Origin of the sequence: Flavobacterium sp. Sr18 (assembly GCF_011064265.1) — a bacterium.
GTDB lineage: Bacteria > Bacteroidota > Bacteroidia > Flavobacteriales > Flavobacteriaceae > Flavobacterium > Flavobacterium petrolei.
In genome coordinates this window covers 2710557-2768227 of the sequence record NZ_CP049329.1, presented here as the reverse complement: position 1 = coordinate 2768227, position 57671 = coordinate 2710557, and the positions used below count along the sequence as shown (strand labels likewise).

Here is a 57671-nt window from a genome sequence, read left to right as displayed (position 1 = left end):
ATGGATCATGATAATGATTCAACTGCACTTTTGTATTGATTACATTACTTCCAAATTGTAATGCCCTAATACTAAAGTCAGCATCTTCATACAAACCGTAACCTTCAAAATAAGAGGAAAAGTGGATGGAGTCAAAAACCTTTTTCCGAAAGGCAAACGACATCCCTATAAGTAAATCAACTTTATAAATTTTAGCATTCAAAGGAAACCCACAGGTTTTACCATGAGAATAATCAGGCATTCTCCCTGGTCCAAGATTGGATTGTAATCCTAAATAATTACGAACCACATTACGTTGACCTTCTTTGTATACAAATTCATCAAATTGAAAATAATGATATTTATTATAATCTTTATTAGGTTCCGCCAAAATCCAACTATTTTCATTTATGGCGACTCCTCCAACACCCGAAATGGTTTCATTATCTTGAAATGTTTTGATAAGCTCTTCAAAATAACGGTGCTCTAAAACCGTATCGTCATCTAGAAAACAAATAATTTCCATCGCTGTTCCAACACGGGCAATACCATAATTTCGTTGTTTAGTCAAACCACGATGTTCCGAAGAAACTCTAAAATAGTTTAAATTATCAAAATAATTTTGAGTTAGAATAATTTCCGTTTCATCATTGGTAGAACCATCCACAATTAAAATTTCATCTGGATATAAAGTTTGACTCTGTACAGATTGCAATAATCGCAACAAAGGATTGGGGCGCAAATAGGTGCAAATAATCAGGGTAAACGGAAAGTGAGTTTTCATAAAACTATGAGTAAAAAAACCATTTTTATCATTAAATTTTTAGAACTACAAGAATATTTCCCGCTGTTAATTGCTCATCAGAATACCTCATATAATCAGCATGCAATTTAACTTTTTTAAATAAATCATATAATTTTGTTCCGCTTTTTGTACTTTCATATTCCAGATGAACAACCTCCAAACCACAAGTAGTAAAGATTTCTAAAAACTGTGGCAATCGCAAACGGTTATGATAATCAAATTTAGTATGAATTTTATCCCACTCTAACGTACTATACTTTAAAAATTCCTGAAGTGAGATAGTGTTGTCTCCGTGCTGTCGCAAATCACTTGGTGAAATGAAATGAATGACAGTGGTACCTTTCTTTAATTCCATTTTCATTTTTTTGTGGAGCGAAATCACATCATTTTCTCTCATATGGGATAATACATAACGCGAGAATACAATATCCGCACTTGGAATATCTTCTGCTATTATATTATAGTTAGGAAAATATTCAATACCACTAGGCAATCCGAACCTATTACCTGATTCAGGAATAATAGTACAATTGTATTTCTTAGAAAAGATCTGGTTCAATTCTAAAACGGTATCTTTTTTAAAGTGTTTATTGATATCATAAGTTAAGACTTCTTTTGCTTCATAATTATATTTAAAAAAATAAGGCATACTAGGAAACCAACCAGACCCAAACTCGAAAACTGTTTTGTCTTTTACATCTATATTCAATTTATGCAGCACTTTAGACAACCTCAAACAGGTATATTCTACACTTTTTAGCCGATCATCAAGAGTAGATTTCTCAAAAAAACCTTGAATTTTATGGTAAAAAAAATCGTCAACTTTATTGGGTAATAAGGCTAACATTCGAAACAATATTGTTTTTAATTTATGGTCCATCTTTTATTAAAAATTTAACAAGCTAATATGAAAGTAGTTTTAATGGCATAATTACTTAACCTTTCTATAATTCAAATCAGTTTTATTTTTCACAAACACAACTCCATTTAGGTCAATATCTAAAACTACAGTGTCAAAATTAGACCAGTACTCAACTAATTCAGAAAGAGTTGGATTCCAAATTTCATTATTTACAATTTTTGCACCTAAATAGTTGAAGTTGCCGGCCACAACTGTATCAATCGTATTCGGTGTGGCAAACATCCTTCCTTTATGGTAAGACATGGGCACAGAAAAATAGGTGTGCGCAATGAACATCCCTTTTTCCTCTATCAAATCATCAATGTTTTTTTTACTTAATGCTTTTTTAAAGTCAACCATTTCAAGGGTTTGAAAAATATAAAACTCTTTTTCAAAAATACGATGTTTAAACAAAATCGGTTGATACTTGGCCAGTTTATACGGTTTTATTTTACTGCGTTTCCAAAAAATAAAAACATAAAGGATAGCAGCACTTAGTTTGAACGCATTCTTTAGTAATGGTAGTAAACTGCCTGCTTTTTTCTGAAAAAATAATTTTTTAAAATGAGTCGCAGTACTTTTATATTGCAATAGCAATGCATCGTCATTATAATAATGAAATATAATATTCTTGATCATTAACTGCATCCTTTTTATCAAATACAAATCTTTATTTCCAATCAAAAAACGCGACAAAGTAAAATGTTGAACATTGAGCTGGTTGATCACGCCAGAAGTCGCAGTACCGGAATCGATATAATTCCATAGCGTACGGATGTTTTTTTGTTGTAAAGCATCTTCATAGACCTTATTAGCTACTTTTCTGTTTTGAAAAAGAGACAAATTATAAGGCTGATAACCATGATCAATCCAGGTTTCCACATCGGTAAACGGCGGCACAAAACAATAGAAATCATCAAAACTATCCTTTTCTGATTTTATCGATTGCGATAGTGAATGATAACACAATTCATGTCCATCTTCCTTCCATTTAGTCAATTCTTCGGCATCATTCTGGAAGGACGCATTATCAGGTCGTTTGGAAAAATGATTTAAGAAAAAACCTTTGCTGATTTTTATCGCATTCTCCTTAAAAAAAGTGCGCTGTAATGCTATATTTAATGCTGTATCAAAATCACAATGATCGGTAAAAACGGCTATCGCGGAAAAAGGAATTTTAGATCGGCTAATCTCTATCGCTTCATTTGAAATAAATAACAACGCCGGATGCTCTTTAAAATTAAAATTTTGTTCGGTTTGGACAATTACTTTTTCATATTTGCTCCCTAAATAAAGGGCCATTGGTGAAGACATTTCCGGATTAAACCGCCAAAGTAAAACCCTCGCATTATTTTTGTTTACTTCCCAAATACCATTCGTAATATTGGCCTGAACAAAAAACCCATTACTCAATTGGATGATTTTGGGGGAATATTGATTAGCAACACAATCAACAGGGCATGTTATCCAGGTATAATCGTGATTTCGGAATTTAGAAATAGGAATAGTAAAAACAATTTCGATATCGAATGCATTAAAATTGGAAAGATTTAAGTTTCCTATATCGATACTCATTTTATGTTTTTGATTTTCATCAAAAACAATTTCTTTTTTTCCTAAAGGTGTGATTACCGAAACGGACTGTATCAATTTTCTTATCTGACTGATTGTATTCAACTTCTTTCTTTTAATTTATTGGCCCAAAACACACTTTGATTCCATTGTTTTCTGAAATTAAAAAAATACCGTAATGGATTTTTAAAAGATTGTTTGGTATAAAATTTAAAAAACAAAATCGTCTGATATCCCTTTTGTTGCTCATTGCTCAAATGTAAAATTTTAAACAACTGAACCGTTGGGGATGGTTTGGGTTGAATGCTGTCTTTGTCCCAAGCGAATATCGGTTTTGTTCTAAAACCACCTATTGGGGCTTTAAAATGCAAAATTTCTGGAGAAGGCAAATACAGAATATCAATACCCTGATTACGGAGTTGCATTCCAAAATCAGCATCTTCTCCAAAACCAAATTCGTATTTTTCATTGAATTTCATTTTTTGAACTTCCTTTACATTAACAATACTGCAACCTGAACCGAAAGTTGACCATTGAATTATTTTCTCGTAAACCTTTTTTTCATTTTCTTGTAAGCAACTGAAAGTAAATGCTTTATTTTTATACTTAGAAATACCATCAAGCGCATTTCTAATAAAATAATTAGCAATACAAATATCATCATCTGCCAGAAAAACCCATTCGCTCTCCGTTTGTTTCAATGCTAAATTCCTAGCATTACAAACCCCCATTTGATGGGTAAAGGTATGTTTTATAACAAATGGCCAAATTTGATTAGTAAGATACTCCAATTCAGAAACACTATGCTCCGATGGATTTTGCTCCACTATAATTACGTTTATAGGCAAGTGCGTTTGATGAGCTAAATCTTTCAAAACATTCAACAAATATTCTTTTCTGCCAATAGTAGCTATAATAACATCAAGAGATCCTTTATCAACAACTTTCAATGAAGAGTTGACTGCAAAAGCGTCAAAATGAATACTTTTTTTGTTTCTACTTTTAAAAAAAACGGTATTTAGAAAAGCTAAAATTGGAAAACTTCTCTCATAAATGAGTAGATTTAAAAAAAGCAACCATACCCATCTTGTTTTATAATGTTGTTTTACAAATGTAAAGAGCGTAAAAACAGACGCTTTTTGACCGTCAAAAACAGCAGTTTTAGTTAACAGTTTTGGTTCTGAATAACACAGTAATCCTAAAGGCATACACACCTTAGCGACAGAATTAAGATAGTAATCAAAATCATTGTCTGATTTGATTCTACCCTCTATTTTTAAAAGCATAGAAGCATGGACTACTCCTACTAAACTACTCATTTGCCACGTTGGATATAATACTTTTTTATTGATAACAATGAATGGAGATTCTTCTACATAGCCAATTTTTCGTCCAAAATAAGCGCTCTCGCCCGGAGAATAAGATAGCATCATTTTATCATGATGAAAAAGGAGTTCAACATGTTTTAAATTAATATCCTCTTGACAAACCTCATCACACCAAACTATTTTTGATTTTGGAAATGCTGTTGCCAGTTGCAATAGTCCGCTTGCAATGGTCCCACTCTTATCAAAAGATATCCTTTTATTCTCAGCAGAAACTACTTTAGAAATTCGATTATTTTTATGGTATACAACTATCAAAATTAAACTATTAGAGATTTATAAAATGCAATGTTTTCTATTGCTATTTTCTCAATATCAAATTTCGCCTTAACTCTTTCTCGTGCGTTTTTCCCTATTTGTATCATCAAATCTGTATTCTCAAAAACAGAATTTATTCTATTGGCAAACAACTCATGGTCTTTTGGATGAACCAAATAACCGCTTTCACCATCAACAATCATTTCTTTTGCCCAACCAATATTACTATTGACTATCGTTTTTTGCATCGCCATAGATTCTATAGTGACCATTCCCAACGTTTCAGCAAAGGCGGGAAATACACAAACATGGGCTTTTTTTAGATGCTCAAGTACTGCTTGGTATGGAATTTTACCTAAGTAAGAAACTTTTTCAAAATCATTAACTTTGAATTCTTTTTGCATTAATTCCCAAGTAGATTGCGACTGTGTTGTAATGTCAAACGAATCACTTCCAATTAAAACTAGTGAGGCACCCGGATGTTTTTGCCTTACTAAATTAAAAATAGCGGGCAATTCGAGAATTCCTTTTTTCCGAATAATCGTCCCTATATAAAGAATTACCGTTTTTTCGAAGTTTTCAGGATTGGAGTTGTGGAAATAATGCAAATCCAATCCATTATGGATCGTTTGTATCGTTTTATTTTTAATGTTAAATATTTTTTGGGAAAGCTGACCAGCAAAAGTAGTCGGGGCTATAAATGCCTTCGCTTTTTGAATAGCTAATTTTTCAAACCAATAGTTTTTTAATTTCTGTTTTCTATTTTCTAGATGACAAAAATAAGCATCACTCCCGTGAAAACGAATCACCAATGGTACTTTCAGATTCATAAAAGCGGTAATTCCAGTCCAATCGGGTGCTTCAACCAAATCAATGTGCTCCGAAATAATTAATGTATTAAGATGATTTTGAATGTATTTTCGATGCAAATACCAACCCAATATTTTATATTTCTGTGCTTTTATCAAATGAAGTTTTACTCCTTCCTCTTCAAAATCAACAGCTTCATTTTGACCATAAACAAAAACGGATACCTTCACTCCCTTTTGAGTTAAAGCAACAGCCAAGTTTTTGATACTTGTACCAATACCGGCTGAATGAAGCACACGCACATGAGGATATTCAGGAGTCAGAAAAGCAATGTGCATAATTAATTATTAAAAAAATCTTTTATAATTCGGGCAGTAAACAATCTAGCACCTGTGTCATTCATGTGTCCGCAAGACGAAAAATAACGATCTTCTAACACTACGTTTTCATAATTGTGAACTTCCGGATACAGTTTTTTTACTTTATCAAAATAATCCAATCCTTTGGTATTGGTACACATCGGTGTCATGATCGCTATAAAATTAATATTATTGGCTACACAAATTTGCTTGATTTCTTGATAATACTTATTGGGTATGGGTTTCAAAGCTCGTATATCATTTTTCATATTCCCCTTTTTATTCCCTAATGGATAATACCCTTGGTTATCTAAATGAACTGTTTTCTTATGAATACTATTAAAGAACATTTCCCTAAATCCAATTTTGGAGTCAAAAGCAACATAGCGGTAGAACGGGATATAATACAATTGTTTGAAATTTTTCTCCTTAGAAAAATGCTCCTTAATAATATCCGATTGATGAATATAAGGCAAAAATTTGGCTGCTATTCCTTCTGCTTGATGCTCATTAGACAGATTCAAATCTGTTTCCAGTATTAGGTTTTTTATAACGTACTTACGCTCTACCATCAGCTTTAGCATTAGCGAAGCTTCAAATAAATGGGAACCACTCATGCCAAAATTAAAGGTTTTCAATCCTTTTTCCTCAAACATCGGAGCAACAAAATGATTGTTCGCTCTGGAGGAGCCTAAAATCACCACATCATATTTTCTGGCTTTAGAATTATAAATGTAGTCTATTTTACCTCTGTTGGAAGAATTCAAATAAACAGCGGTATATATAAAGTCTAAGGCAACAGCAATTAATACCGTTACTATTAGTGTTTTGAAAGCGAATACTATAAATTTTTTCATGCGTAACTTTATAATTATTGTTGTTTGTGAAATTGTAACAAAAGCATCATATTACAACTCCTACTGTCACTTCGTGCGCAGTAGAGACGATTTAACTTTTAAATGAGACTCAACTGCGCTTGATTAAACAATTCAAAACTGAAAATAAATAAATTCCTTATAATCGGAGTACGTTCCTAAAGCAACTACGGCCGCAATGCATAACGCTAATTTCAAACTACTGTATTTTCCTGAAATAGGCTCTACTTGTGTTCGGCTCTTCCATTCGACCAATACAAAGCCCAGAATCAAGAGTATTATTTCATAATTATAGCGTTCGTTTTCTAAGTATTGAGACTGAAAACTTTGATTGGTAAAAATCCGACCAATATAATCAAAAGCTTCCCCTATCGATTTTGCTCGGAAGAATATCCAGGCCAAACAGGTCAAAAGAAACGTGCTGACCATGCTTAAAAAAACTTTGAACGAATCAAAATTCCAATACAATTGCACCGTTTCCATATTAGACCGATTCTTCTTTAAAAGCAATAGCGGTAAAAAATACAACGCATTGATAAACCCCCAAGCAATAAAAGTCCAGTTGGCCCCATGCCAAAATCCGCTCACTATAAAAATGATAAAAGTATTGCGAATTTTCATACCCATACCTCCACTGCTTCCCCCTAGAGGAATATATAAATAATCCCGGAACCAGGACGAGAGTGAGATGTGCCAACGCCGCCAAAACTCAGCGATATCTCTGGAAAAATAAGGATAATTAAAATTACGCAGTAAATCAATTCCAAATAGCTTGGACATTCCCAAAGCCATGTCAGAATAACCCGAAAAATCACCATAAATCTGGAAAGCGAAATAGAAAGCACCCAACAGCAACGACAACGAATTCATGGATTCATAATTGTCAAAAATAGCATTGGCATAGGTGGCACAGGTATCTGCAATGACTACTTTCTTGACCAATCCCCAAACAAACTGATACACCCCTTCTTTGGCTTTATCAAAATCAAACGTTCGTTTTACTTTTACCTGAGGCAATAAATGGGTCGCTCTTTCTATAGGTCCGGCAACCAGCAATGGAAAATAACTGACAAACAGCGAATAATCCACAAAGTTATATTCGGCTTTTATTCTTTTTAGATAAATATCAATCACATAGGACAATCCGTGAAACGTATAAAAGGAAATGCCTACCGGCAGAATAACGTTAAGGAGTAAAGGACTTGTTTGTAATCCAAGGCCGTTCAAAAACTCGGAAAAGGAATCTGCAAAAAAATTATAGTATTTAAAGACGCCTAAGAAACCTAGATTTATGGTAATAGTGAACCAAAACCATAATTTTCGACCCATTGCTGTCTTGGCTTTTTCAATGCGAATACCGGTATAGTAATCTAAAAACGTGGAGAAAATTAACAAGAATAAAAAACGCCAATCCCAACAGGAATAGAAATAATAACTCGCTATAATGAGGACTGCATTTTGAGTGCTTTTAGTTTTATTAAAAACAAACCAATATAGTACAAATACGATAGGCAGAAAAATAGCAAAGGATAAGGAATTGAAAAACATAATTGATTGTAAAAAATTGTAATCTATTTTATGCTGCAAAGAAAAGGATTATTCTTTATAAATAATGGTTTTAATCGACTTCCAAATTCGGGACGATGCTTCTTCCGGGGGATGTTGATTAATAATTTCGAACCATTGCTTTGCACTTTTAATGGACGATTGATCGCCCTTAATCACGTTTTCAATTATTCCAGCTATGGATTCAGGTTTGTCAATCCAAAAAACAGCAGTTTCATTGGGCATTGAGCGAAAGTGGATGTAATTGTATATTTTTTCAACAGACCAAATTGGAAGTAGTGCGTTAGGAATATTATAATTAATAAAAGTACATGATTTATGATGAGCCACATAATCAAAAACCATGGAAGATCCTAAATTGATTACCATTTCAGTATGGGCGATAGTATTCATTTGCAAATCAATATCAGCTTGAGCAGGAAAAACAGTATTCCATTCCTTACCTACTTTTTCCCAAAGTGGTACAATAGCGGTGATCACGTCTTGATAATCATCTAATACTTTATCGAAACGGCTAGAAAAGTCAACAGGGCAACGTCGGAAAATAACGCCCAACAGATACCCTTTTTTATTCAATTCCCGTATGGTTATTGCAACATCCTCAAGGTATTTTGGGTCATTAGGACTTGTAGTAACATCATCCCCAGAATAACAAATGTATTTTTTATCTAAATCCAGTCTGTTTTGCTCAAAAAAAGCATCTCTGGAAAGCAATTTGCTTTGATTAAAATGAGATTCGAACTGTGGCGTTCCTGTAATAAAAATTTGTTCTTGCTTAAGATACGGATAATACAAAAGTAATTCCTGTTTCATGTGATCACTCCATACAAAGTAATAATCAGTTTCCACAACCATCGTCGCTTTGGGTATATTGTCCCATGAAAAAATGAATGTAGCCGTAGGAATCCCTAAATCTTGTGCTGCCAATAATGGTGCAATAGCAGCCATAGGGCGTTGATTCGTACAAAAAACAAATGCAGGTTGTTCCTTTTGCAAGGTTTCCATGCTTTGATGATAATACAAAGTCTTGCGTTCCTGGTTTTTTATTTGATTCCGAATGCGCTGCAAACCACTTTCGGTAGAATGGCTTACAACTAGGAATCGGGTAAATCCGCTTTTTAGTGCTTTCTTTATACCTTTATATTCAAACGGAAAGCGATACGAATCATATACAGAATCTTTCGTTCTAGTAATGCTTCTGTTTAACTCAATATGCTTACGTGCATTTTTATATACTTCAGTAAGCGGATGTGATTTTGAATTTTGAATTTTTATTTCATCAAATCTCAAATCCTTTAAATCAAAAGGGGTAGCATTCCAATACTTAATAACAAAACCTGCATCAATGCCTAATTTATAAAAATCAGAGAAGGCAAAATTTTTCAATCCAATTCCATCTGGAAGCAATACAAAAATCTTTTTATTTGTCATTAAAATCTCTAAACTGTTTTTGGTGGTTCAGATTCCAAATATCGTTTTTTTTCAAAGAATCTAAAAACAAATGGGCACTATTTCCAATTCCAAAATCAGGATTCACATGTTTAATTTTATTTGTCTTGATAGAACGTAGCGCTTTAACGATGCTTTCTTTGTTATAATCTATATTGATTATAGCAGCATCTACAACACGATTCTGTTGACGCGTTCCAATATTAATAATAGGAACTCCATAGTAAGGCGCTTCACGAATTCCGGCACTGCTATTTCCTATTATAAATTGAGCATTCTTGAGTAACGTTAAAAAATATTCAAATCGTAAAGAAGGAATAATTCGAAATCGAGAGTTCCCTTTTAACTGTTCATAGGCACTTAAAACCAATCGACTTCCTAAATCATTGTTGGGATAAACCACTAAATAATTGTGAGTATCTTCTAATAATGCCGTTACAAATTGAATAGCATGCTGCTCCATCTGGTCTATTTCTGTAGTAACTGGATGAAACATAACAATAGCAAACACATCAAAATCTATTTGATAGTAACTTTTTGCCACAGCTAGTTCCGGTAATGTATCCGAGAACATTACGTCAACATCTGGCGAACCAATAGTAAAAATAGATTCTTGAACCTCTCCCATTTGCAACAACCGTTTGGCCGCATCTGCATTAGAAACAAAATGAATGTGACTCAATTTACTTACACTATGCCGAATCAATTCATCTACCGTTCCTGAGAGTTCACCGCCTTCAATATGAGCAACCAAAATATTATTTAAAGAACCCACAATAGCACCAGCCAAAGTTTCAACTCTGTCACCGTGAACCACAATCAAATCAGGGCTTACTTCTTTACAATAGCTTGATAAGCCTTCAATGGTTTTAGCCAAAGTTAAATCCATCGTGGTTTCATGCGTGTGATTTTCAAAAGTAGAAACATTCTTAAAATGACACCGCTGAATTTCTATCAGGGTGTATCCATAGGTTTCTTGTAAATGCATTCCGGTAACAAATACAAATACTTCAAAATCATCTTGATCTTCAAGGATGGTAATCAGTGATTTTATTTTACCAAAATCAGCTCGGGTTCCCGTCAGGAATACTATTTTTTTCATTATTATGCTGTCATGTCGAGCGCAGTCGAGATATTTTTAGTAATCTATATTATTTATGTATATGCATCCATTGGGTGCAATTATCCAGAACGTCAGTTCCAGTGTTTTTTTGTGTAGTAAAACGAAACAAAAAATGTATCGAGAACCATTTTTAATAGTAAGTACCCCCAATGGGCTAATGGGCTTTAATTTTTATTCAAACAAAATAGGATAAAGTAACCACTAAGCAAAATCGATCCAATTTAATTGTTCGTCATTAGCAATAGTTCGGGTTGCCACTTTACCTATTAAATCATTAAAATGTTCTGCTAGAATCTTTCCGGTTCCAGGACGTTTCACCCAAATATTTTCTTTGGTAAGCACATCTCCTTTTTGTATTGGTTTAATCGCACAAACGGCAGCAAAAGCAAAATCTATAGTTACCTGTTCTTCTAAAGCGGGTTCCTTGACTCCACCGCGCATTTGCCACATTTCATTGGAACTTAATAGTAAATCCTTTGTAGCTTGTTCATCCATACTGCATACAATATCTGGACCTGTCCGCTGCATGTGGTCTGTAAAATGGCGTTCCAGAATACTGGCACCCAAAGCTACTGCTCCCAAACAAGCATTGTTGTTCAATGTATGATCCGATAAACCAAAAATTTTATCTGGAAAAGCGTGATGCATTTCCATCATGGCTCCAAATCGAACCAAATGAATCGGTGTGGGATATAAATTAGTAGTATGCAATAGTGCAACAGGGACTTTATGTTTATCAAAAATAGCAATCGCTTTGCGAATACTTGCAATAGTATTCATCCCAGTACTCAAAATTACGGGCTTTCCAAAAGAAGCAATGTGCTCCAATAAAGGATAATTATTGCATTCGCCGGAGCCAATTTTATAGGCTGGTACATCGAATTTCTCTAACCTATCAGCTGCAGCGCGAGAAAAAGGAGTTGATATAAAGAGCATTCCTTTACTCTCCACATACTTTTTTAAGTCCAATTCGTCAGCTTCGTTCAACGAACAACGTTCCATAATTTCGTAAATAGAAACATCCGCATTGCCTGGAATTACTTTTTTAGCAGCTCCAGACATTTCGTCTGCTACAATATGGGTTTGGTGCTTCACCATCTCAACACCCGCCCTTTTTGCAGCATCAACCATATCTTTGGCTACAGCCAAAGAGCCTTCGTGATTAATGCCTATTTCAGCAATAACTAAGGGTGGATAATCAGGGCCTATTTTTCGTCCGGCAATTTCTATATAGAGGTTCATGAAATAAATTAGTAGTTAGGAGTTGTAAATTTTTGATAGAGAAAAGCTGCATACTCCATATCTTCTTTCGTATCAATATCTACATGGGCAAAAATATGATTTACCAGATAAGGAAATGCATTTTCAGTAATTATTTTATTTTCAAGAATAGACTTTGCCTTTGTAATATACAACAATCCATTTTCAAAATAAAGCGGTTCTAAATCCTGGCTGCGTTGCCCAATTTCGTAATTAAACGGAACAAAGGTATCAGATGTAATTTTTCCGAATTTCTGATAGTTTTGAGTAACGGTAAACAAACTATCGACTTTTTCATTTTGGAATTTCTCCACGCAATCTTTTAACAAATTTGGCGGGCGCAACGGGTTTGTGGTCTGCAACAATATGACATTTTCAACTTCAAAACCTATATTTCCCAGAACATGCTGGAGAGCAGTAATAGTTGGCTCCAAATCTCCTGAAAGATGATCTGGTCTGTCAATCACTTTAGCCCCATAGGCCAATGCGATTTCTTTTATGGCGGGATCATCTGTAGAAACATAAACAGCATCAATAATGGCACTATTTACAACTGCATACTGTATCGAATGCACCAATAAAGGCAATCCTCCAAACAATTGAATGTTCTTCTCCGGGATGCGTTTTGATCCTCCACGGGCAGGAATGATGGCTATGTTTTTCATTTATTGTATCCTATTTTTTGCATTTTCAATAATTGTATTCATGCCTGAATTCCAGCTTTGAGTGGAATATAAAGTTTTTGGTATAACAATATCATTACCTTCTTTTTGATTTAAAAAATCTAAAATAGCCTCTTCCCATTCTTGTTGAAAATGAGGATTTTCAATCAACTTCCCTAACTTTCCGTGTTGCAAAACTTCTGGAATACCACCCAAGGCTGATGCAATACAATAACAGCCAGAATGTAATGCTTCGATTAAAGTTAAACCAAAACCTTCATGCCATAAAGTAGGAAACAAATAACAATCTGCCATCTGATAAAACTTAGGGAGTTCCTGGTTTTGAATTTTACCCAAAAAAAGAACACCATCAATTGGGTTGCTGCGAGTTGCTCCCACAACCAACAGAACTGTGTTTTTATCTGTTTTATGAATTTTTTTCCAAACATCTAAAATAAAATCTAATCCTTTTTTAGGAAAATCTTTAGAGCACCAAATAAATACTTTTTTATCTTTTAATTCTAATTCTTCTTTTAGAATTTGTTTTTGTTCGTTAGTTACTTTTTGAAATTTTGAAGTATCAATTCCATTATGCAGTACAGAAAATCGTGTTGGCAAAACGGTATAATAATCTTTGTGTACCTTGTAACTATCATGGGTGAGTACTACCATTTCATCTATAGATTCAAAAAAATCTCTTCCTCTAAAATTTTCATGAAAAGGAGGGAATCCGTGGTAGAAAAACTGAATTTGACAATTTTGTCGTAATCCATTTTGCAGCAAAAATTTCTGTAATGGTTTTATAATCCCAAAATGATCAACAACTTGAATGATATACTTCTCATTCGTTTTTACGATTTTTTTTAAAGCGTCTAAATAGGCTAGGTACGGTTGTCTTAAAAATTTCTGCTTTATTTTTAAAATCGTACTATGCGAAAGAACCTCATATTTTACGGTTTCAATACGTGATTCTGGCTCTTTGCAAATAATATAATCTATTTGATGATTTGCTTTCAAATAATTAAAGTACATCGTAGTCCAGCTTCCTATATGAGCATACGGAAGAGGAAATTGTGATAAGAGAATTACTTTCGGCATTTGTTTTTTTGTAAAAATAGTATTTTCTAGAACGATTGCTTTTTTATTTTGAAAGAGATACTTTTTAAATCAGCACTAATTTTAAAAGTGTATGGCAATTGATGATAAAAAGAAATAATATGCAACAACAGCATGTCATTTATTTCTTTTAAATTATAATAGTTTGGTACTTTTTTACCTACTGTTTTTTTTATTTTATACTTTATCGAATTTTGAAATGAATCTTCTACAAAACGAACTGATAAAATTCCGTTTTGAAATTGTGGTAATTCAACAAATAAAAAATGAGTTACTCTTTCCTTTGTATTATTTATAACAATCTGGTTATCGAAATCATTTAATTCATTAAAATCAGTTTCTGAAATGGTTTCTCCCCAAGTTTTAAAATTGGGTATTGTTACGCCCCTATTTTGGTGGGTAATTAAATGTTGGTGGTTTAACTGAACAACCCCTTTCAATTGTAACTCATTACTCAACACATCCGTTTCGCCTTTTCGATAGCTTTTATGCCATTGGTGTAACAGTAAAATTTGATCATTGTAAAAGAGGCTTTCAATTCCAGTTCTAGTCAATCTGTTATGAATATCGATATCTTCGGCTCCCCAGAAATGCAAAAACTCATCAAATCCATGAATTCCCTGAACGGCTTGTAATGGAAATAATGAAAGTCCTTGTGCACCCATTTCACTAGAAAATGAAATTTGATATTCCGAAAACTTTTTTATCACACTCGTTTCTGGTTCGCTCAAAAAACCTACTTTAAAATAATAGCATCTAGCTGAACTGGCTAGATTATTTAGCATAGAAATAAAATCATTTCTAAAAATAACATCAATATCCGCGACAAATACATACGGTGTTTGAACCCATTTCAAACCAATATTGATGGCTTTAGACCTAGACCAAGGTTGATAAAGAGTGTAACTATACTGATATGTTGCAAAACTATAACTCAAAACTAAGTTCTTAACCTCATCAGCAAACGGAATAGAAGAACCATAATCAACAAATAAAACTCTGAAGTTTTTATTGTCTTGATGCACTAAGGAATCTAAAGACCGCTTAATTCTAGATAATTCTCTGTTGCGATAAGGGTAAATAATGGTTATCATTTCAAATAGTTTTTAGATTCTTCTTTACTTAATCCTTTCCAGATTAAAAAATACGGCATCATTTTTTTATTTAAAATAAATTTTCCAAAAAGTTTCGTTTTTAAATAATAAACCCACTTCCCATCAGGGAGATAGGGCACTAATTTAAAATCAAGAATATGCTCTTGTTTTTCTAATTTTGAAACTTCATCAGACATCCACTCTTCGATACTGTTCCCCATGTGGTACGTATAATTATCAACAGTAGACAAACGCCAAAATCCTTTTTTCACCACTGGTAGATCTAAAAATTTGCCCTCACTATCACCTCCTAATTTGTATTTTGAGAATGTACTTTCAAAATTATCGATGACATCTCCTCTGTAAGTAGCTATAAAATGCCCCGCTCCTACAACTGCTTTAGTTTCATTATGAGAAACCGTCAAATACTTTTGTAATTGAATCTCATTATAAAACGCTGCATTCCCAACACTATGAGCAAACATTTTTAAGGCATCTCGATTATCAACTTTAGAGAAATGTAGTCTTTTTGAAAAAAACAAATCCCAATATATATTTGCCGTATAAGTTCGTAAAGATCTTGAAGATGGTGTTGAACAGACAACGCCTGTTTTAGGAAATGCCTCAAAAACAGAATAAGTTGCTTTTTGCCAATTCTTTAAAAATAACACATCAGCATCTGTAACCGTAACCAAAGAAAAATCATGCCCCACAATTCCTTTTACAATTGCATTTAATTTGCCAATATTACTGGTATTGATAATTTCTTGAATTTCCCCATCTAAAAATAACTTGTTTAGATAAGCAATAACTACATCACAACTGCCATTATTTACAATAGTAATATATGTTTTTTTATGAATAGTTTTAAATAGTGAATCAAGACATAATTTGAATATTTTAAAACTATCTTTAAAATAACCTTCTTCATTAGGTATATAAACAGGAACAACAACCTGATGAAAATAATCAGATTCTTGCTGAGGTTGGTCTTTATGTGGATTGAAGCCTACTCGCATAAATCGTTTTCTATTTTCTGATATAAATCTACTATTTTTTGTTGGTTCGAATTATAATCTAAATAATTTCTAGAAATTATTTGATTCTCTTCAAATGCATTTGTACGCATTTTAGAATTTGAAATTGCTAAAATAATTAAGTCTTTTATAGCAGCTACATCTTCCGTATTATCTATCAATAAACCGTTTTTTTTATGATTTACAATTTCGGCTGTTGTACCCCCTGGATTAGACTGAATAGGAAATACACCCATAACTATGGCTTCCAATAAGGTATTAGGCATACCATCAGAAATACTATTTCCAATATAAAGTAACGACTTTCCCATTAACGCCATCAATTCTTGATGAGAAAGTACTTGTCTGTCAAAAAACTTAAAATTAAGATGATTAAATTCTATATAATCAATTACTTTGGTATGTGCTCCAAAAACTACTACTTCAAAATCTTGAATTTCATGCTCAAGTAAATGCAATGCTTTTACAATATTCAAACCTCTACCAAATTGATGTTCGTATCCTTTAACTAATATGATTTTCCTATGACATATTGGTTGTTTAAACTCATCCAACAAACTTAAATCATAACCCGCACCACCTGGAATTACTCCAACATGCGTTCCTGAAAAGCCAAATTGTCGCGCAAGTACTAAATCTCTTGTGCAATCAGTATGCAAATAATTAATTTTCTTTAAAACCTTCTTTATTTCATTTAAGTGATTTGGAAACTGCTGGTAATAAAACAAATCACTACCCCAACACGAATAGAGCCACTTTATATTCGGATATTTTCGCATCGTTTTTAAAATAGGGTACGAGCAACTTTGCATTTCAAAACTGTGAACAATGTCAGGTTGAATTTGTAAAATTATTTTTTCTAATGCCTCGTTTGCCGTTACTTCCAAAAAGGGTTGAATTGTTTTATACAAAAAAGGAAATCTTTTACCCAAAAAATATTCTCCTTTGTTATAAGGTAATTTTCTTTTTTTCCAAGCTGTAAATTGGCGAACAGAATCTAAAGTCTCTAATCGACCTCTACCCAAAACATCAAACCAATACAACTCATACGAAGTATCTTTTAGATTTGCTATCCAACGGATTACATGAACAGACGGCATGGAAATAAAAAGAATTTTCATTTATTTTAATAATTTATACCCTTTACCCAAAATACTAAAAACTAAAAACCCAATTATTGTCTTGCAACTACTTTTAATATCAAAACCCATAATTTGCTTATTTAACAGTTTTATCAAAAGAGGAAATTTGCTTTTATGTTTTTTAACAACTGCTTCTCTTAATAAAAACTTATAGCGTATCTTAATATAATTTTGCAACACCCTTATATTAGCCTGTTTATTTATTACGACTAATTTCAAATGTTTCTCTCTTGTATAAAATTCAGATTGAATTTCATCAAAATTAAGTTTATTGATTTCATTTGACAAGGAATTTTCATGGATTCTGTATTGAATTAATGGCTCATTTATATAAACAATTGCCGGCTTTTGATATAACATTCGAAGATTGAAATCCCAATCATCTAAATTTGAAATTTTTTCATCAAAAAGTTCCGATTGTTTTTCTAAAAAAGTTCTTTTCCACAATGGTCCTGAAATATAAAAAGAAATCTTTCCAGTAAGATAGTCTTCTATTAAATCGTATGAATAAATTCTGTTTTCTTTTAAAACTAAATCATTCTCAAAATCATAATAAGCTACTTTACAAACACTAAAATCAATATTTTCATCGAATGATTGAAATTGACGTTTTAATAAATCAGAACGCATTACATCATCGCTATCAAACCATTGAATATATTCGCCTTTACTCAATTCGAACCCATAATTTCTACAGGAGTTGGGGCCTTTTAATTTATTAATTGGTCTTTTGTGGTATTGAAAACGACTGTCTTTTTTAATATATTCACGAATGACCTCAATAGTATTATCTGTACTATCGTCATCGACCACAATACATTCCCAATTAAGGTACGTTTGTACTAGAATACTATCGAGCGTTTCACCTATTAAATTGGCTCGGTTGTATGTTGGGATTATTATGGAGATTAAAGGCAAATTCATTGAAATAAACTTTTTACAAATCTTCTTATAAATTTTAACATTGGTAAAGTTGAATAATTTTTTAGATATTCAAAAAACAAAACATTCCATTCCTTTAACGTTAATTTTCTGTTTATTTTTATAGCAATCTCTGCTTGCAATAAAAGTGGCAAACGCATATTTTCATCAAACAAGTTTAGATTGTTCTTTACCAAATCCATATAAAATAGAGACCTAGCAATATTTTTTTTTAGTAAATTAGTAGTCCTACCCGTCAAGCTTTCACAAGAAATAACAACAGTTACAATTGCATCATTTATTGCAAAAACAGGTTTGTTTTCAGCGAACTCTATCCACGCATAATCATCACTATGCCAAGCCAAAGGATAATTTTTGAATTTGTACTTTAAAAAACTTTTCCTTCTAAAAATATGCTCAGACAATGAACTTCTCACATCCCCAGAATGTCTTCGGTAATAAAAGTCGGTTGCCTTTTCAACTTTTGGATTTATATAAACTTTTGAAATTATATTTTTTACTTTATCTATTGATTGCGTCGAAAACCGCACTACATTAACTCCCTCCTTTTTTATTTCTAACAAATTCGCATAAAAAGCATCCACTACATTTTCCCCTAACACATCATCATCTCCCAAAATCATTATCCATTCTTCATTATTTGATAATGCAATACAGCGTTCCCATTGTTGAGTAAGTGAAGTCCCTCCCAGATTCTCATCAAACCGATGATATACAAAATCAAACTTTTGTTGGTACTTTTCTAACAAATCATTTGGACTCTCAGGACTAGCATCATCACCAATGTAAACCTTAAAATTCTGATTGGTTTGAGCCGCTAAAGAATCTAATGTCGCTTCAAAGAAAGTGAATTTATAATATGGGATTATTATTGCTAACATTTATTCTAGAACTTCTTTTGTAACTTCTAAATAGGCTGTTCCCCATTTTTGACAAGGTTCCAAATGATTTCCTTCTGCCCATTCGTTCCATGCATTGATAAACAAAAAACTCTCTGGAACAGTGTCCCAAGGATAATTTTCTCTTATATAACTCAACCATTTTTTATATTTTTCAGGAGTTGAATCATGTAATATAAAAGGGTGCTCTTTTCGTCTAGCTGAATTATCCCACATAGGAGTTATACCAGGATAAACATCCTTCCTAAAACCAATTTTCTTTTGAATGTCACAATAAGTATCATAATCATAATAACTATCAAATTCCTTAAACTTTATACCTAATTTTTTTTTAATTCTATATCCTAGTAATACTTTAAACTTATGTTTTAACCTTCTCATTTTAGTTATACCATAGGGTATACCTTTAGATTGACTTCCGAAATTGGGTTGGAATTGAAAACCAAAATCAAAACCCTTTTCATTTGGAGAAAACGAATGTTCAACATTTTGTGCAAAACCTATATAAAGATCTGGAAAACCAGCTTCTTGAACTGCTTTTCTCCATATAGAAATTGTTTTTTTTATATCTGGAAACAATTTTGGACGATAAACTATAAAAATAGGTTTACCATTTACTTTTATATATCGATTATCCTTAAAAAAAGGAATTAAATGTTCTATATGAGCCAAATCATCTTCAAAACTATATTCTTGATGCAACAGTACATTATGATTTGCTCCGTCCCAAGTTCTAGTCCAATTCTCATTTGCCCAACACATCATAAAAGGTAAGTCTTCCTCAGAATTTTTCAGCTTTCGATCTAAAGGGTCTTGCAGAATTTTTTTCCCATTAAACCAATAGTGATAATAACAAAAACCGTGAATACCATATTCTTTGGCCATTGCTTCCTGAGCAAGTCTTGTTTCCTCTAATCTCAAATCATAAAAGCCCAAATTAGCAGGTAAATGAGGTTGGTAATGCCCCTCAAATCTGGGCTCAGCTTTGGTAACATTAGTCCATTCTGTAAAGCCTTTTCCCCACCAAGAATCATTTTCTGGAATAGGATGAAATTGAGGCAGATAAATGGCTATGGGTTTTATTTTTTCCAAAATTTCCTAACTAAATTTATTCGTTTAACAATTGAATTACCTAATCTAAAAGACTCAGATTTCAAAACTTCTTCATATCTTTTATCATTTTCAAATATAATTTTCTTAATTTCATTATTGACAACACTAACGCCATTAAAAAGGGATGCTCCAACTTCAAAACAATCATTATTACTTTGGTTAGAACATAAGGCTAAATTAAAAAAAGGCTTATTGTAGAAATCATCATTAACTAGTTCGTTTTTAATATGTTTATAATCACCATCAAACAAATCAAATTTTGATTTAGAGCTTTTACTAACTGGGTGAATTAATGAGCCGATAACAAATCGTTGATTAAACAATCTCACATTTTTAAAATTTCTTTTTAGTAAATCATTAAAATCTTCTAATGTCAGTTCCAAAATATGATAAGGGTTATTAGGATCTCTTTCGCTGTAAATGCTCTTTTCTGGTGAAGAAATCAATAAAAAACCATCTTCCTTTAAAACTCTAGATATTTCACTTAACATTAAATCATGTTTATTATGATGCTCAATGGTTTCAAAAGAAATCACTACATCAACAGATTTGTCTTCAAGAGGTATCACATCAGTAGAACCAACTTTAAACTCAATATTTTTTGAAGAAGCATATTTGATCTTTGCATGATTTATTGATTTTTCATCTATATCAACTCCGTAGACCTTTTTAGCATTTCTACTAAGCAAAAAACTTCCATATCCTTCTCCAGATGCAATATCTAGAACAATTTTGTTTGAAATAATTTCTTGAGCTATTGCATATCTATGCAAATGTTCAATAACTCCATGAACAGAATTAACTCCTGTTGTTAATCGTTCTCCAGTCCATTCTAAATCCTTCATGTTTTATACTTATAAACTAATAACATTGTCCCAATCCAAAATTGGCCTTACAACTCCAGGAATTTTTCCTTTATAATCAATCCCTCTAGCTGTATTTTCAATAAATTCATCAATAATATTAAAAGAAAACTTATTGACATCGTGAAAATGAACTCTAAAATAACCTTTATAAGACATAGCAGCTATTCCACAAAAATGATAACCTTCTGCTAAAAAATTATTTGGAAACCAAACAATGATTTGGTAAACTCCAACTTTATATTTTTCGCTATTATTTTTTTGATGGGAGCTCAATATATGAATTTCTTCATTATTATAAAGATTTAATCCTAACACTAAATCAGACGTTTCAACTAAAATCTCAAACTTTATTCTAACGCCAACTTTCTCAAAAATAAAATAATCCGATTTATTTTCAAATCTATTATTTATAACTTCTGTTTCTAGCAACCTAACGACCTCACTAGAAGGGGCTTCAACTTCACTATATATTTTCCTAGAAGTAATATCGTTGTCAAGATTCAAGTATTCAGAAACTGCCTCCTCAATCCCCCCCTCAAACACTACTTTCCCATGCTCCAAAACTACCCCCCTAGTACACAAACTCTTTACGGCAGCCATATTATGACTTACAAACAACACCGTTCTACCGCCTTGTCTTGAAATATCCTGCATTTTTCCCAAAGCTTTCTTCTGGAACTCGGCATCGCCTACGGCTAGAACCTCATCAATGATAAGAATTTCAGGTTCTAAAAATGCCGCTACGGCAAAAGCCAATCGCACCGTCATTCCGGAACTGTATCGTTTTACCGGCGTGTCAATATAGCGTTCGCATCCCGAAAAATCAATGATTTCGTCCAGTTTTACAGCAATCTCTTTTTTGGTCATTCCCAAAATGGCACCATTCAAGAAAATGTTTTCTCTTCCAGTGAGCTCCGGGTGAAAACCCGTTCCCACTTCAAGTAAAGAAGCAATCCTCCCTCTCGATTTAATACTTCCCGTGGTAGGTGCTGCCACTTTGGACAGAATTTTAAGCAAAGTCGATTTTCCAGCTCCGTTTTTCCCTATAATACCAATGACTTCTCCGCGCTCCACTTCAAAGTTGATATCCTGCAAAGCCCAGACATAATCACTCTCCCCTTTGGTACTGCGGTCATTAGTATCGCCTATTTTAAGATAGGGATCCTCTTTTCCTCTCAGTTTATGCCACCATCGGTTCAAATCATGACTGATGGTACCAGTACCTACCTGCCCCAAACGGTATTGTTTGGAGATATTTTCAGCTTTTAATATAATGTCTTTACCCATAGTGTAATTTCTCCTCCCACCCCCTTCAAAAGGAGGAGGGGCCGGTACTTAATAGAAATGTTTTTTATTTACTTTTTTCTTTTTTAAATTTTATTATTGAAGTTATCTGAATAAATTTCTTAACCACAATAATCATAAAATAATTTAATACCCAACCTTCTCTAGCGTCTCCTCCGAAGTAAGGATGCGCTAGTAATATAACTTTTCTGAGTCAAATTCAATCTCGTCTCCCCCTCCTTGGGAGGGGGCCGGGGGGAGGAATCTAAACCGTATCTATAAATGTTTTTTCTGTTTTATTAAAAATCAGCAATCCTATAAAAAAAACGGCTATGGTTACAACACCAACATATAGAAAAGAACCAACCGAAAAACTTCCAGTGTTCAACAACATATATCGGGATATTTCAATAACATACGCCATCGGATTATAATCAATAATCCATGAATAATCAGGCATCTTTTCTTGTATTAATGCTAATGGGTAATTCACTGCCGAAATATACATCAGCAACTGTATCCCAAAAGTCACTAAATACGTCAAGTCCCTGTATTTAGTGACCATCGAAGAAATAATCATTCCAAGACCCAATCCCATCAACCCCATCAAGACTACTAAAACCGGAAAAAAAAGGAGCGTGAAATTGGGCGATAAGGATTCGCCCGATACTATAAAATAAATATAAAAGGCTATAAAAATAAGCAGCTGCAATCCAAACTTAATCAGGTTGGAGAGCACTATAGATAATGGCATGATAATTCTTGGAAAATAAACTTTTCCAAACAACCCGGCATTGGCTTTAAAAGTGTCTGAGGTAGCCAACAAACAGGAGGAAAAATAATTCCAAACAGTAATACTGGCCAAATTAAATAAAAATGGCGGAACACTACCAGTAGCTATTCCTGCAACCGTATTAAAAATAATCGTAAAAATAATGGATGTAAACAGCGGTTGGATAAAATACCAGAGCGGCCCTAAAACGGTTTGTTTGTAAACCGTTACAATATCTCTTTTAACAAAAAGTAGCAACAAGTCCCTATACTGCCATACCTCAGTAAGATTCAGGGAAAAGAATTTATTTTTAGGTGTTATTTCAAACAACCAAGGCGCAGCGCCATTTTTTGAATTATTCATTGTTTCAGGATGCTTATGTAGAAATAAAAATGTCGCAAGCCGACCCTAATTTTCTTTCTACAACGGTGGTATTATCAAACAAATATAGCAATTTGCTATAGAATTAAGCCATAGTATATAATTATTAAAATGTATAATAAAATGCATTTTAATAATAGGATGGAAAAGAAAATAAATCTAGATCTGTTACAACCATCAGGTAAGTACGAAAGTTGTTCCAAAGTAAAAATACTAATTGCAGATTACATACTTGATGCTAATCCTTAAAAAATCAATTCTGCAAGAAAAGTCCACTATTGAAATCGTAAAAATAACGTTTACCATTTTTTTCTTCATCTATCAGAACCAAAACAACAACATAATCATATATAAAAAAAAATATTTAAAGCCTATACGCTATACAATGACCCATTCTTCACAACGTCCTTTTGTTTTCAACACAAAAAAGGTTTAATAACAGAGAGATGTGAATAAAAAAAATAATTTTAACAGCAAATTATCCCAGTTTAATAGGCAAACTTTTTACTTTTGCCTTTTAATTTAATTCATTAGTATCATGAAAGATTTATTAGCAAAAATTAACACCGAAATCGAAACGTTCAAAACAGAATCTGAATTACACGTCGAGAAAGGGAACAAAGCTGCTGGAACAAGAGCAAGAAAATCAACGTTAGACTTGGAAAAACTTTTAAAAGAATTTAGAAAAGTTTCTGTAGAAGAATCAAAAAAATAAATCTACAATCAATTATAAGCCCTTTGGAATTTCTAAAGGGCTTTTTTTTACTTACCCATTCAGCTACTTGTAAAACTAGACCTAACCTATGTATAATGTAAGTTCAAAACAAAGAATACTTCTATACTTTATTTTTTAATATCCTTTACATAAGCAGCAAGAAAGACGTCTTGTGGCAGCTATTAAAAAAAAAATCTGCCACAGTTTACAAGTTTAAAAGATTTTTAACCCTGAACTACGAATTAATCTGTATAAATCTGTGAAATTATACGAAAAAGGAGTAAGCGCTTTATTCAAATCTAATATTAAATTATAGCCCTTACTTAAATACAAAAAAGCCCATAAAACAAAACTGTTCTATGGGCTTCTACATAAGAAATAACTGCACTAGTCTGCTATTTATCCAACAACTCAAATGTTGAGTTCATACTTTTAAACTCAGGTACAATTTTTTTCATTTTCGCAACAACAGCATCATTTTGATACTGATTAGCAATACTAATTAATTCATCGATATCTATATGAAAATTTTCAAACTCATCCTGAATTTCCTGTGCAATCATGATTTTTTCATGATGTGTGGATAAGGTCTTAGAGGTATCATTCAGTAGTTCCTCATATAACTTTTCTCCAGGTCGCAAACCTACAATTTGTATTTTAATGTCTTTTTCAGGAATAAATCCGGCAAGTTTAATCATTTTTCTGGCTAAATCGATAATCTTAACTGGTTTTCCCATATCAAAAATATAGATTTCGCCACCGTTACCCATAGCACCAGCTTCTAAAACCAGTTGACAAGCCTCAGGTATTGTCATAAAGTACCGAATAATATCAGGATGTGTAATCGTTAGAGGTCCGCCTTCTGCTATCTGTTTAGTAAATAAAGGAACTACTGATCCATTAGAACCCAAGACATTTCCAAAACGGGTAGTGATAAATTTTGTGGCATTAGAATGACTTTCCTTTTGACTTCTTAAATGAAGGGATTGAACATATTTCTCGGCTATTCTTTTGCTGGCTCCCATCACATTACTCGGATTAACAGCTTTATCTGTAGACACCATTACAAACTTTTTTACATTATACTTACAAGATAAATCAGCTAAGTTTTTAGTGCCCTGAATATTAGTTAGAATGGCTTGAGAAGGATTTTCCTCCATCAGTGGAACATGTTTGTAGGCAGCAGCATGAAAAACCACTTGTGGACTATAGGCACTGAAAAGATGTTCTAAAGCCTCTAGATTCCGAATATCTCCAATTACAGTTCTGATTTTTGAATTTGAAATTAGAGCTTGAGTTTCTAAGGATAAGTGATGCAGAGGAGTTTCTGCTTGGTCCAAAATAATAATTTTTTTCGGATGAAAACTCAATACCTGACGTACAATTTCACTGCCTATTGATCCTGCAGCACCGGTAATAAGGACAGTCTTGTCTTTAAGCTGTTTCGTAATAGACTTATTGTCTAATACAATAGGCTGTCTTTCTAACAAATCCTCAATTTCAATGTTCTTTACTTTTTGAGAAATTTCTTTTTGATTTTCCCAGTTGGATATCAAAGGTACATTATATACCTTAAAATTGTATTCTAAACATTGGTCTACAATAATCGATTGCTCTTCTTTTGTCAAACTTTTATCTGCTATAATAATACCCTCAGCACCCACAGAGCGCATTAAAGTAGGCATCTTTTTCTTTTGTACCAAAATAGGCAAATCGAGCATTCTTTTAGAAGCATTTTGATTATTCTTGTCAACAAATCCCACAATTTTAAAACGGGAAGGAGTTTCAAATTTTAATGCATTCGCTACAGATATCGCATTTGCATCAGTACCATATATTATCGTTCTAATAAGCTTGTTATTTCCTTTTTCCGAAAAATAGAGTTCAAAAGTCTGTTTCACTACTACACGATACAAAAACAAACCACAAAAAGAAAGCACTACATTTATAAACATAGCAGTATTCAAAAAGGCTTTCTCACCAACCAGCAATTCATAGGAAAAATTAAAAAAAAGAAATAACACCAAAACCGCCATTTGTGAAAACAAAAGTTTTACTGCATCTATATAGGAGGAGTGCCTGATGATTCCCGAATACGTTCTAAAAATCCAAAAAAAGAAAAGATTAATTCCAAAAAAAGAACTTATAAAAAGAAAATGATCTGGCGTAATAATATAGTCCAAACCAGTTCCCCTGAAAATCAGATAAGTAAAAAAGAAAGCAACAATCAAAACGGTAACATCCATCATCACAATAATCCAACGCGGCAGATAACTAAGATTATGAATATTAAATCGCAGATTAGCTCTCGAAAAATATTTTGAAACAACCCCATCTGGATTCGTATTATTATTTCTATTCAATTGATATAGATTTAAAATTATTCTTTAAAACGCTAACAAAACTACAAATAATTGATGTTAAAGTAACACCTTTCGTCATTACATTTCGGTTTTTATACCGAATAAAATAAAAAGCAAGCGGGCTACGGGTTGAGATGAGAATGTTTTAAGAAAACCGTTTCTTCAAATAAACAGGCTTTCTACGTTTAACCTCAGCACGTTAATTGCAAGAAAACTCCTTTAATTCTGTTTAATGCTGCCGCGCTAAGATTTGAGCCCGACGGCAAACAAAGTCCATGCTCAAATAAAGTTGCGGCTACTTCATGACCATAATATGCATTTTCCTTAAAAACCGGTTGTAAATGCATCGGTTTCCAAAGTGGACGTGATTCAATGTTTTCCTCTGAAAGTGCCTGCATCACTTGATCCCTTGTCAATTGATAAGGATTATTGGGGTCTATTAAGATTGCCGTCAACCAATAATTAGAAAAATAACGGTCATCAGGTACAGCATGCACCGTAATTCCGGCTATGCTTTCAGATAATACCGTATAAAATTGATGTACCCTCCTTCTTGATTCTATATGTTTTTGAAGCACTTCCATTTGTCCCCGACCGATACCGGCACATACATTGCTCATTCTGTAAGTATACCCGATCTGACTATGCTCATAATGAATCGCATCCTCCCTGGATTGCGTGGCATAAAAAATAGCTTTCTTCTTTAAAGCCTCAGAATTTGTCACAATCGCACCTCCTCCAGAGGTAGTTATGATTTTACTGCCATTAAAAGAAAATATTCCAACATCTCCAAAAGTACCACATTTTCGACCTTTATAACTACTTCCTAATGCCTCAGCGCTATCTTCCAAAATTGGAATCCCATAAATATCAGCAAGGACACGAATGGCATCAATTTTATAAGGGATCCCATATAAATGAACAGCAATGATAGCTTTGGGCTTTTTTCCCTTTTTTATTTGGTCAATTATAGCTTCTTCAAGTGCAACAGGACATAAATTCCAGGTTTCAGCTTCACTGTCTATAAAAATAGGGATTGCCCCTTGATACAAAATAGGATTGGCTGAAGCTGAAAAGGTCATGCTCTGACAAAGTACGGTATCACCTGACTGAACCCCTAAAAGAATCAATCCCAAATGAATGGCCGCGGTACCCGAGTTCACTGCGGCAACATACCCTGAACCCAGATAATGCTCCAAACTTTGTTCAAAAAAATCGATATTGGGTCCTATCGGAGCAATCCAGTTAGTATCAAAGGCCTCTTGAATATAGTGCAGTTCGTTTCCACCCATATGAGGAGGTGAAAGCCAAATTTTGTTTTTTTCCATCTTCAAAATAAAGAGTTGTTCCTATTCACAACGAATACGATTGGAATATATTTTTTAAAGGTAAAAATTTATTGGAACGGAGACCGCATTTAACTCAAGATAAAAAAAATGGAATGAAAATAATTCAGTAACCCCCTGTCCAAAGAAGCCTAAAACCAAAAAACGCTTTTCAACTGTTGTTACAAATTCACAGTTTCTATTTCATAAAAATGTAGCGAGGACTATTTCAGCCGCTACAGAGCTGTCATCTTGAGCTCCGTCTAGAGACAAAATCAAGCACTAAATTTTCAACTTCATTTAGGACTGGTGCAAAACGAAAATTTCAAAGTCAATACCAATAGTACCAATAAACGTTCATCTATCCCCTCCTCTAAACGCCCTTATAGTTTTATCACAAAAAATCATGGTAAGGATTTAAACGTTTATGCTGTACCCATTTTTCAGACAGAAATCTCAACGATTTAAGATAGGTTTTTAGTTTTATATTCTATTATCTTGGTTAAAATCGGAGATAACTTTTGGCTGTTTTAAGAAGCCAAAAAAAGTTATTCTGATTTTATGCCACTTCTTTTTTGTAATAATTATTATAAGGCGTTCCATAATCTAGTGACTGATGAATTCGCCGTGTATTATAAAATTCAAAATAATCTTTGAGTCCTCTATAAAGGCTGATTCCATCAGTATATGCTTGTAAATATACATTCTCGTATTTGACTGTCCTCCATAATCTTTCTATAAAAATGTTGTCAATAGCTCTTCCTTTACCGTCCATAGAAATTTTTATTTCATTGTTTAATAGTACATTGGTGTGAACCTCACTGGTGTATTGACTTCCTTGATCTGTATTGAAAATTTCAGGCACACCATACTTTTGTATAGTTTCTTGCAAAATATCGGCACACCAATCGGCACTCATTGTATTGCTTACACTCCAGTTCAAAACAAATCTTGTATGCAAATCAATAATCGCAGTCAAGTACATAAATCCTTTTGCCATAGGAATATAGGTGATATCTGTTGCCCAAACCTGATTTTTATGGGTAATCTTCAAACCTTTGAGTAAATAAGGGTATTTCTTATGTTCTTTAGTACTCACTATGCTGACCCCCAAAATTCGGACAATATATCCCGACTAATTTAGATAGGAATAAAAACCTTAAATTAGCACTAATATGTCAAGAACAAGAAGAACCTTCGGAAAAGACTTCAAAGCCAAAGTTGTTTTGGAAGCCTTAAAAGAGAAAGATACCATCGAGGTATTAGCAAAAAAATACGAGTTGCTGCCCAACCAAATTTCAATGTGGAAGTCCGAAGCGATACGGAATCTTTCTGCGGTTTTTTCTGCAGAAAAAACGCTCGTTGCCAAAGATGAAATTCCAACAGAGAAACTCTATGCTCGAATAGGTCAGCTGACTTTGGAGAATGACTTTTTAAAAAAAAGTCTGGGTTAGTATCGATCAGTGAGCGAGTGAAAATGGTCGATACCCAAAATAAATTGAGCATTGTCAAACAATGTCGCTTATTAGAAATTCATCGTGGCGGTCTTTATTATAAAGCAAAACAGGAAAGTTTAGAGAACTTAAAAATAATGCAATTATTAGACCAACAGTATTTTAATACTCCATTTTATGGCTGCAGGAAACTGACGTTTTGGCTCAAGGATTTAGGTTTTAAAGTGAATCGCAAACGGGTAAAACGATTGATGCAAATCATCAATTGGCAAACCATTTATAGAGAACCTACAACAACAGTGAGTACTAAAGAACATAAGAAATACCCTTATTTACTCAAAGGTTTGAAGATTACCCATAAAAATCAGGTTTGGGCAACAGATATCACCTATATTCCTATGGCAAAAGGATTTATGTACTTGACTGCGATTATTGATTTGCATACAAGATTTGTTTTGAACTGGAGTGTAAGCAATACAATGAGTGCCGATTGGTGTGCCGATATTTTGCAAGAAACTATACAAAAGTATGGTGTGCCTGAAATTTTCAATACAGATCAAGGAAGTCAATACACCAGTGAGGTTCACACCAATGTACTATTAAACAATGAAATAAAAATTTCTATGGACGGTAAAGGAAGAGCTATTGACAACATTTTTATAGAAAGATTATGGAGGACTATGCTGTACCCATTTTTCAGACAGAAATCTCAACGATTTAAGATAGGTTTTTAGTTTTATATTCTATTATCTTGGTTAAAATCGGAGATAACTTTTGGCTGTTTTAAGAAGCCAAAAAAAGTTATTCTGATTTTATGCCACTTCTTTTTTGTAATAATTATTATAAGGCGTTCCATAATCTAGTGACTGATGAATTCGCCGTGTATTATAAAATTCAAAATAATCTTTGAGTCCTCTATAAAGGCTGATTCCATCAGTATATGCTTGTAAATATACATTCTCGTATTTGACTGTCCTCCATAATCTTTCTATAAAAATGTTGTCAATAGCTCTTCCTTTACCGTCCATAGAAATTTTTATTTCATTGTTTAATAGTACATTGGTGTGAACCTCACTGGTGTATTGACTTCCTTGATCTGTATTGAAAATTTCAGGCACACCATACTTTTGTATAGTTTCTTGCAAAATATCGGCACACCAATCGGCACTCATTGTATTGCTTACACTCCAGTTCAAAACAAATCTTGTATGCAAATCAATAATCGCAGTCAAGTACATAAATCCTTTTGCCATAGGAATATAGGTGATATCTGTTGCCCAAACCTGATTTTTATGGGTAATCTTCAAACCTTTGAGTAAATAAGGGTATTTCTTATGTTCTTTAGTACTCACTGTTGTTGTAGGTTCTCTATAAATGGTTTGCCAATTGATGATTTGCATCAATCGTTTTACCCGTTTGCGATTCACTTTAAAACCTAAATCCTTGAGCCAAAACGTCAGTTTCCTGCAGCCATAAAATGGAGTATTAAAATACTGTTGGTCTAATAATTGCATTATTTTTAAGTTCTCTAAACTTTCCTGTTTTGCTTTATAATAAAGACCGCCACGATGAATTTCTAATAAGCGACATTGTTTGACAATGCTCAATTTATTTTGGGTATCGACCATTTTCACTCGCTCACTGATCGATACTAACCCAGACTTTTTTTTAAAAAGTCATTCTCCAAAGTCAGCTGACCTATTCGAGCATAGAGTTTCTCTGTTGGAATTTCATCTTTGGCAACGAGCGTTTTTTCTGCAGAAAAAACCGCAGAAAGATTCCGTATCGCTTCGGACTTCCACATTGAAATTTGGTTGGGCAGCAACTCGTATTTTTTTGCTAATACCTCGATGGTATCTTTCTCTTTTAAGGCTTCCAAAACAACTTTGGCTTTGAAGTCTTTTCCGAAGGTTCTTCTTGTTCTTGACATATTAGTGCTAATTTAAGCTTTTTATTCCTATCTAAATTAGTCGGGATATATTGTCCGAATTTTGGGGGTCAGCATAGACAGTCAAATACGAGAATGTATATTTACAAGCATATACTGATGGAATCAGCCTTTATAGAGGACTCAAAGATTATTTTGAATTTTATAATACACGGCGAATTCATCAGTCACTAGATTATGGAACGCCTTATAATAATTATTACAAAAAAGAAGTGGCATAAAATCAGAATAACTTTTTTTGGCTTCTTAAAACAGCCAAAAGTTATCTCCGATTTTAACCAAGATAATAGAATATAAAACTAAAAACCTATCTTAAATCGTTGAGATTTCTGTCTGAAAAATGGGTACAGCATACACTGTTGTTGTAGGTTCTCTATAAATGGTTTGCCAATTGATGATTTGCATCAATCGTTTTACCCGTTTGCGATTCACTTTAAAACCTAAATCCTTGAGCCAAAACGTCAGTTTCCTGCAGCCATAAAATGGAGTATTAAAATACTGTTGGTCTAATAATTGCATTATTTTTAAGTTCTCTAAACTTTCCTGTTTTGCTTTATAATAAAGACCGCCACGATGAATTTCTAATAAGCGACATTGTTTGACAATGCTCAATTTATTTTGGGTATCGACCATTTTCACTCGCTCACTGATCGATACTAACCCAGACTTTTTTTTAAAAAGTCATTCTCCAAAGTCAGCTGACCTATTCGAGCATAGAGTTTCTCTGTTGGAATTTCATCTTTGGCAACGAGCGTTTTTTCTGCAGAAAAAACCGCAGAAAGATTCCGTATCGCTTCGGACTTCCACATTGAAATTTGGTTGGGCAGCAACTCGTATTTTTTTGCTAATACCTCGATGGTATCTTTCTCTTTTAAGGCTTCCAAAACAACTTTGGCTTTGAAGTCTTTTCCGAAGGTTCTTCTTGTTCTTGACATATTAGTGCTAATTTAAGGTTTTTATTCCTATCTAAATTAGTCGGGATATATTGTCCGAATTTTGGGGGTCAGCATACGTTAGCCGAAGGGAGCAACCCCCGAGTCGAGTGTGAAAGACGAGCGGCTGGGGTTGTGATAGGAAAATACGTGCGATGATTTTGGGATAAAACTATACAGGCTTGAAATCGAAGATTCATGAATACTAAAAAAACAATATCAACCCGTGAATAATTTTTGTTTCTTTTTTGATCAAGACAAAAAAGAAAAAATTGTTCTTCCTATAAAGTAATAGTAGTAGTAGTAGTAGTAGTAGTAGTAGTAGTAGTTCCAAAAAACGTTCATGTATCACCCCCCTCTTCTAATAAAAGTTAAACCAGCGATAAGAAAAAATTCTTCTTTAGCAATAATAAACCGACACCAAAAACCACTATAAAAACGCAACCAACAACAACATAAAAAATCCAGTACGACCACAAAAAAGCCCATAAAACAAAAAATGTTCTATGGGCTTCTCCATAATAATAATAATAATAATTCCGTAAACGCTATTCACACCACTTCTCTCACCGCCCTTATAGTTTTATCCCAAAAAATCACGGTAAGGATTTAAGCGGTGGCCGAAGGGGAGCAACCCCCGAGTCGAGTGTGAAACACGAGCGGCTGGGGTTGCGATAGGAAAATACGTCCGATGATTTTGGGATAAAACTATTCAGGCAGTGATTTTTTTGTTTCTTTTTTGATCAAGCAAAAAAGAAAAAATTGTTCTTCCTATAAAGTAGTAGTAGTAGTAGTAGTAGTAGTAGTAATAGTTCCAATAACCGTTTATGTAACCCCTCCTCTCTCCGCCCTTAAATTAAAATCGTCAAAAAACAACGAAAAAACGGAGTGGCAGCAGTCCGCGAGTTGAGCTTGAAAAGCGAACGGCTCGAGCTGCGGAACATAGTTTTAAGGTAGTTTTTAAGTTTTTAATTTTCAGGCTTGATCTTTTGTTTCTTTTGCATCAAGGCAAATCGAAGATTCAGCGAACACCACTTATAATAAAAGTTAAGTGAGCTAAAAGAAAAGATCGTTTTTCATATAAAGTAGTAGTAGTAGTAGTAGTAGCTCCAATAAACGTTTATGTAACCCCTCTTCTCCTCGCCCTTAAATAAAAAGCATAGAAAAATAACATTTGAAATTAAAAGGAGGACTGCCAGTGGCAGTCAGGTAAAAAACCCAAAACAGCTTTTTATTTTCAGGCTTGAAATCGAAGATTAATGAATACAAAAAAACAATAACAACCCGTGAATATTTTTTGTTACTTTTTTCATCAAGGAAAAAAGAAAACGACTAAACCTTAGTTTATTCTTTCAATAAAAAGTCATTAGTAGTGTTATTTAAAATATTCCAATCATCCAAATTAAAATAACATTATAGATTTCCGATTCCATCTAACATTGAAACAAAATCAAGCTCTGAATTTTCAACTCCCTTTAGGACTGGTTCAAAACGAAAATTATAAACCTACTAGTGGCTCACTACAACATAAAACCCTTTTCTTCAATCTATTTACCTCGAAAAAAAACAACCCGCACAGTCTTCAAAATAAGCAGCATATCCCCACTAAAACTTCGATGGTAATAATACGCTAGATTCATTCGTACTTTATCCGGAAAAATAACACTATCATTATAAACTAAAGGTAGCACGTGCTTCTGCAACATGAATTCCTCTTTATTATATTTTATGGAAGCTAAACTAGTTAATCCTGGCTTCAATTCTAGTATTTTACGATTTTCTCCTGTTAACAAATCATAATAACCTGGTAAATCGGGTCTTGGCCCCACAATACTCATTTCTCCTTTGAGAACAGTAAAGAACTGAGGTATTTCATCCAATTTAAAGCGTCTCAGGAACTGGCCTATTCTCGAAATATATTTTTCACCGGTGTGAGATTCAGTCCGAATCGTCCGCAGTTTATATATTTTAAATGGAACACCAAATTGACCAATGCGTTCTTGGAGGAAGATGCCATTAGTATGAGTATCCATAATAGCAAGCAGCCATGAAATCAATAGAACCCAAAAAAACAGGAGCAGTGTGAAGAGGGAGAAAACAATATCAAAAAGACGTTTTGTCATACCTTTCGAAGTATTTTATTCGGGATAAAAATACAAGCAAAAAACAGATTATGAATTCCCGAGAACCATTTTACGAGTAACAAAATTTCGAACAAGTAAATAAATAAAGGTCAGTAGCAGTAAAAATCCGCCCATAAAAAGCAGGGTCAAGTCCCCATTGGCATCCATATAAATAACCAATCCGTTTATAATCAATTGAAATCCTGCATAAATAAAAGCGACTAAAATATGGGAATAGCCCATTTCATTGGCCAGATATTGGTACAAATGAGAGCGGTGTGGCTGAAATATATTTTCTTTTTTAAGCAATCTACTGATGATGGTGATAATAGCATCAATTCCATAAACCGAAAAGAAAAGAATATAACCGAGTTGCCCTGAATCAATAATGGTCTTTATCATAAAATAGCCCAAAAAAAGTGCCATACTAATACTACCAACATCTCCTGCAAAGGTTTTTGCTTTTTTTCGAACATTAAATATCCCAAAAGCCAAACAAGACAATCCCATAGTAATCAGCAAGGGTAAACTGGCTTCGTTGATTGGTAAAAAAGAAAAAGTAGCTATGGCCGCTAGAGCGTACAAAACGGTTATCCCATTGATACCATCCATAAAATTAAAGGCGTTTACCCAACCTATAAGGAGTACAAACACAACAGGAAGCAACCACAAAGGCTCATAAAACAAATGCAACTCATAAAAAACCAAACCCACAGCTATGACATGTGAAATAAAACGAGGCAACTGAGACAGCGGTTTGATATCATCGATAAAACTTACTATAGCTACTAATACTACTGCAAGCGTAACAGCCCAAGAAACATAGCCCAGTAAAAAAGCAATACTTATGGCTATTGGAAAAATAATGCCACCACCTCTTAATGTAATAGAAGTATGGGATGATCTACTATTGGGTTTATCAATGATATTGTAGGTATCCGCTATTTTAAAATAAATAAGTTCAATACCAACCAATAAAATAATTAATGCAATATATGTCATGTTTTAAACTATATCTATGCTGTTATCTGAATAAAAATGTAACCCTTTAGGTTCAATTATTTAAAACGTCAGTTCGTCCCGACGCTTCGGGATTCTGTGGAGTAAAACGGACCAAAAAATGTATCGAGAAACGTTTTTATTGCTAATTTTCTAGTTCTCATTATAATTTTCTTTCCAAAGCTTCGGGAGAAAATCAATCGAACTGACGAAAATTTCCATTAATTCCTAATTACACCAAACAGGTTAATAATAGTACTTCCCTAAACGTTCATATAATCCCTCCTCTCCCGCCCTTAAATAAAAAGCATAAAAAACAACGAAAAAGTAAAGTGGCAGCAGTCCGCGAGTTGAGGACGAAGGACGAACGGCTCGGGCTGAGGAACGGCACTTTGAGGTAGTTTTTGAGCTTTTTATTTTCAGGCAGTGAAATCGAAGATTCATGAATACCAAAAAACAATATCAACCCGTGAATATTTTTTTGTTACTTTTTTGATCAAGCAAAAAAGTAAAGATCGTTCTTCACAAATAATAATAATAATAATAATAATAATAATAAAACCCGTTGTATACGATTATTTAAAACGTCAGTTCGTCCCGACGCTTCGGGATTCTGTAGAGTAAAACGGAAAAAAAATGTATCGAAAACCGTTTTTAAAACTAATTACACCCAACGGGTTAATAATAATAATAAATAAGAACTAATCCCTTGTCACTGACAACACACTATAAAGTATGCTTCAACAATCCCAAAAGATACTCCCCGTACCCAGACTTTTTTAAAGGTTCAGCCAGATCTTTCAATTGTTGGTCACTAATGAAACCTTGTCTCCAGGCAATTTCTTCGATACAGCCAACTTTTAATCCTTGACGCTCTTCAATAACCTGAACAAATTGTCCAGCCTGCATTAAGCTATTAAAAGTTCCGGTGTCCAACCAAGCAGTACCTCTGCTTAGAATACCTACTTTTAAAGCTCCTTTTTCCAAGTACACTTTATTCACATCGGTGATTTCATATTCTCCACGAGCACTTGGCTTGATATTTTTGGCAATTTCGACTACTGAATTATCATAAAAATACAATCCTGGTACTGCATAATTTGATTTGGGTTCCAAAGGTTTTTCTTCAATAGAAAGTGCTTTAAAAGCAGCATCAAACTCCACCACACCATAGCGCTCCGGATCAGAAACATGATACGCAAAAACGACTCCGCCTTCTGGATTGGTATTGGATCGCAGCAACTCATCCATATTGGAACCAAAGAAAATATTATCCCCTAAAACCAATGCCACACTGTCTTTTCCTATGAATTCTTCTCCAATAACAAAAGCTTGCGCCAAACCATTCGGAATGGCTTGTTCCGCATAACTGAATTGACAGCCTATCGCTGCTCCATCACCTAATAATTTTTTAAAATGAGGCAAATCATGAGGCGTAGAAATAATTAATATTTCATGAATCCCAGCCATCATCAGAGTAGACAATGGATAATAAATCATCGGTTTGTCATACACAGGCATCATTTGTTTGCTCATAGCAAGCGTTAACGGATGCAAACGGGTTCCGGAGCCTCCGGCTAATATAATTCCTTTCATTTTTTTTTTGCGTAATTAGTAATTCGAAATGCGTAATTCGAATCAATTCTTATTTAGTATTTATATATCGTATAAGTCCAAAAAGCATTTTTTTTATTTTTTCAATTTGTACTACATAAACTTCAATTGAATCTATAAATTGTAATCGATTTGCAAGTATTACTTGCGTTTCTATTTCAGATAATGAGCCCATAGCAATATATAAAAATTGTATAAATTCTTTATCTCCTTTTCGTCCTGCTCCTTCAGCTATGTTGCTTGGTATAGACACAGCAGCACGCTTCATTTGACTTGATAAACCATATTTTTCATCTGCAGGAAAGTTTTTAGTAAGTAGATAAATATCCTCTACTAAAACCATTGATTGTTTCCATACATCTAAATCTTTATGATCTTTCATTATTTATTTCGTGATTAGAAATTCGAAATGCGCAATTCGAATCAATTCTTATTTAACATTTAAATATCGTATAAGTCCAAAAATTTGTTTTGGTGTTTTCAAACTACGGTTGCTCACATTTTACACAGTTACAATGTATACAACATCATACAGTAATACCAATTCACCTTAAACATTTCACGGTTCACAAATCACGGTTCACGATTCACAACCAACTATCTAATTATACTGTTTCTCGTAATAACTAGCATACTCCCCTGAAGTAATATTATTCAACCAATTTTGATTTTCCAAATACCAATTTACGGTTCGTTCCAATCCTTGCTCAAAAGTAACCGATGGTTTCCATCCCAACTCTGTATTAATTTTGCTAGCGTCAATCGCATAGCGCAAATCATGTCCAGGACGATCTTTTACATAGGCAATCAATTGTTCTGATGTTCCCGTTGCTCTTCCTAACTTATCATCCATGATTTTACAAAGCAACTTAACCAAATGAATATTTTGCCATTCATTAAAACCACCAATATTATAAGTATCGTGATTTTTACCTTCATGAAAAACTAAATCAATCGCTACAGCATGATCTTCTACAAAAAGCCAATCACGGGTATATTTCCCATCGCCATATACAGGTAACGGTTTGTTTTGAATGATATTATTAATAAACAATGGAATCAGTTTTTCAGGAAAATGAAAAGGTCCGTAATTATTAGAACAATTCGTCAATACATAAGGCAGACCGTAGGTTTCACCATACGCCCGAACAAAGTGATCCGAACTCGCTTTAGAAGCAGAGTAAGGAGAGTTAGGATCGTAGGCCGTTGTTTCAGTAAATAATCCTTCAGCACCCAAACTTCCATAAACCTCATCAGTACTAATGTGGTAAAAACGCTTTCCTTCATAATTTCCGTTCCATATTGTTTTGGCGGCATTCAATAAATTCATTGTTCCTATCACATTTGTTTTAACAAAAGACAACGGATCCGTAATGGAACGATCCACATGCGATTCAGCAGCCAAATGCAATACACCGTCAAACTGATGTTCCGCAAATAAGGCATCAATAAACGCAGCATCAACAATATCACCCTTAATAAATGTGTAATTAGATTCCTTTTCTATATCAACTATATTCTCCAGATTCCCCGCATACGTCAGTGCATCTAAATTAAAAATGTGATACTGCGGATACTTCTTTATAAAAAGTCGTACGACATGGGACCCAATAAAACCGGCACCACCAGTGATTAATATTTTTTTCATTTTATTTTTATATATTTTAATTAGTTGTAAAAACCTCTTAAATGTTTTTTGTTTACTCTTTAGTGTCAATAATAGAAAAACCCTTATTTTCGGCTTCCTTTACGGCTGAGGCAAAACGAAAATTGCAAGCCACTTCTCACTTCTCACTTCTCACTATGCACTTCTAAATACTCTTCACATCGCCCTTATAGTTTTATCCCAAAAAAATCACGGTAAGGATTTAAGCGGTGGCCGGAGGGAGCAACCCCCGAGTCGAGTGTGAAACACGAGCGGCTGGGGTTGTGATAGAAAAATGCGTCCGATGATTTTGGGTTAAAACTATTCAGGCTTGATCTTTTGTTTCTTTTGTATCAAGGCAAAAGAAAAATAAATACCCATTAATTTTACTTTCAGTAAAAGCTATTTGTAGCACAATTCAAAGTCTCTATATAGCCTTGAAACAACATCAAACTCTAAATTTTCAACTCTCTTTAGGCTGAGGCAAAATGAAAATTGCATGCCACTTCTCACTATTCATTTCCCAACAACTTCATGCACGCACTCAAACTTTCTTTATAATCCGGAACCTCAACCCCATAAACATTCTTAATCTTACCCTTATCCAATAAAGAAAAAGCGGGACGCTTAGCAGGTGTAGGATAAGCCGATGAAGGAATACCTTTCACTTCACAAGTATAACCTCCAATTTCTTGGATAGCCAAAACAAATTCAAACCAACTGATTTCCCCTTCATTCGAATAATGATACATTCCTGCAATCCACTCTTGTGCCGTTACAATGTCCATCATTACCTGAGCCAAATCCGCTGCATACGTTGGAGATCCAATTTGATCGTTGACAACACTAATAGTATCGCGCTCCTGTAACAATCGTTGCATAGTTTTTACAAAATTGTTTCCAAATCTACTGTAAACCCATGAAGTTCTGATGATAATAGCGTTAGGATTTAATTTCAAACACGTTAGCTCCCCTGCCCTTTTTGTTGCACCATAAACATTAATAGGTTGGGTTATAGCCTCCTCTGTCAATGCAACGGATGAGGTACCATCAAAAACATAATCGGTAGAAATATGGATTAATTTTACGGAATGATCTTTAGCATATTGGGCAATAATACCTAGAGCCAAATCATTAATAATGTTTGCTAATTCCTGTTCGGTTTCAGCTTTGTCTACAGCAGTATAAGCACCACAATTCAAAATTATATTTGGAGATAGTACTTCTAATTGTTTTTTTAAGACATCCAAATTATCCAAAGATACTTGCGTTCTATCCGCAAAAATCCATTCATATTGCGCATAATTCTCGGATAACACTTTCAGTTCTGAACCCAATTGTCCGGTAGCTCCTGTTACTACTATTTTTTGCATAATTATTTTTTATCAACAAACTCTCAATCTTACCGACAACTTTAAACCTTAAACTCTTAAACTTTTTTTAATCTTCTTTACGAACTTTGCGGTTGGACAACTTTAAACCTTAAACTTTAAACTTTTTTTAATCTTCTTTGCGAACTTTGCGGTTAAACCCAATTCTCATTCTCACCAGTGACAACTTTAAACCTTAAACTTTAAACTTTTTTTTCGCGAACTTTGCGGTTAAGTATTAAAACTCCCAATCAATCTCATCAAACCCCGGCAAAACCAAATCCTTTTCAGAAACAATAACTTCTTCAGGACGCAACTGCCAGTCAATAGCTAAAGTAGGATCATCAAACCGAATTCCTCTCTCACTTTCTTTATGGTACAGATGATCTACTTTGTACATAACTGAGGCAGTTTCACTCAAAACCGAGAAACCATGGGCAAAACCATGCGGTACCATCAATTGCTTTTTATTCTCAGCACTCAAAACCACACTATAATGTTGCCCATAAGTAGGCGAATTTTTTCGTAAATCGACTGCAACATCAAGAATTTCGCCTTGTAGCACCCGTACTAATTTCGCCTGTGCAAAAGGATTGATTTGTAAATGCAATCCTCGAATCACCCCTCTTGTAGAGAAAGACTGATTGTCTTGGATAAAGTTGTACATAATTCCATTTTCATGGAACTTCGCTTGATTGTAGGCTTCAAAAAAATAACCACGCGAATCTTCAAAAACGGTAGGCGTAATCAACACTAAATCTTTTATAACTGTTTTTTCAAAGGACATATTCTAATTTTATTTTTTAAATGATTGAAAGGTCTTTAACAATCCTTCTTTCGAATCAATTGGCAAAGGTTTCCCTATAGCTGTTACAATTTTTTGATTACTAACAACATAATTCTCCGTTAGTTTTTGTAATCGCTCTGAATTAAGTGGTAAATACAAATAATCGCCAAGTCTTGCAACCCCTTTAATCCAAGAGGACGGAATATTTAAAATCCTATCTTTTTTATCCAAGCTAACACCTAACGAATGAATTAAATCACTGGTTGACAAAGGTACATCATCTGAAACTTGATAAACGCCTGAAGGAATTACTATATTCTCTAATAACTCCTGTATTACAAAACAAAGATTTTCAATGCTTAAAAAAGAACGTTTATTTTGAAAATCTCCTAAGGGCCATGGCAATCCTTGAGAAACCAATTGATACAATAAATTTAAATTCCCTTTATTGCCTGGGCCATGAATCATGCTAGGCCTTAAAATATAAACTCGTTTTCCCTCTGGTAATTTTTTATTTAAGATGTACTGTTCTGCCTTATGTTTGGATATACCATAATGGGTTTGGGGGTTTGCGACAGCATCTTCCTTTAGTATTCCGTCAACGGTATCTGCTACTGCTTTTACGGTACTCATAAATATAAAGACCGATGCTTCAGATAGTAAGAAAGCATCAAACAATTGTTTGGTCAACTCAAAATTAGCTTCGTAATAATCCGTTGGCTTAGATACTTTTTTTAAATCGTGCGCTTTGCCAGCCAGATGAATAATAACATCCGTTTTTATATCAAATCGCTGATTGGATGCATAACGAACACGCATCGATTCTATTTCGTGTGAAGTCTTTAAATATTTCCGAAGATTTGTTCCTACAAAGCCTGTGGAACCAGTGATAGTGATTTTCATTTATTTGAATTGAGATAAAGCCTCCTTATTTATTGTCTTCCTTTCAGAATCAAAAAACCAACCCCATTTATTAAAATAAGACACCGCTGAATTAATGAATATTTTAAACAACCTAGAACTCTTATTAGCTCCAGATTCGTACCCGTGATAAACACTAACTTCTGGAAAGTAAATGGTTTTATATTTTTGGTGCATTCTCCGAGACAAATCCCAATCTTCAAAATACATAAAGAATCGATCATCATACATACCAATTTCTTTAATAGCATTAATATTGAGCAAAGTAAAACAACCGGATAAAATAGGAGTATTATAAATTTTACTCTGAGGAACAGAACGCAGTTCATATTGATCAATAAATTTATGATAAGCCTGTTGAGGGCTTTTTAATTTCCGTAGCAAAATACTCCAAGGACTTGGTAAAAGTTTAGGCAAATTCTGAATCGTACCGTCCAAATTTAATATCTGAGGCATCATCATCCCTATTAATGAGTCCTTTTTCATAAATTCGATCATCGGACTAACAACATCCTGCTCGAAATATACATCAGGATTTATAACAAAATGATAGTTGGACCCTAGATCCATCGCTTTGTGAATAGCAATATTATGAGCAGCTCCAAAACCTGGATTGGAAGGGTTATGGATATAAAACACCCCCTCTTTTTCAAGAAATCTAAAGTCGTCTTTCGGTGAATTATCTATCAAATAAAGTGTTAGATTTATATTAATTTTAAAAATGCTTTCTATTATTTTCGATAATTCTGCTACATCATTATTATATAAAACAATAGAGGCAGACACCACATTTTCATACATATACTATTGCTTTTTTTTTTAAATTCAAAATATTTATTGAATAGGAGTTTTTAAAACTAGACGCTCTTGACAACATTTTTATTGGTTAGGATTTTATTATAATAAAGCAAATGATTAGCGGCCATTATTTCAGCTGTAAAAAAAGAACTGGCTTTAATATAAGCTAGTGCTCCTTTTTTTTCAATTTCAGAATAGGCTATATGAATAGATTCAATTAAAGAATTTGCATCATCCAATTCAAAAAAAGTAGCTTCTTTTTCCGTGAAAATTTCATGAAAAGAAGGTAATTCAGAACATACTATCGATTTTCTTGCCAAAGCCGCCTCAACCATAGCCAAGCCAAACCCCTCTGAGTAAGAGGGCATCATGTAAATATCCATATATTTCAAATAAACATCAGGAGTCTTTACATAAGGTAAGAAAACCACTCTCTCATCCAACTTGAGACGTGAAACTTGTTCTTTTAAAGCCTCTAAATAAGGACCTTTCCCAAATATTACATAAGCATAATGAGGTAATTGAACTAGCGCATCAATCACTTGAGAAAGACCTTTCCCTTTAGTTATATATGCATAAGAACCCAAAATTTTATATCCTTTTTCTTTACATTGTTTTATTAATTGAACATTTTCATCTTCGACAATTGGGTTTACTGAAATAGAACAACCGTTATAAATTGTTGTTATTTTATTAGACAATAAAGAATTGTATTTGTCTTTAATTTGATCTGAAATAGAAATTACACCATCAAAATGACGTTGAACATAACACCAAAAATTACTTACTGAAAAAGCTACAAGACTATTATATTGATGTCCTAAGTTTATAAAGGTATCTTGATGGAGAGTACTAATAATTTTAGCTTTTCTAATTTTTTTTCGATTTTTATACAAATAGATATCAGGTCGTAACATATGACTATGAATAATATCATACTTATCAAAATCAATTATATCTTTCTTACTAATATGAAATACATTACAATCAAAATGTAAAGTTAAAGGAGATTCATCAAAATAATAAACATCAATCAAGTCAACTTTGTCTATAAGGTTTTTTACAATATTACGTACCACAACTATAGGTCCTGTATTTACCAAAGAGGGTAAAATATAAGCTATTCTCATTAGTTATTTTTTTTGGGTTTTAGGTAAATTACAAAGTGTAATAAAGTAAATAATTGTTGACATAAAAGAGTGTCTTTTAATTTTATTTTTGATACAATATAAAACAATACTAATGTTGCCTTTTTTAAGTGCATTAAAAAAACCATCTAGTAATGATTTATTAGTAACCATCAATTTTTTATTCAACTGTTCATCTAAACCCTTTAACATATTTATTTTTTTTAATTCATTTTTTCTTAAAATTGTGAAACGAAATAAAAAGCGTTCAATCCTCGATAAAATATAATGATCTTTAAAACTACCTGTAACATTATTCGAATGCTGTCTATACAACATCAGAGGTTTCTCCAAATGATGTATTTTGGCACCAATACCAGAAGCTACCAAGGCAATCCAGTAATCGTGATTTTCCGCTACCTCAGGAATAGGCATACAAGTTTTAGCAAGAATCCCATCAATCATCATCGTGCAACCATAAACGTGATTTTGTACGATACCATTTTTAAATGAAGGAAACGCAAACGATGATTTTGCTTTTTGAACACTAGCAGGAAGTTCATTTAATTTTTCATCTGCATATAGAAAATCTGAATAAACCATACTACTTTTCGAATTAATTATAGTACTAAGCAGTAATTCAATTTTATTGGAAAACCAATAATCATCTTGATCAGAGAATTGTATAAAAGAGGCATCTTGAGCAACGGCAGCTTCCATCAAATGAGCAAAATTTTGACAAGCTCCATTACCTTTTACAGCTTTATCCTCATCAATAATTTTTATTCTATTATCTATATTTACATATTTTTTAATAATAGACAAAGTGCTATCTGTTGAACCATCATCTCTAATTAGTAAACGCCAATTGGTATGTGTCTGAGCAATTATACTATCAAGTTGCTTCTCGATGTATTGGGCACCATTATAAGATGCTAATAAAATGTAAACTAAAGATTCCATAAAAAATTAACCAAGCAGTTTTGACTTAAATAAATTCACCATTAATATCCCAAAAGACCAAACTAAGACAATTAAGGTTCCAACATAACGGGGTCTAAAAACATAATAAACAAGTGGAATTAATATTATTTCAACGACGCCTAAAAATTCACTTACGCGACTAGCCATAACAGGCATCGCAGCTAATGCTGGGTACATAAATAAGGATATCGCATAAATATTTAACAACAACACCGTATATTTATTATGACTCATTAAAAATTTACTTTTATAAACCAAAAAATAATAAATAATAATTTTAGCTAGAAATACAAAATTAAAAACATTAATATCTGTCAAAAACTCTGCAATTTCTAATTCTTGTAATTGAGCATATAAATCTAATTTGTCTTTTACATAAGGGATAGGAATAAAACTTAACACAGTCATTTTCAAAAAGTAAATACTATACGCAATGGGTATAACAAAAACTAGAAAATAGGTATTGGCTTTTTTTATATCTTTAAATTTACCTAAAAACCACAAAGGCAATATTATCAATGAAGAAACATGAAAAAAAGTCGCTAACAAAACTAAAAGTAAAAATAATTTTAAATTCCTTTCATAAATAGGTTTTATGCACAGAAGAAAAAAACCACAAGCAACTCCTACACGAATCTGAATCACTTCGTGAAGTATAAAAAAATAACTTACATAGGCCACTAAAGACAAGAACCCTAAATCTGTCAATTGTTTAATGGCTGTCAATTTCAAATACACACCTAAAAAAGCGTAAATTACGAATAAATATAATACATTATTAAATAATAAATAAACAAGCTGAGATATAAAAGTATAGGATGGTTCTACAACAGCATCCCAAGTTTTAGCATCTTCATATAATTTTTGATAAACACCATAATCTGGATTTCCTTCCTCAGGTCGAAAACCAGAAATAAGAAATAGAATTATTCCTAACACTAAAAATAGAACGTATTTATTCGTATCTTCTTTTGGAGGAAAAATTGCAATTAATGAAAAAAGAAGAAATATAATAAATAATAGTACTATCATATAATAGTGAATATAAAACGATAATTTAGTTTGCAAATAATTTTTACTGTAATAAGTGACACTAATTTAAAAGTCGAAAAATCATTCAAAACCAAATATTTTTAACATAAAACTCCAATGATAAAATCTCTTTATACTACTACGCATTTGTTTCATTTTTAATACCTATTTCTTCAATATGTTTTTATTTAACCTCTTATTTACTAAATAACATACTACAACAAACAAAGTCACTATCCTTGTTTTATTATGACCTTTTATAAAGATGAATTAAACAATAATTAGTGAACAAAAAAAATAAAAACATTAATTACGGAATAATAAAATTATTTTTCTAATAAATAAATAAATTATGTTCAATGGTTTTATCCAAATAAAAGATAAAATCAATAGTAATAAAGAATTGGATCGTGTAAAATTTTTAAAGTCATCTTTGTACTTTTTAAAAATTTCATAATCATAAAACCCTCCTATTCTATATAAAACAAAAGAATGATAATCAAAAATGCCCGTTTTTACACTATGCTGCAATAACACTTTATTTTTAGATTTTAAAGAATAATAATCCGATAAATTATAAAGTGTATTTCTAAAATCATTTATAAAAACCTCAAAAACTTTAGTTTTCCAATAACTATTTTTATTAGGCTTGCTACAAATAAGCTTATCATTTATCCAAAGCAATTTACACTCTTTAACTGCAAATTGTTCGAAGATAATAGCTAATTGAGGAAAATTTTTAAATTTTTCAACCTCAAATTTTGTTAAATCCAACAGTTTATTTTTATTATAAATAGTAGCTCCTGTCAATGTCAAATGCCAACCTATATTATTAAAAACCTCATTTCCAGAATCGAAGACCTTGTTTTTTATAGATAATTTCCTGCCTTTAGCATTACAGGCAATAAAATCATAGTCTTGATTTTGAACATATCCAACTATTTTTTCTATAGCTCCTTTTTCTATAACCATAGAATCTCCTAAATACCATACGTATGTTTCAATTGGAAAAGAAATTGTAGAAAGACAATTCAAATCATGACCTAATCTATTTTCATTTTTTCTATAATAAAATAAAGGATGTTTATTTTTTAGTTCTTCTATAAAAATAGCTGTTTCTTCGTTTGTACTATCATCAGAAATATATACTGGGATTTCAAAAATAATTAACTCATCCAATATTTGCAATAGATTCAAGTGTAAAATTTCTGCTCTGTTGTAAGTAGGAATAGCAATTGCTAATTTAGTTTGCATTCTTTAAAACTATATTAAAATAATTAATTTGATCTTTTATTCCTTTATCTACAGAAATGAATTCGTGCGGAATTAATACAACTAATTGTGCGTTATCTAAAATTACAGTTGTTGCATCTACAGATCTTTTTTTATTAAAATAAATAATTGCATTTTTAGACATATGTTTTTCTATTAAATTTATTATTTCTAATAATGACTTACCTATACCTGTGCTTAAATTTAACGTTACATTAGCAATTGATTGATCTATTATTTTTTTTAAAATATGAACTACATCATCAATATGAATGTAATCTCGCACTGTGTTCCCATCACCCCAAATTTCAATAGGTATTCCATTAAAAATCTTGTTTATAGCAACTGCAATAAAACCTTGATTACCATCAAATGCTTGATACTTACCATAAACATTAGATGGTCTCAATATTATACAATCTAACAAACATATGTTTTTTTTATAACGAAGATAGTCCTCAATAATCTGTTTTGAAAAACCATAATTATTTATAGGATTTAACATTGTTGTTTCTTTAATGATTGAAGTAGCGTTACCATAAACTGTACCTCCTGATGAGAAAAATAAAAACTTTATATTTTTATTAGCAATAAAATCAATTAACTTAAAAGTTGGAATTACGATGTTACTCATTGCATCATAAAAATCAGTATTAGAACTTGAAGGTATTAAGCTGGATAGCAAATGAATAATAACGTCTACATTGTGCTTAATAATAACATTATTAATAAAATCAGTATCTGCTAATGTCCCTATTTCAATAATAATGTTCTTTTCAGAAAAAAAAGAATCCTCAACTAAGTAAGGATTTCTACTTAAAATAATTAAATTATATTTTTTATCCGTTGCAAAAGATTCAATTATATTTTTGCCAATAAATCCAGTACCACCAAGTAGTAAAATATTTTTCATTTAAATAACTCTTTTAAACTAAATTAAGTTTATTGTTTTGTGTAAAAAAAACTTTTTATCTATATACTCACCTAAATCTTTTGTATAAAAAACTGACTTATTAGTACTTATTTTTTCAGTTAAGAGCTGTAATTTTTCAGAAATAGCTACATCTTCTTTAAATAAAAGCAACCCATTATTCAATAATTCAGTATAAAATTCCATAGCACTACAAGACAATTGATCAATAGGCCATTTATTTAAAACGATAATAAAGGGAATTCTGTTGAATAAACAATAATACATCAGCGTATGAGAAAGGCAATCAAACACAACTAACTTTGCATTCGCAACATATTGAATAGAATCATTGGTATAAACATATCTAGAGTCTACAATTATTTTTTTATAAATTGTAGGATTAATTCTAGGATGTGGTAAAAACTTAAAATCTACGTTTTTAAAAAAATTATAAAAAAATTCAATATGATTAACATCTTGATTATGTTCTCCAAATTGGTTTCCAAAATTCACATTTTTTGAAACGTAACAATCGTCACGACCAAACCAAAAAACACCTTCTCTTTCTGCTATTTGTTTTGGATTTTTCTTAAATCGATTTTGAATTATATTATGATCTAAAAAACCCCAACCGTAATAAGAATCACTGATTTTTTTTTCGAATTTTTCATAGGGATTATCAATCCACTCTCCATAAACTCCTCCATGTTGCACTCCAATAATCTCAACATTTCTTGACTGGAGTAGCAATTTCAAATAATTATAATGAAAATCCAAGAAACTTAAAGGAGAACCTTTTAAAACATAAGGCAAGCTCTTACAGGATGCTAAACCTGTGCTAAAAAAAATATCTGGAACTATTTGTTCTAATATTTTTACTGTCTTTAGATCAAAATGAATACTACATGCATCAAAAAAAGATTTTTTAAAATCCGGATCAGTTTTGATTTTTACTGATGAAATTTTATTAAATAATAATTTAAATTTAATTTTATCTGAAATTCGATTACTAACACCCGCTGGCATATAGCCAGTTTTCCCATAACTGAATAAACCAATTATCATCTGTTTAAGTTCATTTTCGTTCAGGATACTTAAATTTTCTTTTTCTTCTAAAACATCTAAAGCATATAATATTGATTTTCGAATCAATGCATTATTTAATAAATCAATGTCTTTACTTTTATGTAAAATAAAATCATTGATATAGTCTAAATAATCAAACCAAAATTGTACAACTTGCACAAACTTAATTTCATTTACTAGTGTAATGCCAGAAGCTGCTCTAGATTTTAAATAAAGAGAAAAAAAATCATTCATCATTAACCTAAATTTACTTTTTTAGAATTTAAGACACCGGATAAAATGTTTTTAGCAAAGAGCTTTAAATCTTTATTTAATATTAAATACGCAGACATAGACAACGTACAAATGATAAGTCCAACTATAATTGTCTTTACCATAGACAATGGATTTTTTGGTTTAATATTCTCTAAAAAAGGAGCTAAAAAGTAATAACTAACAAACAGTATTGTTAACGATACAACTATACACACAATTCTCTTTAAAATAAAATTAAAAAGATTGAATCCTTTTACTTTATAACTCAAATACAAATATAGTGCACTAATTATAAAAGCTGATGTTTTAGCTATTGCGATTGCTAATAATGAAAATTCTTTTTTTAACAAAAACAGGAGTGCTATAAACACTAAAGGGAGAATTAAAGAATTGACATTTAGAATTCTTGTTTTTTCTAATGAAAGTAGCAAATAATTATACGGCATTGTGATATACAAAAAAAAAACAGACGCAATCAACACCTGACCTACCAGGATCGAATCATCGTATCCAAATCCTACCCATCCGATAATAAGAGGCTTCATTAACAATATCAATACTGTAATTGGTAAAAGAAATATAGGAAAAGAGAACTCGAAAATTTTAGAAATAAATTCATACAGTCTATCATCATTTTTTGAAACAATAAAATGATTAAAACGAAATAGAAAAGGATAATAGATGGTATTGTACAAATTTGAAATGAATGTTAAAAGAAAATAGGGAATTGCATAAATAGCAACTGAAGTTATTCCAAAATGTTTTGAAATTATAAAAGAATCAATTTGAAAAAAAACAATCCAAGACAAAGTACTAATCATCGTCGCGGCAGCAAGTCTTTTTGTTTTATTATATATTGCTTGATCAAAGCAAAATGATTTAAAAACTAATTTAAAATCATAACGATACATGCGTCGAATAACAGCAAAAGAAATTAAAACCGTTAATAAATTTAAACCTTGAATAAGGATAAAATAATTTACAATATCAACCGTATTGTTTTTATAAAAGAACCATATACAACCTATCTTTAGGACGTTAACAGCTATATCTATTTGCTGATAAATATCATCTTGAATACGAATTGAAAATACAGACTGTGCATAGCGCTGCAAAAGAATGAATGGTGAGGTTACTGCTAAAATAAAAAATAAACTTGAAGCCACTGATCTGCTATTTTCATTCAAATCTGGAATGATAACATGAGGATAAAACGAGAAAAACAAAATCACTAAAACACATAAAATCAAGAAAATCAACATAATAAAATGAACAAAACTCAGCATTTTAATTTCATTTTTTAAGTCATTTAATGCAAAATATTCCGCTGCATACTTCTGACCTGCGCTTAAAAACCCTAAATCAGTATATTGCAAAAAAGATGTGATGGATATACATAAAACATAAATTCCATAAATATTTGTATTTCCCGAAATCAACGGAATAACAATAGTCATTGATAGTATTCCAGTAATTATCCTAAATGTTTTCCAAAAATATATTTTCAGGTAATTACTATTGTATGATTTTTCCATTTTATGTAACTGCTATGCGAGCTGCTTACTATTTATTTGTGAGTATTATTTAAAACTGACAGCAATGAAACACGGCATTTAATCCTTAATAAATTCTTTTTTTAATCCAGTACCTTTCTCCACATCCATGCTAGCGATCTTTCCTAAAACATCTTTATAAAATTTAGGGTGCATTCCAAATCCTGGTCTAACAGATCTCACATTTTTTTCGGTAATAAGTTCACCCGCTTTAATATCCTCAACCACATATAACGATCTACAGAAATCTTTTCCTTTCGCTTGCTTTTCAGTCAACGTATAATCAACCTTACCAATTGCACTTTCGGTTTCACGCACCGCTTTCACCATATCAGTAAACTCCGCTTCGTTCATCGAAAAAGTGGCGTCTGGCCCACCAATAGAACGATCTAAAATAAAATGTTTTTCGATAATTTTACCGCCAAAAACAGTCGCTACAATGGGTACAGTAACTCCCATAGTATGATCCGATAAACCGCTGATTACATCGTATCTTTCAGCTATGTCTTTTACCATACACATATTAGCTTCCTCAATAGGCGCCGGATAACTTGAAGTACATTTTAATAAGGCAATATCATTATTCCCCACTCTTCTGCAAGCGTCCAAGGCCAACTCTATATCTGCCTCCTCTGCAATCCCTGTAGATAAGATAATAGGTTTCCCTTTTGAAGCTGCATATTCGATTAATGGAATATCTGTTATTTCAAAAGAAGCAATCTTGTAAGCAGGCACATTTAGTGTTTCTAAAAAATCTACTGCTGTTTTATCAAAAGGCGAAGAAAAACAAATCAAACCTTCCTCTTTCGCAACTTTAAACAATTCTTCATGCCATTCCCATGGTGTGTATGCTTGCATGTATAGATCATGTAAATATTGACCATCCCACAGTGTACCTTGACTTATTCTAAAATCCTCTTTTTTTGAATCTAATGTTATGGTATCAGCCGTAAATGTTTGTAACTTAATACAATTGGCTCCTGTACGTTTAGCTGCTCTAATTGTTTCAATGGCTGTTGTTATACTACCATTATGATTTGCAGATAATTCTGCAATTATAAAACTTGGATGTCCTTCTCCTATAAATGTTCCGCCAATACAAATTTCTTTCATAATCTTATTGAATATATTCATTAAACCCTTTATATAATTTTTTGCCAATGGCTGTTTCGATATAATCAGAGATTGGCATCCCTAATTTATCTTCGATAGACCATTCTACATCTTTAAAATCGAATAGATGTCTGAACCTAACCGTACTCGAAAACCGAGGGTTTATTTCAAAAACGACAGGCCCTTTAGAAGTAAGTCTTAATTGAACGTTGATACTTCCTATCAATTGCAATTTTTCGGCAACATTATGAAGCAACTTATCTATTTCTTTATTGTCAATCACTTCGCCATAACCAGTAAAACCACCCATTAATTCCCTTTTTAGAATAATAGATCTGATAATTCCACTTTTACTTCTAAAAACACCGCAAGTATATTCTCCATTGTCTCCATCTAAAAACTCTTGAACAATAAAATCTGGATTCCCTTTTTTTAAAGCCATAAAGGTATCATTATCCCTAACTATACTTACAGTTGAACTACCAGAACCCGTTCTTGATTTCATGATTACTGGAAATTCTTCCAGCTTCTCAATAGCATCAACAGAATGGGTAATTGGAAAAGGAAGGTTTTCTTTTTTTAGAAAATCAGCCGTTTTTAATTTATCAAATCCAATTTCAAGAGCGGATGCTGATGCCAATATCACCTCTGCATCACCAATTTTATTTATATTTTCTTTAGATAAAAAACGTAATTCTGGTTCTGAAATCGGAATAATAAAATCGATTTTTTTTTCAGTAACGATACGTTCCAAGTTGCTGATATATTCTGGAACATTGCAAGGTAAACCTAAGAAAAAATTAGAATAAATAAATTTAGCTGCATTTTTATCAGAAATATCGCAACCATATAAATTACCTACCAAACTATATTCATTAAGTATTTTACCAACACTTTGACCAATATCTCCGCCACAACCCGTTACAAGTATGTTTAGCTTATCTTTTATCATAAAATTTACTACCGTTTATTATTAGTGAGTTTATTTATTATAAATAGCAATTAAGTTGAAAATCAATGAATAGCTATCGTTCTAAAATATTCGAAGAATATCCAATTTTTGGTTCGAATCTCTTTATTTCTTCTAGTAATACCGCAACATCATAAGGTGTTGCTTTAATTTCAAAACTTTTATTACTAGTATTAATTACAACCCAATAGGCTAAGCCTCCTTTTTGTCTGGACTGCCCTACTGAACCACAATTTATCAAAGTGCTGTTTGCGCATCTAACCGAAAAAGCATAATGCGAATGCCCTATTAGTACAAAATCATGCGCTATTGAATTGCATTTTTCCAATTGTTCGATAGAAGCATCCGGATAAACATACTCATCTACGCTTGATGGACTACCATGATTCAATTGAAAACTAACGTTATCAATACGTACTGATTTTTGCACTGGTAAAGAAAACAGCCACTGTTGGGTTTTGTCATCCAAACTTTTTAAGGCTTGTTCATGACCTCGCCCATACTTGTCTTTCAACAATTGGGGTTCGATCGTACCGTTTTTTAAATCCTCCAGTAAAACCTCATGATTTCCCTTTATGATTTCATAATCCCAATCCGAAAGCATTTCTAACACAATTTCAGGATGGTAATAGTAACCTACAATATCTCCTAAAACCAATAATTTTTCAATCCCTTCTTTTTTGGCCGTTTTTAAAACCGCTTCCAAAGCATAGTGATTCCCATGAATATCTGAAATTACACCTACCTTCATTCGAAATAATTAATTTCATTTAATATGCTCAAAGCGGCATCCTCAGGTTGAATAAGTTTGTTGTCCTTTTTCAGCGACTTAAAATAATCTTGATTAGGAAACGTACTCTGTCTAATATCCTCCTGCATTTTAGTATCCAAAACTCCAGGATCTATACTGTGTAAGAAAAGTAATGAATCTTCTTTATTTTCTTCTTCCAAAACCATAAAAAACAATTTCAAATAGGCTTTTGCAGCTCCATATAATGACCAATAAGGAATTGGCCTGTTGCCAGCACCAGAAGAAATGTTAACTAATATCTTTTTATTCTTTGGAAATAGTCTTAACAGCGCATTAATCAAACTGACTGGATAATTGACATTCACCTTTATTGATGTTGCAATGTCCAATTCTTTAAAACTACCAATTTTATCTATTGGAAAAATAATACTGGCATTATTAAAAAAATACACGTTAGTTTCAGCATTCAATTTTTCGGTAATGATTTCGAATATAGAATCTAAAAAAGGATCCGCTAAATCGGTTTTTATAAATATCATTTTACTATCGCTTATCGCTTTGTGTTCTTCGTGTACAGAACGGGACAGCGATACAATAAATGCATTTTCATCTTTTAGCGTGACATCAATAAGGGCTTTTCCAAGCCCTCTATTTCCACCAGTAATTACAATTATTTTCTTCATTTCCTCTATTTTGCTCTTGCTATATTAACTATTTCTAGCGATACTTTGATTTTTCAAGTTAGTTCGTGATAAATTTCGAGTGAATCACAACGTCTATATATTCCGAATTGAAAATGCAGTGATTCTTCAAAACTGCTTCTTTATTGAAACCAGAATTATCAAGAACAGGATACAACTTTGGTCTTAAATCAAAGGCGTATGTTGATATCTTATACAGCTTCAAATCAGTAAAAGCAACTTGCTCAATTAAATTCAAGAAAATGCTCCAATGTTTTTCGAAATCATCTTTTTCTAAATCGGTATTCATTATGAAAGATATCTCCGCATTTTTATCAATCCAATTAATATGAACCAAACCTCCATAACCAATACACACTTCATTTTCAAAATAAGAAAAGAGAATTTGAGCCGGCTGTTCTTTGTCAAAAAGAGAATTCACAACATTTTTAAAATAATGTTCTTGATTTTCTAAGGTAAGAAGTTTACTTTGTCTCAGGTGATAAATTTGTTCGTTTCTCCATTTCATTATATCAAAACGATCCTCATACCGAATAGGGCTAATTTTATAATTCTCGAATTCGAAAACCTGATTATGTAGAACAGAATACAATTTCATTTTAGTTTAAACGATTAAATCCTCCGTGACAAATAGGTCCTTCTAGTAAATCATTAATATTGAATTCACCCGTTTCGCATCTATATATCATTGCAAAAACACCGTCTAATGCCTCAAAATAAGAATTTAAGTGCGCGTCACTATGTTCTGTACAAGCGTAAAAATGAGTGCTTGCTAAAAATCCTTTTTTCAACATTTCTTGGGTTACATATGTTTTATAAGCTAGTGCATTACCACTTGTAAAACCATAAGTACTTAAAGAAGGAATTCCTGCAATAGAAATAGAAAGATTATGACTGTCAGCCAGTTTTTGCCAACCTAAACGCATTTTGTTACCAATAGCAGTTATCTGTTCCCAAGATTTTACTTTTTCCATTACGTCTAAAGTAGCCAAGGCCGCAGTTGGACCTATCCTTTCTGTCCAAAACGTACTACTTATGAAAGTGGTTTGAGCCGCTTCCATAACTGATTTTCTTCCCACTACTGCAGTTAATGCGTACCCATTCCCTATTGTTTTACCAAACATAGTGATGTCTGGCTCCACACCAAATTTTTGAAATATCCCTCCAAAAGTCTCTCTAAAACCAGAAGTACATTCATCAAAAACCAATACAATATTTTTTTGAGTCGCCAAATCTCTTACTTTTTGTAAAAAATTATCTTCTGGACCAAAATTTCTCAAAACTTCCATTTTGATTACTCCAATATTGTTATTTTCGACTATTGACAATAATTCTTCATAGTTATTATAGTGAAAAGGGAATACCGTGTTTTTTAAATTTTTCGGTACTCCTTTTGGGCTTAATCCAGGAATCAAATGGCCTGATAAATCATCCCCACCGTTATGATTAGCAGATAAATACCAGTCATGCCAACCATGATAGCCACATATAGCCACTTGGTCTTTACCAGAAGCTGCACGGGCAATTCTAATTGCAATGGAATTTGCTTCCCCTCCACTTCGTGCAAATCGAACCATATCTGCCCATGGATTCATTGCAATTAACCTTTCGGCTAAATACACTTCTTCAGGACAATTTAAGGTACTCATGTTTCCTTTTTTTACTGTTTCAATTACAGCTGCATCTACCTCGTCATTCCCATATCCCAAAGTATTGGTACCAATTCCCATTATGGACATGTCCAATAATTCTTTTCCGTCTAAATCCCAAACTTTACATCCTTTTGCTTTTGAAAAATAAGAAGGCCAATGTTCAGGTAAAAACATTTCTGGTCTTTTTGAAAGTAACATTGTCCCTCCCGGAATAAGTTCTTTGGCTTTTTTATATAATTCTTGTCCTGTACCCATTATTTATCATTTTTTAATGACTTTAAAAGTCCTTCGTTTCTAATAATTTTATCATTCACTTTGGTCAAATTATTTTCAATAATATAATTTACATATTCCAACCAAGTTATATCAGTGCCTAATTCATGTACCAAAATTTCGATTAATTCAAAATCCCTTACTTCATCAACCGTCATTCTTATCTTGGAAAAATCCCACTCACAAGGAAAATTAATAGCAGTAAATAAATCTCCTCCATTAAAATCTGAATTGTTTCGTATGTATGGAGTAACATGCTCCCGCTCTGATAACAATGTAGCATTCTTCCATGCTTGCTCTAATGCAGTAAATTTAAAAACTTCAATATCTTGCCCATCAGGGAAGTTTTCAATAAGGCCGTTTGAAACGTAATCACAATTATTTTCCTGTACAAACGTAATTACTTGATCCACTAAAATTGGATCAATCAGTGGACAATCAGATGTTACTCTCACAATCCAATCAGGGTTTTTATCTTTAACTGATTGATAGAATCGGTCCAAAACATCGGACTCAGAACCTTTCGAAGCACTAAAACCCCATTCGATCGCTTTATCAAATAGTACTTGATCTGCTGGTTCGCTTGTTGTGGCAACAATTATTTCAGAAACGGTAGTGCATTTCCTTAATCGCTCCAAATGAATTTGGAGTAATGACTTTCCGTTAATTTCTTTTAATACTTTACCAGGTAATCTTGTACTCCCAACTCTAGCCTGGGTAATTACTATTGTTTTTACTTCCATAGCGATGGATTTAATAAATCTGTATTACTAACTTGAATTGTATTGATTTTTTGAATCGTATCTTGATCCATTTTATAATCTAAAGCATTTACGTTTTCTAACAACTGACTTACTGAATCCACTCCAATCAATACTTGATCAATCTTTTCTTGAGTCAAACAGTAGCTTAATGCTAAATTAGAAATACTTGCCTTTTTTTCCTCTGCTATTGTTTTAATAGCGATTAATTCTTTGGATAGTTTTTGGAAAATCTCAGAGGTATCCTTTCGCTCTTTGAAGAATAACCCTTGTAAAAAAGTGGATCTTGTATGAATGATTTTACCTTTTTCTTTTAACTTATGCATTAATTCCCCTCTTATTGATTCATTATCCAATAAGTTAAAAGGCATCTGAACAACAGTCACATTATCGTCCAATAATAGTGTTTCTATTTGACTGTTTGTGTAAACAGAAACCCCAATATGCTTGATTAATCCCTGCCTTTTTAAATTATTTAAAACTGAAATAATTTGGTTGCTATTTTCGTAAGAATCAAAGGAATGAAACATTAAAACTTCTAGACAGTCCACATTTAAATCAGTACTATACATTCTAATTTTTTG

The 57671-nt window shown here is 32.6% G+C and carries 54 protein-coding genes and 2 pseudogenes (2 of these 56 cut by a window edge); 4 read left to right on the top strand and 52 right to left on the bottom strand.

The genetic code is table 11. The features are described from left to right. From G7A72_RS12245 to G7A72_RS12145, 21 genes are all read right to left on the bottom strand, one after another. Nucleotides 1-763: the 5' portion of a glycosyltransferase family 2 protein gene (locus G7A72_RS12245; protein WP_165152676.1), read on the bottom strand. Its footprint begins 248 nt before the window's first position; the window shows 763 of its 1011 coding nt (coding positions 1-763); the start codon lies at nucleotides 761-763; its stop codon lies off the left edge, out of view. A gap of 31 nt (nucleotides 764-794) precedes the next feature. Continuing rightward, on the bottom strand, nucleotides 795-1664 hold the full coding sequence (locus G7A72_RS12240) for a hypothetical protein (RefSeq protein ID WP_165152675.1): 870 nt from the start codon (nucleotides 1662-1664) through the stop codon (nucleotides 795-797). Nucleotides 1665-1715: 51 nt separating this feature from the next. Further along, the gene (locus G7A72_RS12235; protein WP_165152674.1) at nucleotides 1716-3362 is read right to left on the bottom strand and encodes a hypothetical protein; all 1647 of its coding nucleotides are present in this window, start codon (nucleotides 3360-3362) and stop codon (nucleotides 1716-1718) included. Then, nucleotides 3359-4900 carry a glycosyltransferase family 2 protein gene (locus G7A72_RS12230; RefSeq protein ID WP_165152673.1) on the bottom strand — a complete coding sequence of 514 codons (1542 nt, stop codon included), beginning with the start codon at nucleotides 4898-4900 and terminating at the stop codon, nucleotides 3359-3361. The genes G7A72_RS12235 and G7A72_RS12230 overlap by 4 nt, the downstream gene beginning before the upstream one ends. Nucleotides 4901-4902: 2 nt before the next feature. Further along, the gene (locus tag G7A72_RS12225) at nucleotides 4903-6048 is read right to left on the bottom strand and encodes a glycosyltransferase family 4 protein (RefSeq protein ID WP_165152672.1); all 1146 of its coding nucleotides are present in this window, start codon (nucleotides 6046-6048) and stop codon (nucleotides 4903-4905) included. 2 nt (nucleotides 6049-6050) lie between these two features. Continuing rightward, the gene (locus G7A72_RS12220; protein WP_113667030.1) at nucleotides 6051-6926 is read right to left on the bottom strand and encodes a hypothetical protein; all 876 of its coding nucleotides are present in this window, start codon (nucleotides 6924-6926) and stop codon (nucleotides 6051-6053) included. Between the two features lie 132 nt (nucleotides 6927-7058). After that, on the bottom strand, nucleotides 7059-8492 hold the full coding sequence (locus G7A72_RS12215; RefSeq protein WP_113667029.1) for an MBOAT family protein: 1434 nt from the start codon (nucleotides 8490-8492) through the stop codon (nucleotides 7059-7061). Between the two features lie 48 nt (nucleotides 8493-8540). Next, entirely contained in the window at nucleotides 8541-9941 is a 1401-nt protein-coding gene (locus tag G7A72_RS12210; RefSeq protein ID WP_165152671.1) for a UDP-glycosyltransferase, read from the bottom strand. Then, nucleotides 9931-11061 carry a UDP-N-acetylglucosamine 2-epimerase gene (gene neuC / locus G7A72_RS12205; RefSeq protein ID WP_113667027.1) on the bottom strand — a complete coding sequence of 377 codons (1131 nt, stop codon included), beginning with the start codon at nucleotides 11059-11061 and terminating at the stop codon, nucleotides 9931-9933. Before neuC ends, G7A72_RS12210 begins: the two co-directional genes overlap by 11 nt. 222 nt (nucleotides 11062-11283) lie before the next feature. Continuing rightward, nucleotides 11284-12324, bottom strand: coding sequence for an N-acetylneuraminate synthase family protein (locus tag G7A72_RS12200; RefSeq protein ID WP_165152670.1), 1041 nt, complete (start codon nucleotides 12322-12324; stop codon nucleotides 11284-11286). A gap of 8 nt (nucleotides 12325-12332) precedes the next feature. Next, on the bottom strand, nucleotides 12333-13007 hold the full coding sequence (locus tag G7A72_RS12195; protein ID WP_165152669.1) for a cytidylyltransferase domain-containing protein: 675 nt from the start codon (nucleotides 13005-13007) through the stop codon (nucleotides 12333-12335). Then, nucleotides 13008-14102 (bottom strand): glycosyltransferase family 4 protein, encoded by a 1095-nt coding sequence (locus G7A72_RS12190; protein WP_165152668.1) that lies wholly within the window; start codon nucleotides 14100-14102, stop codon nucleotides 13008-13010. 26 nt (nucleotides 14103-14128) lie between these two features. Further along, nucleotides 14129-15214 (bottom strand): glycosyltransferase family 2 protein, encoded by a 1086-nt coding sequence (locus G7A72_RS12185; protein ID WP_165152667.1) that lies wholly within the window; start codon nucleotides 15212-15214, stop codon nucleotides 14129-14131. Further along, nucleotides 15211-16233, bottom strand: coding sequence for a glycosyltransferase family A protein (locus G7A72_RS12180; protein ID WP_165152666.1), 1023 nt, complete (start codon nucleotides 16231-16233; stop codon nucleotides 15211-15213). The genes G7A72_RS12185 and G7A72_RS12180 overlap by 4 nt, the downstream gene beginning before the upstream one ends. Further along, nucleotides 16224-17372, bottom strand: a complete 1149-nt coding sequence (locus G7A72_RS12175) for a glycosyltransferase family 4 protein (protein WP_165152665.1) — start codon at nucleotides 17370-17372, stop codon at nucleotides 16224-16226. Before G7A72_RS12175 ends, G7A72_RS12180 begins: the two co-directional genes overlap by 10 nt. Then, nucleotides 17373-18317 (bottom strand): glycosyltransferase, encoded by a 945-nt coding sequence (locus tag G7A72_RS12170; protein ID WP_165152664.1) that lies wholly within the window; start codon nucleotides 18315-18317, stop codon nucleotides 17373-17375. Next, the gene (locus tag G7A72_RS12165) at nucleotides 18314-19216 is read right to left on the bottom strand and encodes a glycosyltransferase family 2 protein (RefSeq protein WP_165152663.1); all 903 of its coding nucleotides are present in this window, start codon (nucleotides 19214-19216) and stop codon (nucleotides 18314-18316) included. The genes G7A72_RS12170 and G7A72_RS12165 overlap by 4 nt, the downstream gene beginning before the upstream one ends. Further along, nucleotides 19217-20326 carry a glycoside hydrolase family 99-like domain-containing protein gene (locus G7A72_RS12160; RefSeq protein ID WP_241258510.1) on the bottom strand — a complete coding sequence of 370 codons (1110 nt, stop codon included), beginning with the start codon at nucleotides 20324-20326 and terminating at the stop codon, nucleotides 19217-19219. After that, on the bottom strand, nucleotides 20314-21192 hold the full coding sequence (locus G7A72_RS12155) for a class I SAM-dependent methyltransferase (protein WP_165152662.1): 879 nt from the start codon (nucleotides 21190-21192) through the stop codon (nucleotides 20314-20316). Before G7A72_RS12155 ends, G7A72_RS12160 begins: the two co-directional genes overlap by 13 nt. A gap of 9 nt (nucleotides 21193-21201) precedes the next feature. Continuing rightward, a complete protein-coding gene (locus G7A72_RS12150; RefSeq protein ID WP_165152661.1) occupies nucleotides 21202-22500 on the bottom strand; it encodes an ABC transporter ATP-binding protein in 1299 nt (432 codons plus the stop codon). A gap of 262 nt (nucleotides 22501-22762) precedes the next feature. Then, complete coding sequence (locus G7A72_RS12145; protein WP_165152660.1) at nucleotides 22763-23632, bottom strand: ABC transporter permease; 870 nt, start codon at nucleotides 23630-23632, stop codon at nucleotides 22763-22765. 556 nt (nucleotides 23633-24188) lie between these two features. On the opposite strand from G7A72_RS12145, the gene G7A72_RS12140 reads away from it, so the two are divergent. Continuing rightward, nucleotides 24189-24365 (top strand): histone H1, encoded by a 177-nt coding sequence (locus G7A72_RS12140; RefSeq protein WP_113667012.1) that lies wholly within the window; start codon nucleotides 24189-24191, stop codon nucleotides 24363-24365. A 395-nt stretch (nucleotides 24366-24760) separates the two neighbouring features. Here G7A72_RS12140 and G7A72_RS12135 read toward each other — a convergent pair whose 3' ends face one another. From G7A72_RS12135 to G7A72_RS12125, 3 genes and pseudogenes are all read right to left on the bottom strand, one after another. Beyond that, complete coding sequence (locus G7A72_RS12135; protein WP_371807570.1) at nucleotides 24761-26665, bottom strand: polysaccharide biosynthesis protein; 1905 nt, start codon at nucleotides 26663-26665, stop codon at nucleotides 24761-24763. Nucleotides 26666-26919: 254 nt separating this feature from the next. After that, complete coding sequence (locus tag G7A72_RS12130; protein WP_165152658.1) at nucleotides 26920-28056, bottom strand: DegT/DnrJ/EryC1/StrS aminotransferase family protein; 1137 nt, start codon at nucleotides 28054-28056, stop codon at nucleotides 26920-26922. Between the two features lie 556 nt (nucleotides 28057-28612). Next, nucleotides 28613-29137 (bottom strand): annotated as a pseudogene (locus G7A72_RS12125) (IS3 family transposase); the annotation flags it as partial. A gap of 91 nt (nucleotides 29138-29228) precedes the next feature. On the opposite strand from G7A72_RS12125, the gene G7A72_RS12120 reads away from it, so the two are divergent. Together G7A72_RS12120 and G7A72_RS12115 are read left to right on the top strand one after the other, a co-directional pair. Further along, nucleotides 29229-29507 carry a transposase gene (locus tag G7A72_RS12120; RefSeq protein ID WP_165151468.1) on the top strand — a complete coding sequence of 93 codons (279 nt, stop codon included), beginning with the start codon at nucleotides 29229-29231 and terminating at the stop codon, nucleotides 29505-29507. 23 nt (nucleotides 29508-29530) lie between these two features. After that, the gene (locus G7A72_RS12115; RefSeq protein ID WP_241258509.1) at nucleotides 29531-30241 is read left to right on the top strand and encodes an IS3 family transposase; all 711 of its coding nucleotides are present in this window, start codon (nucleotides 29531-29533) and stop codon (nucleotides 30239-30241) included. Nucleotides 30242-30319: 78 nt separating this feature from the next. Here the strand turns inward: G7A72_RS12115 and G7A72_RS12110 are convergent, their stop codons facing one another. After that, nucleotides 30320-31135 (bottom strand): IS3 family transposase, encoded by an 816-nt coding sequence (locus tag G7A72_RS12110; RefSeq protein WP_241258508.1) that lies wholly within the window; start codon nucleotides 31133-31135, stop codon nucleotides 30320-30322. A 23-nt stretch (nucleotides 31136-31158) separates the two neighbouring features. Beyond that, nucleotides 31159-31437 carry a transposase gene (locus tag G7A72_RS12105; RefSeq protein WP_165151468.1) on the bottom strand — a complete coding sequence of 93 codons (279 nt, stop codon included), beginning with the start codon at nucleotides 31435-31437 and terminating at the stop codon, nucleotides 31159-31161. 95 nt (nucleotides 31438-31532) lie between these two features. On the opposite strand from G7A72_RS12105, the pseudogene G7A72_RS16605 reads away from it, so the two are divergent. Continuing rightward, nucleotides 31533-31676 (top strand): annotated as a pseudogene (locus G7A72_RS16605) (IS3 family transposase); the annotation flags it as partial. Between the two features lie 91 nt (nucleotides 31677-31767). On the opposite strand, the gene G7A72_RS12100 reads toward G7A72_RS16605, so the two are convergent. The 26 genes from G7A72_RS12100 to G7A72_RS11980 all read right to left on the bottom strand — a co-directional run. Beyond that, nucleotides 31768-32088 carry an IS3 family transposase gene (locus G7A72_RS12100; RefSeq protein WP_165152655.1) on the bottom strand — a complete coding sequence of 107 codons (321 nt, stop codon included), beginning with the start codon at nucleotides 32086-32088 and terminating at the stop codon, nucleotides 31768-31770. A gap of 23 nt (nucleotides 32089-32111) precedes the next feature. Then, the gene (locus tag G7A72_RS12095; protein ID WP_165151468.1) at nucleotides 32112-32390 is read right to left on the bottom strand and encodes a transposase; all 279 of its coding nucleotides are present in this window, start codon (nucleotides 32388-32390) and stop codon (nucleotides 32112-32114) included. 1544 nt (nucleotides 32391-33934) lie between these two features. Then, nucleotides 33935-34510 (bottom strand): sugar transferase, encoded by a 576-nt coding sequence (locus G7A72_RS12090; RefSeq protein WP_165152654.1) that lies wholly within the window; start codon nucleotides 34508-34510, stop codon nucleotides 33935-33937. 48 nt (nucleotides 34511-34558) lie between these two features. Beyond that, entirely contained in the window at nucleotides 34559-35512 is a 954-nt protein-coding gene (locus tag G7A72_RS12085; protein WP_165152653.1) for a glycosyltransferase family 4 protein, read from the bottom strand. A gap of 723 nt (nucleotides 35513-36235) precedes the next feature. Next, nucleotides 36236-37105, bottom strand: a complete 870-nt coding sequence (rfbA, locus tag G7A72_RS12080) for a glucose-1-phosphate thymidylyltransferase RfbA (protein WP_165152652.1) — start codon at nucleotides 37103-37105, stop codon at nucleotides 36236-36238. 49 nt (nucleotides 37106-37154) lie between these two features. Beyond that, nucleotides 37155-37505 carry a four helix bundle protein gene (locus G7A72_RS12075; RefSeq protein ID WP_165152651.1) on the bottom strand — a complete coding sequence of 117 codons (351 nt, stop codon included), beginning with the start codon at nucleotides 37503-37505 and terminating at the stop codon, nucleotides 37155-37157. Nucleotides 37506-37724: 219 nt separating this feature from the next. Beyond that, nucleotides 37725-38771 (bottom strand): dTDP-glucose 4,6-dehydratase, encoded by a 1047-nt coding sequence (gene rfbB / locus G7A72_RS12070; RefSeq protein WP_165152650.1) that lies wholly within the window; start codon nucleotides 38769-38771, stop codon nucleotides 37725-37727. Nucleotides 38772-39280: 509 nt separating this feature from the next. Continuing rightward, a complete protein-coding gene (rfbD, locus tag G7A72_RS12065; RefSeq protein WP_165152649.1) occupies nucleotides 39281-40141 on the bottom strand; it encodes a dTDP-4-dehydrorhamnose reductase in 861 nt (286 codons plus the stop codon). 235 nt (nucleotides 40142-40376) lie between these two features. Further along, complete coding sequence (gene rfbC / locus G7A72_RS12060; RefSeq protein WP_165152648.1) at nucleotides 40377-40925, bottom strand: dTDP-4-dehydrorhamnose 3,5-epimerase; 549 nt, start codon at nucleotides 40923-40925, stop codon at nucleotides 40377-40379. Between the two features lie 9 nt (nucleotides 40926-40934). Further along, complete coding sequence (locus G7A72_RS12055) at nucleotides 40935-41828, bottom strand: NAD-dependent epimerase/dehydratase family protein (protein ID WP_165152647.1); 894 nt, start codon at nucleotides 41826-41828, stop codon at nucleotides 40935-40937. Further along, nucleotides 41829-42647, bottom strand: a complete 819-nt coding sequence (locus G7A72_RS12050) for a glycosyltransferase (RefSeq protein WP_165152646.1) — start codon at nucleotides 42645-42647, stop codon at nucleotides 41829-41831. 56 nt (nucleotides 42648-42703) lie between these two features. After that, nucleotides 42704-43774: a glycosyltransferase family 4 protein gene (locus G7A72_RS12045; protein WP_165152645.1), complete on the bottom strand. Its 1071-nt coding sequence runs from the start codon at nucleotides 43772-43774 to the stop codon at nucleotides 42704-42706. Nucleotides 43775-43777: 3 nt separating this feature from the next. Then, nucleotides 43778-44734: a glycosyltransferase family 2 protein gene (locus tag G7A72_RS12040; protein WP_165152644.1), complete on the bottom strand. Its 957-nt coding sequence runs from the start codon at nucleotides 44732-44734 to the stop codon at nucleotides 43778-43780. Nucleotides 44735-44740: 6 nt separating this feature from the next. Next, a complete protein-coding gene (locus tag G7A72_RS12035) occupies nucleotides 44741-45787 on the bottom strand; it encodes an EpsG family protein (RefSeq protein WP_165152643.1) in 1047 nt (348 codons plus the stop codon). Nucleotides 45788-46093: 306 nt separating this feature from the next. Next, nucleotides 46094-47041, bottom strand: coding sequence for a glycosyltransferase (locus tag G7A72_RS12030; protein WP_165152642.1), 948 nt, complete (start codon nucleotides 47039-47041; stop codon nucleotides 46094-46096). Further along, complete coding sequence (locus tag G7A72_RS12025) at nucleotides 47031-47972, bottom strand: NAD-dependent epimerase/dehydratase family protein (RefSeq protein ID WP_165152641.1); 942 nt, start codon at nucleotides 47970-47972, stop codon at nucleotides 47031-47033. The genes G7A72_RS12030 and G7A72_RS12025 overlap by 11 nt, the downstream gene beginning before the upstream one ends. An 18-nt stretch (nucleotides 47973-47990) precedes the next feature. Further along, nucleotides 47991-49295 carry a hypothetical protein gene (locus tag G7A72_RS12020; RefSeq protein ID WP_165152640.1) on the bottom strand — a complete coding sequence of 435 codons (1305 nt, stop codon included), beginning with the start codon at nucleotides 49293-49295 and terminating at the stop codon, nucleotides 47991-47993. Then, complete coding sequence (locus tag G7A72_RS12015; protein WP_241258614.1) at nucleotides 49295-50770, bottom strand: oligosaccharide flippase family protein; 1476 nt, start codon at nucleotides 50768-50770, stop codon at nucleotides 49295-49297. Before G7A72_RS12015 ends, G7A72_RS12020 begins: the two co-directional genes overlap by 1 nt. Nucleotides 50771-50926: 156 nt before the next feature. Beyond that, nucleotides 50927-52000 (bottom strand): pseudaminic acid synthase, encoded by a 1074-nt coding sequence (pseI, locus tag G7A72_RS12010; RefSeq protein WP_241258507.1) that lies wholly within the window; start codon nucleotides 51998-52000, stop codon nucleotides 50927-50929. After that, a complete protein-coding gene (locus G7A72_RS12005; RefSeq protein ID WP_165152638.1) occupies nucleotides 51984-52931 on the bottom strand; it encodes an ATP-grasp domain-containing protein in 948 nt (315 codons plus the stop codon). The genes pseI and G7A72_RS12005 overlap by 17 nt, the downstream gene beginning before the upstream one ends. Nucleotides 52932-53004: 73 nt before the next feature. Beyond that, entirely contained in the window at nucleotides 53005-53700 is a 696-nt protein-coding gene (locus G7A72_RS12000) for a metallophosphoesterase (protein ID WP_165152637.1), read from the bottom strand. Then, nucleotides 53697-54383: an SDR family NAD(P)-dependent oxidoreductase gene (locus G7A72_RS11995; protein WP_165152636.1), complete on the bottom strand. Its 687-nt coding sequence runs from the start codon at nucleotides 54381-54383 to the stop codon at nucleotides 53697-53699. The genes G7A72_RS12000 and G7A72_RS11995 overlap by 4 nt, the downstream gene beginning before the upstream one ends. Before the next feature lie 58 nt (nucleotides 54384-54441). Next, nucleotides 54442-54999: a GNAT family N-acetyltransferase gene (locus G7A72_RS11990; protein ID WP_165152635.1), complete on the bottom strand. Its 558-nt coding sequence runs from the start codon at nucleotides 54997-54999 to the stop codon at nucleotides 54442-54444. A gap of 1 nt (nucleotide 55000) precedes the next feature. Further along, the gene (locus G7A72_RS16530; protein ID WP_206531507.1) at nucleotides 55001-56308 is read right to left on the bottom strand and encodes an aminotransferase class III-fold pyridoxal phosphate-dependent enzyme; all 1308 of its coding nucleotides are present in this window, start codon (nucleotides 56306-56308) and stop codon (nucleotides 55001-55003) included. Beyond that, on the bottom strand, nucleotides 56308-57069 hold the full coding sequence (locus G7A72_RS16525) for a cytidylyltransferase domain-containing protein (RefSeq protein WP_206531506.1): 762 nt from the start codon (nucleotides 57067-57069) through the stop codon (nucleotides 56308-56310). The genes G7A72_RS16530 and G7A72_RS16525 overlap by 1 nt, the downstream gene beginning before the upstream one ends. Continuing rightward, a protein-coding gene (locus tag G7A72_RS11980; protein ID WP_165152634.1) for an aldo/keto reductase crosses the window boundary here: on the bottom strand, nucleotides 57060-57671 show its 3' portion. Its footprint extends 255 nt past the window's final position; 612 of the gene's 867 nt are visible here — the last part of the coding sequence; its start codon lies off the right edge, out of view — the gene reads right to left on this strand; its stop codon occupies nucleotides 57060-57062. The genes G7A72_RS16525 and G7A72_RS11980 overlap by 10 nt, the downstream gene beginning before the upstream one ends.

Bases quoted from the DNA above. Each gene is read 5' to 3' on its own strand.
- G7A72_RS12145 (WP_165152660.1), bottom strand. From the start codon at position 23,632: ATGAATAATTCAAAAAATGGCGCTGCGCCTTGGTTGTTTGAAATAACA.
- G7A72_RS12220 (WP_113667030.1), bottom strand. From the start codon at position 6,926: ATGAAAAAATTTATAGTATTCGCTTTCAAAACACTAATAGTAACGGTA.
- G7A72_RS12110 (WP_241258508.1), bottom strand. From the start codon at position 31,135: ATGGTCGATACCCAAAATAAATTGAGCATTGTCAAACAATGTCGCTTA.
- rfbD (WP_165152649.1), bottom strand. From the start codon at position 40,141: ATGCAAAAAATAGTAGTAACAGGAGCTACCGGACAATTGGGTTCAGAA.
- G7A72_RS12140 (WP_113667012.1), top strand. From the start codon at position 24,189: ATGAAAGATTTATTAGCAAAAATTAACACCGAAATCGAAACGTTCAAA.
- G7A72_RS12005 (WP_165152638.1), bottom strand. From the start codon at position 52,931: ATGATAAAAGATAAGCTAAACATACTTGTAACGGGTTGTGGCGGAGAT.
- G7A72_RS12100 (WP_165152655.1), bottom strand. From the start codon at position 32,088: ATGGTCGATACCCAAAATAAATTGAGCATTGTCAAACAATGTCGCTTA.
- G7A72_RS12000 (WP_165152637.1), bottom strand. From the start codon at position 53,700: ATGAAGGTAGGTGTAATTTCAGATATTCATGGGAATCACTATGCTTTG.
- G7A72_RS16525 (WP_206531506.1), bottom strand. From the start codon at position 57,069: ATGGAAGTAAAAACAATAGTAATTACCCAGGCTAGAGTTGGGAGTACA.
- G7A72_RS12095 (WP_165151468.1), bottom strand. From the start codon at position 32,390: ATGTCAAGAACAAGAAGAACCTTCGGAAAAGACTTCAAAGCCAAAGTT.
- G7A72_RS12085 (WP_165152653.1), bottom strand. From the start codon at position 35,512: ATGACATATATTGCATTAATTATTTTATTGGTTGGTATTGAACTTATT.
- rfbB (WP_165152650.1), bottom strand. From the start codon at position 38,771: ATGAAAAAAATATTAATCACTGGTGGTGCCGGTTTTATTGGGTCCCAT.
- G7A72_RS12185 (WP_165152667.1), bottom strand. From the start codon at position 15,214: ATGATAACCATTATTTACCCTTATCGCAACAGAGAATTATCTAGAATT.
- G7A72_RS12105 (WP_165151468.1), bottom strand. From the start codon at position 31,437: ATGTCAAGAACAAGAAGAACCTTCGGAAAAGACTTCAAAGCCAAAGTT.
- G7A72_RS12215 (WP_113667029.1), bottom strand. From the start codon at position 8,492: ATGTTTTTCAATTCCTTATCCTTTGCTATTTTTCTGCCTATCGTATTT.
- pseI (WP_241258507.1), bottom strand. From the start codon at position 52,000: ATGAATATATTCAATAAGATTATGAAAGAAATTTGTATTGGCGGAACA.
- G7A72_RS12200 (WP_165152670.1), bottom strand. From the start codon at position 12,324: ATGAACCTCTATATAGAAATTGCCGGACGAAAAATAGGCCCTGATTAT.
- G7A72_RS12155 (WP_165152662.1), bottom strand. From the start codon at position 21,192: ATGAAGGATTTAGAATGGACTGGAGAACGATTAACAACAGGAGTTAAT.
- G7A72_RS12090 (WP_165152654.1), bottom strand. From the start codon at position 34,510: ATGACAAAACGTCTTTTTGATATTGTTTTCTCCCTCTTCACACTGCTC.
- G7A72_RS12015 (WP_241258614.1), bottom strand. From the start codon at position 50,770: ATGACTATTGTTATTCCGTTGATTTCGGGAAATACAAATATTTATGGA.
- G7A72_RS12180 (WP_165152666.1), bottom strand. From the start codon at position 16,233: ATGCGAGTAGGCTTCAATCCACATAAAGACCAACCTCAGCAAGAATCT.
- G7A72_RS12130 (WP_165152658.1), bottom strand. From the start codon at position 28,056: ATGGAAAAAAACAAAATTTGGCTTTCACCTCCTCATATGGGTGGAAAC.
- G7A72_RS12210 (WP_165152671.1), bottom strand. From the start codon at position 9,941: ATGACAAATAAAAAGATTTTTGTATTGCTTCCAGATGGAATTGGATTG.
- G7A72_RS12190 (WP_165152668.1), bottom strand. From the start codon at position 14,102: ATGCCGAAAGTAATTCTCTTATCACAATTTCCTCTTCCGTATGCTCAT.
- G7A72_RS12165 (WP_165152663.1), bottom strand. From the start codon at position 19,216: ATGTTAGCAATAATAATCCCATATTATAAATTCACTTTCTTTGAAGCG.
- G7A72_RS12055 (WP_165152647.1), bottom strand. From the start codon at position 41,828: ATGAAAATCACTATCACTGGTTCCACAGGCTTTGTAGGAACAAATCTT.
- G7A72_RS12175 (WP_165152665.1), bottom strand. From the start codon at position 17,372: ATGAAAATTCTTTTTATTTCCATGCCGTCTGTTCATGTAATCCGTTGG.
- G7A72_RS12150 (WP_165152661.1), bottom strand. From the start codon at position 22,500: ATGGGTAAAGACATTATATTAAAAGCTGAAAATATCTCCAAACAATAC.
- G7A72_RS12225 (WP_165152672.1), bottom strand. From the start codon at position 6,048: ATGCACATTGCTTTTCTGACTCCTGAATATCCTCATGTGCGTGTGCTT.
- G7A72_RS12045 (WP_165152645.1), bottom strand. From the start codon at position 43,774: ATGAGAATAGCTTATATTTTACCCTCTTTGGTAAATACAGGACCTATA.
- G7A72_RS12240 (WP_165152675.1), bottom strand. From the start codon at position 1,664: ATGGACCATAAATTAAAAACAATATTGTTTCGAATGTTAGCCTTATTA.
- G7A72_RS12115 (WP_241258509.1), top strand. From the start codon at position 29,531: ATGGTCGATACCCAAAATAAATTGAGCATTGTCAAACAATGTCGCTTA.
- G7A72_RS12035 (WP_165152643.1), bottom strand. From the start codon at position 45,787: ATGATAGTACTATTATTTATTATATTTCTTCTTTTTTCATTAATTGCA.
- G7A72_RS16530 (WP_206531507.1), bottom strand. From the start codon at position 56,308: ATGGGTACAGGACAAGAATTATATAAAAAAGCCAAAGAACTTATTCCG.
- G7A72_RS12075 (WP_165152651.1), bottom strand. From the start codon at position 37,505: ATGAAAGATCATAAAGATTTAGATGTATGGAAACAATCAATGGTTTTA.
- G7A72_RS12170 (WP_165152664.1), bottom strand. From the start codon at position 18,317: ATGAATTTGCCTTTAATCTCCATAATAATCCCAACATACAACCGAGCC.
- neuC (WP_113667027.1), bottom strand. From the start codon at position 11,061: ATGAAAAAAATAGTATTCCTGACGGGAACCCGAGCTGATTTTGGTAAA.
- G7A72_RS11990 (WP_165152635.1), bottom strand. From the start codon at position 54,999: ATGAAATTGTATTCTGTTCTACATAATCAGGTTTTCGAATTCGAGAAT.
- G7A72_RS12040 (WP_165152644.1), bottom strand. From the start codon at position 44,734: ATGGAATCTTTAGTTTACATTTTATTAGCATCTTATAATGGTGCCCAA.
- rfbA (WP_165152652.1), bottom strand. From the start codon at position 37,105: ATGAAAGGAATTATATTAGCCGGAGGCTCCGGAACCCGTTTGCATCCG.
- G7A72_RS12030 (WP_165152642.1), bottom strand. From the start codon at position 47,041: ATGCAAACTAAATTAGCAATTGCTATTCCTACTTACAACAGAGCAGAA.
- G7A72_RS12050 (WP_165152646.1), bottom strand. From the start codon at position 42,647: ATGTATGAAAATGTGGTGTCTGCCTCTATTGTTTTATATAATAATGAT.
- G7A72_RS12195 (WP_165152669.1), bottom strand. From the start codon at position 13,007: ATGAAAAACATAGCCATCATTCCTGCCCGTGGAGGATCAAAACGCATC.
- G7A72_RS11995 (WP_165152636.1), bottom strand. From the start codon at position 54,383: ATGAAGAAAATAATTGTAATTACTGGTGGAAATAGAGGGCTTGGAAAA.
- G7A72_RS12120 (WP_165151468.1), top strand. From the start codon at position 29,229: ATGTCAAGAACAAGAAGAACCTTCGGAAAAGACTTCAAAGCCAAAGTT.
- G7A72_RS12020 (WP_165152640.1), bottom strand. From the start codon at position 49,295: ATGATGAATGATTTTTTTTCTCTTTATTTAAAATCTAGAGCAGCTTCT.
- rfbC (WP_165152648.1), bottom strand. From the start codon at position 40,925: ATGTCCTTTGAAAAAACAGTTATAAAAGATTTAGTGTTGATTACGCCT.
- G7A72_RS12025 (WP_165152641.1), bottom strand. From the start codon at position 47,972: ATGAAAAATATTTTACTACTTGGTGGTACTGGATTTATTGGCAAAAAT.